We start from the raw sequence: 57,671 nt of genomic DNA, 5'->3' as shown, positions 1-57,671 counted from the left end.
CCGGTTCCTGCAAAGACTTGAGGACCGAGGTGCGGGCCGCGGTATGTACGACGCCAGTGGTGCCGGGTCGTACCGCGCGTTCCACCGCGCCGGGCTCGGTCAGGTCGCCGGGCACGCTCGGCAGATCCGGGTGGGCGTGTAGGTCCGCGACCGTGACCTCCGCGCCGCCATCACGAAACGCTCGGGCCAGTGCCCGGCCGATGAATCCCGCCCCCCCGGTCACGACGATGCGCTCACCGGACAGCCAGCTCACGGGCGGACCGCGAGGGTCGGGCTCGGGCAGGTCAGGGTCGCCGCCACAGCGAACGGCACGGGATCGCGTCGCGATTACAGCGGTGCACGTACTTCTCTGCTATCTCCGTGACCTCGCCGAGCAGCCCCTCTTCCAGCAGTAGCGGGGCCAGGCCGAGCTCGAGCAGGCCGTCGTTGACGACGTCCAGGTCGTTCTCGACGGCCTCCTGGCGTGGGTTGTCGACGAAGGCGATTTCGGCACCGGTGAGCCGTGACACCAATTTGGCGAGGTCGATGAGCCGATGCGTCTCCGTCATCTGATTGAGGATCCGCACCCGGGATCCGGCAGGCGGCGGGCTCGCGACGGCCAACTCGATGCAGCGGGCAGTGTCCCGGATGTGAATGAAGGCCCGGGTCTGGCCACCGGTCCCGTGAACGGTCAGGGGATACCCGATCGCGGCATGCATCAAGAAGCGATTCAAGACCGTCCCGTAGTCCCCGTCGTAGTCGAAGCGGTTGATCAGTCGTGCGTCCCGGCGGGTCTGCTCGGTCTGGGTGCCCCACACAATGCCCTGGTGAAGATCGGTGATCCGCACCCCGTCGTTCTTGGCGTAGTAGGCGAACGTCAACTGATCTTGCGTCTTGGTCAGGTGGTAGACGCTGCCGGGATCCGTCGGGTGCAGTACCTCCCGCTCCACCCACTGGCCGCCCGCACCGCGGACCCCGACGGTGAGGTACCCCTCCGGGATACGGGCACCGCCCGTGCCGTAGCCGTACACACCCATGGTTCCCAGATGCACCACGTGGGCGTCGAGGCCGACGTCAACGAGTGCGGCCAGCAGGTTGTGCGTGGCGTTTACGTTGTTCGAGACCGTGTAGCGCTTGTGCCAGCTCGACTTCATCGAGTAGGGCGCGGCGCGTTGCTCCGCGAAGTGCACCACCGTGTCCGGCCGCCAGGCGGTCAGCAGACCAGCCAGCCGTTCGTATTCCGTTGCCACGTCGATTCGGTCGAAGCCGATCTCCCGTCCCGTCAGCTCCCGCCACGCCGCCAGCCGGGTGCCCAACGGCGTGATCGGTGTGAGGCTCGACACCTCCAGTTCGATGTCCGCGACGCGGCGGGCGAAGTTGTCGACGATCCTGACCTCATGGCCACGCTCGGACAGGTGCAGCGCGGTCGGCCAACCGCAGAAGCCATCGCCGCCGAGCACGAGCACCCGCATCGGGGTTTACCTCCCTCGTCCGCGCCGACGCACGGCGGCGCTCAGGCCAGCTGTTAGACGCAGCCGCCGCACAGAGATATAGCAGACGCGGCTCACGACTACCGGTCGTTATCGCTGTGAAAACACTGGGAATGCATGACCTTTGCACGTGCGGTGTCTGCCGCCACCGACGAGCCCTCAGGGTGACCGTCGCCTACTCCAATCCGGATCACCGCGATCCCCAGCCACGATGAGTCCGGCGACCCTGTGCTTCATCTTGTGCGGCGTGGCGCCGTCGTACCGGTTCAGGGGCTCAGTTACGCGCGCGGGGCCATTCCGTTGCCTCCCGGTTGACGACGAGCCACCACGCCCGGTTCGCCATCTCCGCCATCTGCGGGGTCGCCTCGACCACCGCTGACCGGCCGGCCTACTCGGTAGAGACGTCGTCGAATTCCGCGCGCAGGTCGGCCACGCCGCTGGCGAGCGACCGGCCGGTGACGAAGGCGAGGATCTGCGGGCCCACCGCGAGTTGCACGGTTTCCCCGGAGCGCTCCTTCCGGTCGGCCAGGCTGACCTGGAACGAGTAGGTCCCGGTGACCAGGGTCGGGCGGAACCGGATCCGGCACTCGCGCTCCTCGCCGGCCGCCAGGGCGGGCATCGGATGCTCGTACCCGCTGTCGCTGTACACGCGGGTGCCGTTCTCCGCGCCCACGTACAACCCGAGGAACGGTCGTTCGATCGGTTGGAGCGCCCGGACCCGCAGCCGGATCGTCACCTCCGCGTCGGAGGCCACGATCGTCGTCGGTTTCCCGTCGGCGTCGATCAGCTCGACGTTGCCGATGGCCGCCCGGCCGCCGACCGCCCGGCCGCCCCAGGACATCTCGCTACCCTCCGGGTCCCGGTTCTCGGCGATCAACCGGTGGAATGCGGACACGGCCTCCGCGGGGGCGCCGTCGAAGACCTGCCGGCCGGATTCGAGGACCACCACCCGGTCGCACATGTTGCGGACGGCGTTCAGGTTGTGGCTGACGAGGACCACGGTCGCGCCGCGGTCGCGGGCCTGGCGCATCCGGTCCACACACTTCATCTGGAAGCCCAGATCCCCGACCGCCAGCACCTCGTCGATGAGCAGGACGTCGGGGTCGACGCACACCGCCACCGAGAAGCCGAGCCGGACGAACATGCCGGACGAGTAGAACTTGACCGGCGTATCGATGAAGTTCTCGATCTCCGCGAAGGCCACGATCTCGTCGAAGCGCCGCGCGATCTCCGGACGGGTCAGCCCGAGGATGCTGCCGTTGATGAAGACGTTCTCCCGCCCGGTCAGCTCCGGATGGAACCCGACCCCCACCGCGATCAGCGGCGCGATCCGGCCACGGACCCGGAGCCGCCCTTCGGTGGGGCCCGTGACCCCGCAAAGAAGCTGGAGCAGGGTCGACTTGCCGGACCCGTTACGGCCGATCACCCCGAGGGCCAGCCCCGGCTCAACGACCAGGTCGACACCACGGACCGCCCACAGGGTGCCGCGCCGGGTCCGCCGGCCGAGCCCGCGCGCGGCTGAAACCAGGGTCGGCGTGTCCCGGTACTGGACGTAGCGTTTGCCCAAAGCGCTGAGCTGGATCGCCGGCTCGGTCACAGCAGATCCGAGAACAGCCGGTCGTAGCGGCTGTGCAGCGCGAGCGCCACCGCACCGGTGCCGACGATCCACGCGCAGCAGCCGATAACCGAGCTCGTGGTGTGCGGATCGGCGCCGATCGTGGCCGCTCGGATCAGCTCGACAACGCCGGTCACCGGATTGATCCGGTCGATCAGCGTCAGGTGCCCGGCCAACTGGAGCGGATAGAAGATCGGCGTCAGGTAGAACAGGAGCAACATCCCCGCCTGCACGAGGTAGCGGATGTCGCGGAAGTACACGTGCAGCGCGGAGAGCAGCAGCGACAGCGTCAAGGTGAGGGCGAGCAGCAGGGCGACCGCCGGGATCAGCAGCGCCGTTCGCGGACCGAGGCCGATCCCGGACACCAGGCAGGCGAACAGCAGGATGACACTGTTCACGATGACGACGTAGACATTGGCTGCAACCAGTGCCACGGGGAGCACCAGACGGGGGAAATAGACCTTGCTCGACAGCTGGGAGCCGTCGACGATGGCGGTCGCCCCGATGGGGAGGGTCGCCGAGAAGAACCCCCAGGCGGTCATCCCGGCGAAGACGAAGACGAAGAAATGCGGCTGATGAAGCCGCACGATCCTGGAGAACAGGATCGCCAGCACTACGGCCTGAAGCAAAGGCAAGGCGATCGCCCAGAGGCTGCCGAGCGCGGCCCGTCGGTAGCGCACCACGAACTCCCGGCGAGCCAGCAACAGCACCACCGAGCGGATCCGCCAAGCGTCCGCGAGCAGCTCGTGGACCGGGGTGCGCCGGCCGGCGAGATCCAACAGCGCGGTGCCGGGGCCGACCTCGTCGGTCACGTCACCCCTCCCGGCCCCGGGTGGGAGCCCCGATGCTCCCGCAGCCTAACCCCCGCCAGGAACCCCTCGAAACGGCGTGACCAGCCGCGAGTGTGCAATTTCCGACGCCCCTTGCCGGCGGTCAAGCGTGGGCCCGTGTCGGAAATTGCACACTCGGCGCCCGGCGGCCTATCCCGCCTCCCAGCCCCGCGTAGCCTGACCCCGTGATGGGGGGTCGCGCCCGATGCGTGTGCTCGCGCTGACCAACCTGTATCCGCCGCATTTCTACGGCGGATACGAGCTCACCTGCCGGGACGTCCTCGAACGCTGGCGGGCGCGCGGGCACCAGGTAGGCGTCCTCACCTCCCGGCTTCCGGGGGCCGTGGACGCACCGGAGGACCGGAACGTGTGGCGCCGGCTGCGCCCCTACTGGGACTGGGAGGCGGCGTCCGAGCGGCGGGGTTCCGCGCTCGCGAGCCTGCTTGCCGAGACCGCGAACCGCCGGCATCTTCGGCGCGCGATCCGCCGGATGGCGCCGGACGTCGTATCGGTGTGGCACCTGGGCGGTCTGTCCATCGGGCTGCTGAACACGGTCGAGGGCCTCGGGCTGCCGATGGGCCTTGTCGTAGGTGACGACTGGCTGTGCTACCTGCCAGGTCTCGTTCCGTGGCAGGCGCACGCCCGCCGTTCCCGGCTCTGGCGCCTCGCCGGTCGGGCGGCGGGACTCCCGACCGGGCCGCCGACCCTGCACGGGTCGGTTGCCGCCTTCGTGAGCTCGTTCACCGCGGCGCGGACGGCTGCCTGCTGGCCCGACCTGGCCGGGCGGGTCGTGCCCCCAGGCATCGACCCGGTCGACTTCCCCGCCGGTGGCCCGTCGGCGTCGCCGCGGCGCGCGTGGACGGGGCGGCTGCTCTACGTCGGCCGCGTCGACCCGGCGAAGGGCGCGCACACCGCGGTCGCGGCCATGCGCCACCTGCCGGCGGACCACACCCTCACCATCATCGGCGGTGGCCACAGCCAGCACCGTGCGGACCTGGCGGCATACGCGCGGGATCTCGGGCTCGGCGAACGGGTGCAGTTCGACCGGTGTCCGCGCGGGGAACTGCGGGGCCGCTACCTCGCCGCCGATGTGGTGGTTTTTCCGAGCGAATGGGACGAGCCATTCGGGCTGGTTCCGCTGGAGGCGATGGCCTGCGGCCGGCCGGTCGTCGCGACCGCGCGTGGTGGCTCGGCCGAGTACCTGCGCGACGGCGACAACTGCGTCGTGTTCCCGGCCGGGGACGCGCAGGCGCTCGCCGACGCGGTGCGCCGGCTCGCGGCTGACGATGCTCTGCGCAACCGGGTGGTCGCCGCGGGCCGCACGACTGCTGCCCGGTACACGGTCGACCGGTACGCCGACGAGCTGGAGTCCCTGCACGAGGAGGTCCTGGCGGCGCGGCCGGGTGGCCCCGGTGGTTCGATGCACCGCGGAGGTGGTTGACCAGATGCCCAGCCGGTCGTGGCGGTGGCGCGGCTATCGAATGTCGGTGGAGCTGCGGCGCGCGGATGCCGTAGCCGGCGGGGCTCTCGAGCCACCCGGGCTGCCGGGCGGCGTCACCTTCGCCGACCCGCTGCCCGACCTGCACGTGCGGGCCCGGGATCCGGCCGCAGCGGTGGCGTTCGTGAACCTGTCGCCCGCGGGCCGACCGGCCGCCCCGGGCAGCGGAGCGCTGGCCCGCCGCGTCGCCTCGAGATCCTGGTACCACACGATCGACCTGCCGGGGGATGTGACCACACCGGGCCAGTTCGACCACCGGTCGGTCGTCGCCCGGTACGGCCTGCCGGAAGACATGGCCGGCCTGACCGCCCTCGACGTCGCCACCTTCGACGGGTTCTGGGCCTTCGAAATGGAGCGCCGCGGGGCCCGGACCACCGCGCTCGACCTGCCCAGCGTGGCCGGGCTCGACTTCCCGCCCGAGGCTCGTCCAGCGCTCCCCGCCGAGGTTCACCAGACGTCGCTGGGCACCGGCTTCCGGATCGCCCACGACGCGCTCGGGTCGTCGGTTCGCCGGGTCGAAGGCAGCGTCTACGACCTGGATCCCGGGCGGGTCGGCCGGTTCGACTTCGTTCATGTGGCCGATCTGCTGTTGCACCTCGAACGGCCGCTGGAGGCGCTGCGTCGGATCCGCTCGGTCACCGCCGGCCGCGCCCTGATCTCGGACGCGGTGACCCTTGACCTCCCGCCCGGACCGGCCGGGCCGACGACCCAGTACCTCGGCGGATGGCATGACGTGGTCTGGTGGCTGCCGTCGCTCGAGGTGCTCGCCCAGATGGTGATCGACGCCGGTTTCCGAACGGTCAGGCTGCACACGGCGTACAAGCTGGCCAAGACCGACCAGGTGGAAGGCCTCTGGCGGGCCGTCCTGCTCGCCGAGGTGTGACCTTGCAGGCGGCGGCCGGCGGCGGCCGGCGGCGACCCTGGGGCCGCCGGACCGTACCCTCCCTAGGTGCCCACCTCGTCCGGCGCCCCGAACATCGTGCTGGTGGTCTTCGACACCGCCCGGGCCGACGCGTTCACGCCCTACGGGGCGGCTCCCGACGTGACCCCGGTGATCGACTCCGTCGCGCGCGACGGGCAGGCCGTCGAGCAGGCGTTCTCGGTCGCGAACTGGACGTTGCCGTCGCACATGTCGATGCTCACCGGGCTGATGCCCAGGCGGTTGGGGCTGGGCCACCGGCTGAGTCACGCCCCAGAGGGCCCGATGTCGGTGTCCACCCAGGCGCTGCGGACGGTCGGCCGCCGGTACCTGCCGGTCGCGCTCCAGGCCGCCGGGTATCAGACGATGGCCGCGTCCGCGAGCGTCTGGGTGGGCGAGCTGTCCGGATTCGACCTCGGGATTTCGCGGTTCGTCACCGTGCGCTCCCAGCGCAACCATCTGGTGGCGGGCGCCGGTCTGCGCCGGTCGTTCGCCTACCTGTCGGATGCGATCCGGGCGGAGGTCGACGATGGCCTGACCGCCGTGGAGGGCGCGGTTCGCGGCATGCTCGCCGATGCCGACCCGCGCCGGCCTTTTTTCTTGTTCGTCAACGTCTTCGAATGCCACTCGCCGTTCCTGCCGCCGCGTCCGTACAACGACCTCGGCCCGTGGTCCCGCGCCCTCGCCGGCTGGGACGCCCGCCGCCACCTGACCCTGGAGGGGGTCTTCAAGGCCTGCGTGACCGGGCGTGGGCCATCGCCGCGCTCGCTGGCCCGGATGCGCCACCTCTACCTGCGTTCGGTGCGTTCCATGGACGACTGGCTCGGCCGGCTGCTGGACACGCTGACCGAGGGTGGACGCCTCGACGACACGCTGCTCGTCGTCACCAGTGATCACGGTGAGAACTTCGGCGAGGGTGGCCTGATCGGGCATGCCGTCTCGTTGGACGATCGGCTGACGCACGTCCCGCTCGTCCTGCGGGGCGCACCCGAGGTGCCGGCCAGTCCGTTCAGCCTCGCCAGCCTGCCCGGGTTCCTCGCCGCGGCCGCCGGTTTGGACGATGCGGTGTGGCGGGAGGAGGCGGTGCCGGAGGGTGTCGCCGTCGCCCAGCTCGACGGGTTCGCCGACGCCGACGACCCGCGGATCGGGGTCGCGGCCGACGCGTGGGGGCTGTCGGAGGCTGCGGTGGTTCGGCTCACTCGCTCGCTGACCGCAGCCCGGGACGACCGGGTCAAACTGGTCCGTCACCCGGGCGGGGAGGACGTCTACGACCTCGAGTCGGATCCCCAGGAGCTGGCCCCGCTGGACGCGGCGGGGGTGCTTCCGGCGGAGCTGTCGCAGCGGTTGCCACGGCTGCGGGCCGCCCTCGATCACCCGGCCGTGGCCACCCTGACCGACGTCATCGAAGACCCCGGCTCGGTCGGGGGGAACCGGGAGGATCTGCACGCCTCGATGCGGATGCTCGGCTACATGTAGCCCGTCGCCGGCTCAGCGCGGGACCGGCTCAGCGCGGGACTGGCCTTCAGCGTGGGACCTGGCCTTCGACGAACGGAACCTCGATCACCTTCTCGTGGGCGATCGGCCCGTGCCCGAAGAACCCGTCCTCGCCGAACAGTTCCCCGTGATCGCTGGTTACGACCAGCCAGGTGTCGTCCGGGACCATGTCGATCAGCCGCTCCACCACGGTGTCCACGGACCGCACCACCTCGATCTGGCGGTCCTGAAGCGCGCGCAACTCGGCGCGGTCGAACGGCAACCCCTGGCGCCCTTGGCTCGGCGCGGCGCCCAGGTCACGCAACGCGCCGTGCAGGCCGGAGATCCGGGGCCAACTGTCCGGCGGCTCGTCCGGCGGGGCGTAGGGGTAGTGGGTCTCCCCGGTGTTCACCAGGTGGAAGCTCGGCCCCCGGTCGAATCGCATCCGCGGCAGGATCGTTGCCAGGTCGTTGTGGCGGGGCATCAGCTCGTAGCTGTCGAAATCCCGGTTCAGGGGGGTGTCCGGATTGAGCACCGGCATGGAGACGTAGGCGTGCGTGCGGTAGCCCAGGGTGCTCCGCAGGAAATGCGGGAGCCACAGCTGCGGCAGGAAGCGGGGGAAGTCGATGCCGGTGACGCCGAGTCGCTGGCCGTACCGGGCGAAGTCCCGTTGGTAGTAATCGCTCGCGACGACTCCCGTCGGCGACGTGTGAGGCAGTAGACCCATCAACATGTTGAAGTGCGACGGCGCGGTCCAGGAGGCGTAGCTGTATCGCCGTTCGACCGCCCCGATCCGCGACAGCGCCACCGGGGCGGCGGCGACCCACGAGTCGTAGCGAAGGCTGTCGAGCACCAGGACCACGAGGTGCTGCGCGCCCGGTGGCGGCTCCGGCCGTCCGGCGGCTTCCGGCGGCCCTGGCCGTTGCTGCGGTCGGCTGCGTCTCACCGGTCGGCCCGGGTAGCGTCCGGTATATGCCGCCGCTCGTCGATGTCGCCGTCGTGACCTGGAACACCCGCGAGCTGACGACCCGGCTGCTGCGCCGCCTGGTTAACAGTGACCAAGGCGTCCCCTTCCGGGTCGTGGTTCACGACAACGCTTCCACCGACGGCACCGTCGCGGCTCTCCGCCAGGCCCTACCCGAGGTGGAGGTGAGCGCGGGTGCCACCAACCTCGGGTTCGCCGGCGGCGTCAACACCGTACTGGCCCGATGCCGCGCGCCTTTCCTGTTCCCGTTGAACAGTGACGCCTGCCCGCGTCCCGGCACGCTGGGCCGCCTCGTGGCCGCCGCGGCGGCCCACGAGCGGGTGGCGGCGGTCGCGCCCCGCCTGGTCCGCCCCGATGGGGGGCTCGAGCATTCGACCTACCCGTTCCCGTCGCTCGCCATCGCCGGTCTCTACGCCTCCGGTCTGCGCGAGCGGTTGCCACAGCGGTGGGCGGACCGGCTGTGCCTCGAGGGCTCGTGGCACCACGATCGGCCCCGAACGGTCGACTGGGCGTTCGGTGCGGCGCTGCTCATCCCGCGGTCCACGCTCGACGCGGTGGGTGGGTTCGACGACTCACTGTTCATGTACGCGGAGGATGTCGACTGGTGCTGGCGCGCCCGTCGGCACGGATACCGGGTCTGGTTCGAGCCGGGCGCCGTCGTCGAGCATGTGGGGAACGCGTCCGGGGCCCAGGCCTACGGGACCTCCCGCCGGCGCCACGTCATGGTCAATACCCAGCGGGTGTACCGCCGATACCGCGGCGCCGTGTCGGCGGAAATGTTCCGACGCCTCAATGTTCGGATCGCCCGGCGGGTCGCCGACCAGGCCCGGAACCGCGGGGACCTTCAACTAGCCGACGAGTGGTGGGCCATCGCCAGCGAGTACCGCGCTCTGGGCCGAACGATCCCCACCTGACCGGCGGGTCTGCTGCCTAGACTGCGCGGCAACGATGACCTACTTCCTCGACCGAACCCGCCTGCTCGAGCTGGCGGCGTCCACGGCCGCTGCCTATGCGGCGGCCGCCCCGTTCCCGCACGCTGTCTTCGATTCCTTCCTGTCTGCCGACGTGCTCGATCGGGTCCTGGACGAGTTCCCCAGCCCCGACCGGGACGACTGGTGGCGCTTCGACGGCGAACACGAGCGCAAGTTGGCGTCCCGCGACGAGTCGGCGATGGGACCGGTCACGCGGCAACTCCTCCACGAACTCAACGCCGCGACCATGCTCGATTTCCTCGGCGCGCTCACCGGCATCGGCGGACTGGTCCCGGATCCGCACCTGCACGGCGGCGGCCTGCACCAGATCCAAGCCGGGGGGTTCCTCGAGGTGCACGCCGACTTCAACCTGCACCCGCTCACCCGGCTGCAACGTCGCCTCAATCTTCTGATCTACCTGAACCATGACTGGGATCCCGCCTTCGGCGGCGCACTGGAACTGTGGGGGAGCCCGGCGTCCGGACCGCAGGTCCTCATCGAGCCGAAGTTCAACCGGGCGGTCGTTTTCTCCACCACCTCGCGCTCCTTCCACGGTCACCCGCGACCGCTCGCCTGCCCGCCGGACCGCGCCCGCCGCTCGCTCGCGATGTACTACTACTCGCTGCCCGACCGCACCGTCCGCGCGCACAACACGCTCTTCCGGGGGGACGCCGCACCGGCGGGATCCGGTGTGGCCCGCGCCGTGCGGCGGCGGCTGAACCGATTCACCGGTGCCCGATGATCCGCCGCTTGACCCGCCGCTTCGGCCGCCGCCCGGTGGCCCCCCCCGACGCGAGCGCGGGGGCGGACCGCACCAGCACCACCGGGTGTTACGTCTGGGCCCGGGACCGCTGGCCGCGGAGCCGTCCCGCGTATCTGTGGGGGGTCCTGCACGCCGCCCGGCTGGCGAGTGCCCTCGGACTCGCGTCGGTGAGTGCGGTCGAGTTCGGCGTCGCCGGGGGCAACGGCCTGATCGCCCTCGAGTGGGCGGCGGACGCGGCGGAGAGGCTGTTCCCGGTGCGAGTCGACGTGTTCGGCTTCGACATCGGGACCGGCATGCCGCCACCGCAGGATGCCCGGGACCTGCCCTGGGCCATCGAGCCGGGAATCCTCCCGATGGACGAGCCGGAGCTCCGGGCCCGCCTGCGCCGGGCGGAGTTGGTCATCGGCCGGGTCGAGGACACCCTCGGCGGGTGGCTGTCCCGCGAACCGCCGCCGGTGGGTTTCGCCGCCTTCGACCTGGATCTGTACACCGCCACCCGGGCCGCGTTGACCGTTTTCGAGGCACCCGCCGAGCGGCTGTTGCCCCGAGTCGCGTGCTATTTCGACGACATCTTCGGCTACGGCTGGAGCGATTTCGCCGGGGAACGGGCCGCGATCATCGACTTTAACGACACCCACGGGCATCGCAAGATCGGTCCCCTGCACGGCCTCAAATACGAGCTCCCCGCTGAGGAATACCACCGGGCGTGGCCCGAGCAGATCTACCTTGCGCACATCTTCGACTCGGCGCGGTACTCGACCCTCGAGGCCACCCTGCCCGAGGCCTGGCGGGCCGCCCACCGCCTCCTGCCACCGGAGGCGCAGTGACGGTCAGCGGTTCCGACGTCTGCGTCGTCATTCCCACCCGCGACCGCTGGGACATCCTGCGCGTGACGCTGTCGGCGCTCGGGCGGCAGGACACCACCGGCTTCGAGGTCGTCGTCGTGGTGGACGGCACCGACCAGGTTGTCCCCGATCTTTCGGCCAGCGCCCGGGGACTGGCGCTGCGCACCGTCCAACAGGAGCGCACCGGGCCGGGCGGGGCGCGCAACGTCGGCGCGGCGGTGACCAGCCGGTCGCTGCTCCTGCTGCTTGGCGACGACATGGTCCCGACGCGTTCGCTGGTGGGCCGTCACTTGGACGGGCACCGGGCGGACACGGGCGAGGAGGTTGCCGTTCTCGGTCATGTGGAGTGGCACCGCGCGGTACGTCGGACCGGCTTGATCCGCTGGATCGACCGATCCCTGACCCAATTCGACTTCGGCATCACGGACGGGGCGGAGGCCGGCTGGGGCCGGTTCTACTCCTGCAACGTCTCACTCAAACGCACGTTCTTCGAGGCGGCCGGCGGGTTCGATCCGCAGTTCCGCTTCGACTACGAAGATCTGGACCTGGGCTTCCGGTTGGCCGAGCGAGGGCTGCGGATCCGCTACGACCGGTCCGCGCTGGTGCACCACCTGCACCCCTACCGGCTGGACCGACTGCGGGACCGTTACCGCAGCCGCGGTGAAGCCGAATGGTTGATGGCGAAAAAGCACGACTGGTTCCGGCCCTTCTTCGGCGACCTCCTCCGCGACGCCGCGGGTCGACCGCCGACCGGCCGGTGGTGGCCGGCGCTCGCCGCCGCAACACCGGAGACCCTGCTCCGGCGGCGGGGGCCGGTGGCCGGCCGGATCCGCACCGGGGCCGACCTGTGGTACCGCCAGCAGGTCGCTGCCGCCTACCGGGCGGGCTGGGAGTCGGCCGAGGCAGCGGCAAACCGCATCGGCTGAGCGCATCGGCTGAGCGCATCGGCTGAGTGTCCGCTGGGCCGGTAACATTGCCGGGTGTCCCCGGCCTGGCGACGCGTCCCGTGGACGCTGCGCTACCGCTCCGGTCGTCGACTGGCCTCGGACCTGCGCCGACTGTCCGTCCTCGCCACCCATCGCCATTGCCGGGTCGAGTTCAACGGCCCGGTGCATCTCGGGCCGGGGTTCTCCCTGGAGATCTGGCAGCAGGGCAGCTTCGTGGTCGGTCCCGATTGCCAGTTCCGGCGGGGCTTCGTCTGCGAGATCGCCGGAGATGGGCGGGTCGAGATCGGACCTCGCGCGGTCTTCACCTCGAATGCCCTCATTCAATGCACCACGACCGTGACAGTCGGAGCTGATGCCCAGTTCGGGCAGTCGGTGTTCATCGCCGACGGCAACCATCGCTTCCGCGACCACACGATCCCGTTCCTCGAGCAGGGGTTCGACTTCCGCCCGATCGACATCGGGGCGGGGGCGGTGATCCTGAGCAAATGCACGATCATCGCCAATGTCGGTGAACGCGCCGTCGTCGGTGCGCACGCGCTGGTGAATCGCGACATCCCGGCCTACTGCCTCGCGGTCGGCGTCCCCGCGCGCGTGGTCGAATATTTCGGGCCACCGGACCGGCGGCCGGCCGGGCTCGAGTGCTAGCGGCGTCGGCTCGCGACCTGACGATCGTCATCGACGGCCACGGTCGGTGCGCACCCACCCAGGTGACGGTCGAGGCCTTGCGCGACACCGTGCGCGACGGAGCCGACGTCATGGTCGTGGACGCCGGTGGCGCGGTCGCGGCGGTGCGGGCGGCCGTCGACGTCTCGCGGCGACCGCTCCTGCTGCTGCTGCGGGGCGGGGTGCGACCGGCGGGCGACCTGGTCCGCCGCCACCTCGACCAGCACCGTGGCAGCCCGCGCGGCCGGCTGGTGCTGGGAGCAGCCCCCTGGCCCGGGGCGACCCGATTCCACACCTGGAACATTTCGGGTCCGACCGCGGCCCTCGGCGAGGCGGCAACCGTCGTCGCCCTGGACGGCGGGGACGCCTCGCGGCTGGAGATCGAGCTCCGCGCCACCGGTCTCGAGTTTCTGGCCGAACCCCGGGCTCGGGTGCGCTGCCCTACCCGGCTCGATGTCGAGGCGATCCGCGACTATGGCCGCTCGGTCGCCGAGACCGGTGTCCGATGGCACGCACCGGACTCGCTGCCCGCGCCGGCCGCCGACGGGTTGGCCGCTTTCGTCGACGGCTGGTCCGACGTCTTCGACTTGGCGCAGCTGCGCGCCTACCTCGGCAGTGGCTTCGACGAAGCCGACCTACTGGACCACCGTGGCGCGGTGGAGCGGGAGGAGGCGACCGCCGAGAACGAGCTCGCGTTCTACCGGTCGAGCCGGGCCTACCTCTACGACCTGACCGCGTTCGGAAGTTGGCCGACCAAGCGTCCCTACCGGGCGGTGCTGCGTCAGTTCACCCCGCCGGGGGGTCGGCTGCTGGATTACGGCTGCGGGGTCGGCGCCGACGGGGTTCGGCTGCTGCGTCTCGGCTACCGGGTCGAGTTCGCCGACTTCGACAACCCGAGTACCGCGTTTCTGCGTTGGCGACTGGCCGACAGCGGACTCACCGCCCCGATCCACGACATCGAAGGCATCGTGCCGGGCGGCTTCGACACGGCCTACGCCTTCGACGTCATCGAGCACGTGGCCGACCCGTTCGCGTTCCTGGCACGGCTCGAGGCGCTGGCCCGGCTGGTCGTCGTGAACCTGCTGGAACCGGAGCCGGCCGACACGCACCTGCACCGGGCGTTGCCCATCGAACGACTGGTGGATCGAGCCCGCCGACACGGGCTGCTCTACTACCGGCGCTTCCACGGGCGCTCGCATCTGCTCGTCTACCGGGGCCGCCCGACTCGCAACCCCCTGCGGCGGCTCGTCTCGGCGCGAACGATCGACGTGGAGACCGGCCCCGGTGGGGATCCGGTCGACCGCCGGTCCGGCTAGAGCACGAAGGTTCGGTGCCGGATCGAGCCACGGATCATGTGCCGCATCTCGTTGAGCTCGATCGCCATGGCACCGGGAAGCACGGCCCATCTGCGTCGCGGCCCCTCACACAGCGGCTGGACACAGGTCCGGTAGTGCAGCCAGGGCAGAGTCAGCGCCAATGCCCGCCGATCCCGCGGGGTCAGCGCCACGCCGAGGAAGAGCAGCAGCAGCCGGGCGTGCGACTGCTTCCAGAAGACCCCGGCGGTCAGCGCCCGCTGCCGCAGGATCGGATGCCGAGCGACCACGCCGGGAATGTCCTGCCAGCGCCTCTGGTCGCGCAGCATGGCACCGAAGCTGCTCGGTCGGACATCGTGGTAGACGAGAGCGCGGCGCAGGAACGTCGGTTTGGCGCCGTGTTCGACGATGCGCAGCCCGAGGTCCGTGTCCTCCCCGGCCGGAAACCGGTACGACTCGTCGAATCCGCCGACAGCCTCCAGGTCCGTCCGGCGGTAGAACAGGTTCGCCGTTGCGAACCACAGCAGAACTCCCTCGTCGACCCACAGGGTGTAGGAGAACGGGCCGACCAGGTGCATCTGACCTGGATGCGGGATGACCCGCCCGACGCCGATCCGACCTGGTTCGGCCATCGCCTCCGCGCCCACGTACAGCCACAAGGACGTGGGCTCGCAGTCGTCGTCGGTGAACGCGACGACGGGCGCCTTGGACGCTTGCCAGGCACGGTTGCGGCCGGCGGCCGGCCCCTGCGACTCGTCGTTGCGGATGAGAGTCAGCTTCAGCGGGGAATCCGCGCGCAGCCGCTCCAACACCTCCCAGGTGTCATCCGTAGAGCCGTCGTCGACCACGACGACTTCGAAGGCGTCCGGACCGAGCACCTGGTTTTCCAACGCGGTCACGAGGCGAGGAAGCAGGTGGGACCGATTGCGAGTGCTTACGCACACGGAGATGAGCAGCTCCGCACCCGGCCCGGTCACCGGGCGGAGTCTAGGCCACTGCCGCTGGGGCACGCGCCGCTGATCGCAGCCCGCGGCGGCCCGCGCCCTTATCCTGCGGGCTGCGATGTTTCCCGACCGACGATCCACCCAGACCGTGCCGCCTTCCACGCTGTACTCCACCGAGTACCTGCTCTCACCAGCGCTGGAGGGCTTGCCGGCGTTCCAGGCCGGCACCGTTTCGCTGGTCAAGCAAAGGGAGATCGACCTGCTGGCGATCCGCCCGGGCCAGCGCGTGCTCGACCTAGGGTGCGGTCGCGGGGACGTCGTGGCCGAGCTCCTGCGCCGGGGGTTCGAGGTCTGCGGCGTCGACTATTCGTGGGATGCCGCACGGCTGGCCGGGGGTCTGGTAGCCGGACGGGCCCTGGTCGCCCAGGCCGATGCCGTGGCACTACCGTTTGCCGCCGGTGCCTTCGACCGGGTGCTGCTCGGTGACGTCATCGAGCACCTGCCGTGGCCGATGGCGGTTCGGGCGCTGCGGGAGGCGGCGCGGGTGACCACACCAGGCGGTCGCATCCTGGTACACACCGCGCCGAACACCTGGTTCATCCGTCTCGTGCTGCCGCCGCTGCTCATCGCCCTGCGGCTGCTCGGTCGCTCGGAGGTGCTCGCGCGGTTCGCCGAGTACAACCGCCTACGCGGGCTCATGCACCCCAACGAGCTCAATCCGTTGTCGCTGCGCCGGCTGATGCGCCAGAGCGGGTTGACCGCGCGCACCTGGGTGGATGGCGACGTGATGCGGTCCGGCGCCAGTGAATGGACGTCCGCGTTGGCCACCAACCCGCTGATCAGGCTGCTGGCCAAGGTCGCGGCGGGATGGCCTGCCCGTCTGGTCATGGGGAACGACCTCTACGCGCTGGTGGACCTCGACCCGTCACCGGACGTGCCGCGATGACGGACCCGAACCGCTGCCGCAGCCGCCGCCCCCCCGCAGCCGAGCAGGCCGAGCGTGATGGCGAGCCTGGAGCCTTGGCCGGACGGGCCCAATGCCGCGCTGGCGATATCCCGCCCCCGGACCAGTGAGCCGATCTCGTCGGTGACCGGGAACGTCGACCAGTCGAAGAGGCGGCGGTCTATTGCCGCTTCCGTCGCCGGTTCTTCGAGCAATGCGATGTAGGCGCGACCCCTCGTCTGGGCTGGTCGGGGATGGATCGCTCGGGCCAGCGCGCGCAGCTGGCTGTTCTGCTCGTAGTCGACGGCCACCCCGGCCACCCCGACCAGCAGGCTGGCGCCGGACAGTGCCACCGCGACCGGGCGAAGCGCAACCCGGAGCCGCCAACCCCGGTGCGCGAGCTCGATGAGCCCGAGCGTCATGACTGGCAGGACCGGGAGAAAGTAGCGTGGGCCGAAGCTTCCGCCGCCGTACCAGCCCCAGTAGACCGCGAAGAACAGCAACCGCTCCACGACCAGCCCGCTCGCCACGAAGGTGATCACCCGGCTGCTCCGCCAGGCGGCACGCCAGCCGAGCAGGGCGACCACCATCAGCGGCGCGAAGAAGAGCACCCCCTTTCCCGGCGACAGGATCTGGCCGTAGAGACCGGCGCCGAGGGAGTGGTTGAGAACGAAGACCCCGACGTCGTAGCCGAGCCGCCACGGCGCGCCGTAGCGCGCGGCGTTGTACCAGGCCCACAGCCCGGCGAAGGGCAGCGCTGCGAGCGCCAGCCGGGTGGCGGTCTCCCGGCGTTTCGGACTGACGAGGATCGCCCCGAGCACGAGCCACGGCACGACCAGGGCGAGGGAGTCGCTCCGGATCAGCGCGCTCGCGCCGGCCGCCACTCCGGTCACCGGCGGGCCCCAGCGCAAACCCCGCGAGGTGGCGGTGATCCCCAGCAGGCCGATGGTGATCGCCAGCCCGAGCGCGATCTCGCCGAAGCCGGTGCTCGCGTACGGCAACAGCCCGCCGCCGAGGGCGGCGGCCAGGGCGATCGCGTACGCCGAGACGCGGGTGCACTCCCGCAACCGGCACCACGCGTAGACGGCAGCCGCCAGCCCACCCAGCAGCCACGCGTTGGTCGCCATGATGCCGGCGGCCGCGCCGGCGCCCACCAGCCTGCCGAGCGCGAGGGTCGGGATCATGAGCAGGGACATGCCGAGCCCGTAGGAGGAGTACGGCGTGTTGATCTTCAAGGGATCGATCGCGACCGTGATGGAGTGGTGCCCCAGAATGTTCCGGGCGACCTCACCCATGATGAACCCGTCGTAGTTGTCGTAAAGGGACCGCGCGAACAGGAACCCGATCCCGCCGACGAGGAGAGCGACGCTGAGCGCAAGCAGCCGGTCCTGGCTTTTCGCGGATGTCGCTGCCCGCACCATGCCCCCTCGCCGACAATGGCGTCTGTGACCAGCCGGGACGCGACGCCGGCACCTGACCGGCCATCCCCATGGCTCAGTCGGCTCGCCCGGGACCGCAAGCTGCGCTACTTCTTCGACCAGGTTCCGCCGGGCGCCACCATACTGGAACTGGGTTGCGCCGACGGCTGGGTCGGCCGCTGGGCGGCTCGGCACGGACACCGGGTTCTCGGCGTGGACGTCCGGCCGCCGGCGGACATCGTCGGCGACATCCGAGCGTGGCGCTCGTTGGGGCTGCCCGAACACGGCTTCGACGTGATCATCGCGTTCGAGGTGCTCGAGCACGGGGAGTTCAGTGAGGTGCTGTACGATCTCCTCGAGCCGGACGGGAGGCTGATGGTGACGACGCCGGTGCCTCGACTGGACTGGGCGTGCCGGATCGGTGAGGCAGCCGGAGTCCTTCAACGCCGGACCAGCCCGCACAGCCACCTTTTGGACGTGCGCCGGATGCCGCATTTCGTCGTCGTGGAGCGGCGGATCGTCGGCCTGGTCTCGCAGTGGGCGGTGCTCCGGCCGGTCCGGGCGGCCCCGTAGTCGGTCCCGGCGCTCGCGGACGTCAGCCGGTGGGGGCGGGGCTCCTCCGGAGCATCGGAGCGCTGCGTCCCGTCTCATGGTGCACGTCCTCGACGTTCACCGACCAGATGTCGCGACGTGCGCCCTGGAGGTTCTCCACCGCCAGCATCGCCGTCAACATCGAATGGTCCTGGTTGTTGTACTTGTGCATGCCGTTGCGCCCCACCGGTTGGACGTTCTGGACCTCGGCGCGCAGCCAGTCGCGGATGACGTCCACCCGCTCCTGGTAACCCTCGTCGTAGACCGGGTAGGCCGATCTGATCCGCGCCACGAAGCCACGCTGGACCCGCTCCGGCGCCACCAACCCGAGGATGGCCAGTTCGCCGGCCGCGAGCCGGATCAACTCGTCGTCGGGGAGAGACCACAGCTCGTCGTCCGCGAAGACGAAGTACTCGAGGCCCAGGCAGGTAAGGCCGTCCTTGACCATGTCGGCGGACCATCGCCCGTAGTTCTGGATCCGGCCGACCTTGACCCGTGGGGCATGCACGTAGATCCAATTGTCCGGGAAGCCGTCCTCGGCCGGGACGATCAGCGCCACCGTGAGGAAGTCCCGGTAGGACAGTCCGCGGGCCGCCGCCTGCACCGGCTCGGGCGCTGGAGGATCCATCGCGAGGACCAGGTCGCCGAGCGGCATCGAGGAGATCAGCTGATCCGTCTCGACGCGGAACGGGCCAGCGGGACTGTCGACGGTGACCGAGCTGACGACGTCTCCGGTCCGATGCAGGCGCATGACCTTGCTGTCGAAAAGGATCTCGGAGCCCTGCTCCCGCACCCGTTCAGCCATGCGCTCCCACATCATCCCGGGTCCGAGGCGTGGGTAGTGGAACTGCTCGATCAGGCTGGTGATTCGGGTGCGGCTCCGGCGTCGGGGGAGAAGCGAGCTGGTGATCGCGTTGAGGAGCGAGAGGTTCTTGATGCGTTGCGCCGCCCAGTCCGCGCTGATCGCCGTGGCCGGGACACCCCACACCTTCTCCGTGTAGGTCTTGAAGAACATCCGGTACAGCCGCCAACCGAACCTGGCGGCCGTCCATCCCTCGAACGTCGTGGTATCCCGGGGGGGTCGCACCCGGACCCACAGGTATGAGGCGAGGCACCGGATCGCCTCGACCACCCCGAGGTTCTTTAGCGCGTTCGCGGGCCGCAGCGGGTAGTCGAAGAAGCGCCCGCGGTAGTAGATGCGGCTCATCCGCGGCCGGAGGAGGAAATCCCGGTCGTCGAGGATGTCGTGCCACACCCGTTCCACAGCCTCGACCTTGGTGAAAAAGCGGTGCCCGCCCATATCGAAGCGCCAACCCTCACGTTCCACCGTCCGGGCGATCCCACCCACGACCGAGTCCGACTCCAGGACGGTCGCCGTCCGGCCGTGTCGACCCAGTTCGTAGGCAGCGGTAAGACCGGCCGGCCCGGCGCCCACGATCACTACGCGCTCGATGGGACTGGATCCGGGCATGTGCCAGAGACTAACGACGGGGACACGGGGGAGCCTGCGCCCGGCCGTACCATCGAGGCGTTCGCCGGCGTGGCGCAACCTGGCAGCGCAGCCGACTTGTAATCGGCAGGTTCTCGGTTCAAATCCGAGCGTCGGCTCTGACCGGAGGTGTGGCCCGGTTGATCCGTGCCCTCACCGCGAAGCGGACTTCGCTCCGCATTGGACCACGCGGGAATGGGCGTTTGCGCCGTGGCCGGCTCGTTGGGAGCGTCGGCGTGATCCCCACTTTCGGGAAACCGGAGTATATTGCGCTTTAGCGGGCATATTCAGCCGTGCGTCGGCCCTGGATCCCGGTCGCAGGAACTCTCTCCGAGGGGCACTCCGATGACTGGTCCGCTTGCGCGTTTCCCCACCCGGGTTCTGGTACCTGGGCTCGGGATCACGGTCGCCGTCACCCTCGCCCTAACGGTCCTCGCCGGCGGCCCAGCGGATGCCGCCCAAGCGCCCGTCGGACTTGGGACGGCCGCTAGCTTCGCGGTGCTAGCGCACACCACCGTCACCAACACCGGCCCGTCGACGCTCAGTGGTGACCTCGGGCTGAGCCCGGGAACCTCGGTGACCGGCTTCCCTCCAGGCACGGTGAGTAATGGCACCGTCTACATCGCCGATGCTGTGGCGGCCAAGGCGCAAGCCGACCTGACCACGGCCTACAACGATGCCGCCGGTCGTTCGCCCACGGCCACGGTCACAGCAGACCTCGGCGGACGAACGCTGGTACCCGGCGTCTATTCCGGCTCGACCCTCGCCCTCAACGGCACACTCACCCTCGACGCGCAGGGCGACCCCAGTGCCGTGTTCGTCTTCCAGGCCGGCAGCACGCTCATCACCGGCTCTGCGAGCGCTGTTTCGCTCATCGGTTCGGCCAGCGCCTGCAACGTATTCTGGAAGGTAGGAAGCTCCGCGACGCTTGGCACCAACTCCGTATTCGTGGGCAGCATCCTGGCGCTGACCTCGGTGACCGCCGACACCGGCGCTTCGGTAGCCGGGCGTCTGCTCGCGCGCAACGGTGCGGTCACCCTGGACTCCAACAGCGTCACCCGCCCGAACTGCGTGAGCGCGACGGCCTCGGCGACTCCGACGGCCTCGGCGACTCCGACGGCGTCCGCGACCCCGATGGGCTCGGCGGCTCCCACGACGTCCGCGATCCCCGCAGCCTCGATCACCTCCTCGACAGCGATCCCCCCTTCGGCGCCAGCCCTCCCCGGGCTGTCCACGACGAACGGATCTGTCGGCGGCGGCGGGTCGGCCGGCCCCGGGGTGGGGCTCCCGCGGACCGGCGAACCGGTGGGCCTCCCGGTGATCGTCGGACTGTTGGCGCTCATGCTGGGTGCTCTTATCGTGCTGGCTGCCGGGCATCCGGCAGTCGCAGATCCGCGCACCAAGCCCAGCACGCGGTCTAGTCGGTTTCGTCGGCACCGGGCCTAAGCGAATAGCGGCCGACCTCGCGACCGAACGCGCGCCACACCCGACGCCGGGCGGCGCCTCGCGGCCACCGCGCCCCGCGCGGAGCTGAATTCGGCTAGCCGGCTACGGATGCCAGCCGTCGTTTGGCTCCCGCTCCCGCAGCCAGCGCAGCCATGCGCCGATGCCCAGCCCGACCGCCCCGAGGACCGGCAGGGACGTGCGAGTGCCGGTGGCTGGCAAGCGCCGGGTGTCCGCGCGGGCTGGGCCCGGGCCCGTCGCGCAGGTCGCAGCCGTGGCCGTCCAGGTCAGCTCGAGCACGAGGTCGCCGGCGGGTAGTGCAATCCGAACCAGGCCGCCGGGTGGTCGTCCCTGCGGGCTGAGGGCGATGGCCCGACCGCCGAGGGTGGCGCGATCCGGTGACGCCGGCAGCCGGATCACGAGTTCGCCGCCCGCGGGCGCCCACAAGCGGAGCGTGATCGAACCCGGGCCCGGGTCGGCGGAGACGAGTTGGGCACTCGATTGTTCGACAACCACGCCCGGCGCAAGCTCGTAGCCGAGGGGAAGCAGCACGGCGGTGGCCGGGGGCAGCCTGAGGGTGCCTTCGGTCGGCAGCCGGATGACCTTGCCGGACAAGGTCGTGGTGAGCACGGTCTCGACGGGCGTGTCACCGCGGTTGGCTGCCATCACCGTCGCCGTGCCCGAGGTGGGGGCGTCCAGAATCCTTGCCTGCACCCGCGCGTCACTGCTCTGTATCTGCGGATGAACGTTGGCAAGAGCGCGGATGACCTCCAGATGTGCCTCCTGCACCGGCCGGAACGGGAGCCGGCTGGCCCCGCCTCCCGTCTGGGTCGTGTTCAACTCGGCGAGGCCGACGACTTGTTCGCCGTCCCAGTAGGCGAGGGCACCGCCGGTGATGACCTCTCCACCGCGGCGCTCGTTGGTGTAGTCGTACACCAGGAGCGTCTGCGCCGGGCCGCCAGGAAACGTGTTCGGCACCAGTGCGACAACCGCCGGGCCGAGGAACTGCTCGGCCAGTGCCCGCGCCGCCGCAGGCGCCCCGATCGGGGTGGGCAGCGCCTGGGTTTGCAGAACGGAACCGGCCCGTCCCGGTATCGAGTCGGCCGCAAGCCAGGAGCCCAACAACAGGGCCTCACCGTGGCCGTAAGGGAACGCGTAGCCACAGGACTCACCGCCCCGGCTGGCGATGGAACGGGCATGGGGGCCGAGCCGGTAAGTGCTCACCCCCCGCCACGTGCTCACCAGAACGCCGAGCACGCGCACCTGCTGAGCGTCGGCCGGGTAGAAGGTTCGCCGCGGCTGGAAGTACAACGCATCGGCGAGGATCGTGCACGGATTCAGGTCCTCGTCGAGGTTGGGTGGCGCCGGCCAGCACACCAGCCTTCCACCGGCGGCGACGTAGGCCACGAGGTGCTCCTGGACGCGCCGGGGCAGGATGTCGGCGGCCGCCAGGAACACGGTCGGGTAATCCCGGTAGTCCGCGGCCTCCGCGGCATCGGCGTCGAGCAGGTCGAAGGCGAAGCCGCCCCGGATCAGCAGGGTGGCTAGTGCCGGCACGTCGCGTTCGATCACATTGCGGACGTCGGTGCGGAACCCCCACCGCTGCGATCTGTAGGGGGCGCGGGTCAAGGCGTTGTCCCAGATGATCGCGACGTCCGGTCGGCGGATGGCGGCGCCAAGTCGCTCACCGGCGGTTCGTAGGGTTCGACCCAACCGGCCGAGATCTCCGAGGGCGCCGTCGGGAACGCCCGCGGTGTAGGTGAACTGCAGGCCCCCGAGAATCCCCTCCCCGAAAAGGAGGTCGTACAGGACGATGTTGTCGTTCTCCATCTCGGTCGCCCATAGGACGCCTCGGTTGCGCTGGGCCGCCCGAGCGGCGAGCGCGCACAGTTCGTTGCAGGGCAGCGTCCATGGATCGGTGCCGCCTACGTAAAGCTCCGGGTTGAGCTGGACGTGCGCCGCGTCCCGTGCCATGTCCGCCGGAGGCGCCAACGTCAGCTCCAACTCATGCGTGACTGGAACATCGACGCGGCTGGCGCGGAGGTCCGCGGCCAACGTGGCGAGGAAGGCGGTTACCTGCGCCGCCTTGAAGCTCTGCCAGGCGAAGGCCGGACGCAGACTCGAGACCCCCGCCGCCGGTGGGGGCCAGGCGGTCGGTGGTGAGCTACCTTCAACGGCCCGGTAGCGGGCGATCATTTCCGGGTGGTAGTCGACCTCGAACGGGCCGAATCGGTAGTAGAAGCATGACTCGTCGTCGACCTGGATGTTCACCACGGGGCCGCCCGCGCTGGCGAGCCACGGCCTGATGAACGCGGCGAAGGCCGCGAACCAGGCGCGCGCGGAGGCCAGGTAGGAGCTCGACGCGTAGCTGGGCGAAGGAAAGTAGAAAAGCGGTCCACCGCCGGTGACCACGCCCGCCGGAGGGCTGAACGGGAACCCTGGGGTCAGGGCCGATCCGTCCGGCCCTCGCTCATAGATCTGTGGATACCCGGCCAGCAGCAACCAATCCGGGAGGCCCCCGTTGCGCCACTCATCGGAGATGAACGGCCCCGGACGCAGAATCACCCGGAAGCCCCGTTCCCGGCACATGCCGAGGAAACCGTGCAGGTCGGTGTTCGCGACGCCTCCGATGATCCCCCCGTCCTGAAGCTCCTGGGCGGGGGTCTCGATCTGGTACTCGTCGGCGTGATCGTCGGGCAGTACCGGGTGGGTCCTGCCGGTGAAGTCGAACTGGCCGGGCAGGTACTCGTGCACGTTCCATGCCACGTAGGACTGGATCGTGGTGAACGCCGCCTGCTGGCACAGGTCCAACCGCGCCGGAATGTAGCTCGGGCGCATCCGGAAATACTGCAACTCGGCGCCGAACACCGGGCCCATGCCCGCCGTTCCGGCCGAACCTCCGCACGTGATGGAGGCGCGGACCGGTGCCGCGTCGAATGCCAGCGAACCGGCCGCCAGTGCGCCGACTTGCAGGGTGCCCTCGAGCAACCGACGGCGGGTCAGGTCGCGGTTCCACCAGGTGGCCCGGCCGCTGACCCGCTCGGACATGCTCACCCGCCGTCAACAAGCAAGGATGGGCCCTGCGCTCCGTCCGGACTGTCCTTCGAGCGTGTCCGGCCCCCGATGCATGGCCTCACCCGATATTGCGACGCCGGCGGTAGAGGGCGAGGCTCCCGACGAGGAGAATGAGCCCTCCGATCGGGATGCCGATCTGCTCGCCGGTGTTGGCTAGGGAGCCGCCGCCGGTGCTCGCCCCGCCGCCGCTGCTCGATCCGGTGTGGCCACTACCGGTTCCGGACACGGAGCCCGGGAACCGGTAGGTCCAGTCACCGCGTCCGTAGGTCGAGATGAGCAGCAGGTTCGCGTTCCCCGGATCGGCGCGGAGGGTGAATACCGGCACTCGGGGCAGTCCGGTGCCGAGCACCGAGAATTGCCCCAAAGCGCTCGGTGGATCGATGTAGACACCGAGGTCCGTGGCGACGATGAGGTTCCCGTTGTGCAGCAGGGTCCAGTTCGCCGGCACGTCCGGCAGATTGCCGGAGATGTTCGTGAACGACTGGCCGCCGTTGTAGGACACGAACAGATGACCGACGCCGAGATGGCTCGTGTCGTCGCCGAGCGCGCCCGGTGGAATCCAGCGCCGGCCGTAGCCGCCCATGGTCAGGTAGACCGTCTTCGGGTTCGCGGGATCCATCTGGATCGACGTGATGTAGCGCTGCGGCAGTTTGCCGTCCGGCGTGCCGCAGCCCGAGCAGGTGGGGTTCAGGAGATGCCACCCGTTGCCCGTCCCGATCGCCGGCGGCTGGGAACCGCCGACGTTGGTCGCAAGGCCGCTACGGAACGGCAGTCCCCCGACCACCACGTCGCAGTAGCCGCAGAAGCCGACGTAGATGTTCGCGCCGCGAACGGCCAGGGCGGACGGAACGTACGGGGTGCCGGACGGGGCGTTGCCGAGATTGAACACGGTGGTGAACGGGATATTGATCAACTGGCAGGTGGAGGCCGGCGCACCTGGGGGGACGGCGCACGGGTTCGCGTAGGCATTGACGGCCTCCTGGACTCCGCCGCAACCGACGACCACGTGGCCGCGCATGGTCGGATCCTGCTCGATCGGTGTCGAGAACAATCCGGTTGACGAGCTGCAGCTGTTCGTCTCCCCCCACGGGAACCAGCTGGCGCCTCCGTCGTTGGTCATCGCGAGCGCGCCGTACGTGTACTCCTCGATCATGTTCTGGCTGTTGTCCGGGTCGATCGTGTTGAAGAACGCGTCGCCGCCGTAGATCTCGTACTCCTGACCACTCGGGGTGGTCTTCTCCTCGCCGTTGTCCTGCAAGCCGGACACCACGGTCCCGTCTTTGGACATTTCGGCGTCGTAGGGCTGCAACGAGGACAACCCGATGTTCTGCCCGTCGCCCCAGCTGTCGTTGGAGAAGTCGCCGCCGGCCGCGATGTGCTGCTTGAAGACGCCGCCATCGCTCCCCACGTAGAGCGTCTCCCCGCCGCCGGAGCGGTCTGGCACGAACAGCACGGCGTGCTGATCGGGGTGTGTCGTGCTGCCCGGGATCGGGTTCGACTTGAGGTCCGGGTTGCACGGGATTCCGGTGTTGAGCTCCGAGCAGGCGTTCCAATACCGTCCGATCACGCGCCACGGGGCAACGCCCGGCGCGGGTGTCTGATGCAGTTGCCACGGGTCGCTGAGCACCCCGGGGACCGTGAGGTTGTTCTCCCACACCTCCTCGAGTCCGAACAGGACGCGGGTGGGGTGGCCCGATGCGTCATGCGTCGACGGATCCGGCTGGACCCACAAGTTGTACCAGGACTGGACGCCCGGGCTGTACCCCGGCAAGGCCGCGATGCTGCTGTTCGTACCGGGGTACTTCGTCTGCGTGTAGTCCAGGATCTTCGTCCAGCTGTGCCCGAAGTCATAGGTCGCGTACATGCCGTCCAGGTAGGTCGCGATGCCCAATCCGACGACGGTGGAGTTGCAGACCGGGTTCACTCCGGCGTCGAGTGCGTCCGGGCAACCCTGGAACTTGGTCGCGTCCTCGACGATGGCGTAGACCGCGTCGGAGCTTTGGCCGGGCCCGTTGGCGATCCCGAGGGCGGTCCGTCCGACGACCGGATCAGGCGCGAAACCTTGGGTGGTGGGCTGGGTGGCCCCCTGGTCCTGGTAGGCGAACGAGCCGGGAACGCCGGTGTGGGAGATGTAGAGCCCGTTGCGCGGACCCTGCAGGCAGGGGGTGGGCGAGCCGTTCAGCCGGCAGCTGGTGTTGGTGGTGCCGTCGGGGTTCACGTCCGCCTCCGCGCCGGCTCGCCAGCCGACCACGGCCATGACCGAACCGGCGGGCGCGTTCGCGGAGCCCGTTGCCTTGACCACCACGTCGGTCACGTCGTTGGCGAAGAAGCACAGCGGGGTGGTCGTGTTGCCGGCGCAGTTCGGGGAATACCCGGGCGGAGTTGTTTGCAGGTTCTCGTTCACGAACGAGGAACCGCCGTCCGTGGAGCGGAACAGCCCCTTGCTACTGGCCAGGTAGACGGTCCGCCCGCTGCTGTCTGCCGGGGAGACCACAACCCGGAAGCTCAGGGCCAGGTCGGGCACGCCGCCCGCCTGCGCCCAGGAACTTCCGTCGCTGTCGCTGTAGAAGAGCCCGTGACCGCTGATGCCGTCGCCACCGAAGGAATTGTCACCGGTGCCGACGAGAAGCCGGTGGAACGTGGCGTCGTAGGCGATGGCGCCGACCACCTGGGTCGGCAACCCGTCCCCGATCGAGAACCAGCTGGAGCCACCGTTGTCGGACTCCCAGACCCCGCCGGCGGTTGGGGAGGCCCACAGCCGGTTCGGGTTGGCCGGGTCGGCCGCGAAGCTCGAGACCCGGCCGGACAAGGTGCGGAAGCCGAGGGCGCCGACCTGGGAGTAGCTGCCGTTCGCCGAGTCGTTGGCGGCGCAGACGGAGGACTGGGTGGATGGCGCGGCGCACTCCGGCGACTTGCCGTAGAGCGTCCAGGCGTTGCCGCTACCGGGCACGGTGCCCGCCGCGGGCAGCCGCTCGGCCTGTGCGAGTCCGGCCGCGTACGCCCCCGGCGCACTCGTGGCGAATGGCGCGGTGGTCCGGGCCTGAAGTTGCGCGGCGTTGGCGGCCTGCTCGGTGAACGCCTCCGGCCCACCGAGTGCGGAACACGTCGGCCGGCCCGCCGCGATGGCAGCAACCGACTTCTCTCCGGCGGCGGTGCCGGCCGGACATCCGATCCTGCTGGTATGCGTGGACAGGGTCGGGAGGCTGTTCGGGGAAACCAGGGCCGCCGCGACAGCCGCGAGCCCGACGACGAGAGTCGCCCCGCGCCGGCACACCATCGACGTACCGGATCGCCTGGTGTTCCGCCTGCGCATGGCCACCCCAATCGGTCGGATCTCGGCGGCAGCCTAATCGGAAAGCGACCTCTCGGCCTGGGAGGTAGCGGCGGTCGGCGTTGGCGAGACGGGGCGGGGCTCGGTCACCCGGTCCATCGGGCGGCGATTGTGCGCCCCGGCCATCGAGCGGGCGGTCCGCCCCGGGTGAACCGCCCACTCGCGCCGGTCAGTTGGCCCGGCGGGGCCGAACCCCATCGGCCCGCCGCCGAGGGCAGCCACCGGGGGGCCATCGCGGGCGCGATCCGAAACATGTTCGTTTCACGCTCGAAAGCGTGACGTGACCGGGCGGCCGGATGCTCGAGGGCGTGGGCAACTCGATGATCCTGCTGCTGCAGGCCGAAACCGGCACGGCCGCGACGCTGGCCGCCACCATCAGCGCCATCCCGGCCGTCGTGGAGGCGACCGTCACCTCCGGCCCGTACGACGTGATCGGCCGGGTCGACTGCCCGGACCCGCTAGCTGAACGCCATGCGATCGAAGCGGTGCAGCGGGCTCCGGGTCTGGCCCGGTTGTGCCTGTGCCGGTCGGTGGCCCGATGACGACGTTCGCCCGGCTGCGGATCGAGCTGCCCGACCATCCAGGAGCGCTGGCGGCGGTCAGCCGGGTGCTGGCCGTCAAGGGGCTGAACGTGGTCGAGGTCTCGATCCACGAGGTGGAGGGCAGCCGAGCGGTCGACGAGATCGTCGTTCAGGTCGCCCGGCTGCCGGCCCATTCGGATCTGGGGCCGGTGCTGGCGGGGGCAGGCGCGGAGTTGCTGTCCATCGCCGCATGCGACATGCGCGGTGACCCAACGGTCACCGCGTTGACCTGGGTGACGGCAACCTTGGAGGCACCGCGGCGCCGGAGTTCGCTGGCGACGGGGGTGCGGCTGCTCACCGGGATCGATCCCGTGCACGTGCTGACCCTCGAGGAGGCCCTGCAATGGCCGATCGGCGTGCACGCGATCCGTACCGGGCGTCCAGTCGTGGAGCGCCTCACCCAGCCCCCCGAGCCACTGGGCGCCGGGGGCGAGGAGGCGGGATCGGGGGTGTGGGTGGTGGCCGCGCCGGACTCGCCGGAACCGTCCTATGTCGTGATGGCGGCCAGGCCCTATGCCGTGCGGTTCACCGCTACGGAGCTCCACCGTCTCGTCGCGGTCCTGGACTGCCGCAGCCGACTGGGGCAGCTCCTCTCGGTGCCGGCGCGCTGAGACGGGTCGCTGCTCCTGACGGGACCGAACCCGTCATGCCACGACCAACGGGCGGGTACCGCCGCGGCACGAGCCGAGTTCGCTAGGCGGCCGCCGCCGCGAACAGGCCGCCGTGATGGACGAGCCGTTCCTGGCGAGCCACCCGCAACGACCAGGCGACGGTGATCGCCACGCCTCCCCAGGTGATGCCGCCAGCCGTGACGGCCTTGAGCGCGACGAAGGCCCCCACCGGCAGGCTGAGCAGAAGCCAGAAGGTCACTCCGGCGTTCGCGAGGTTGATCACGCCCCACATGACGGTGAGCCGGCGGAACAACCGGCGAATCCCCAACCGGGCGGCCACCGCTGGGGCCAACGGGCAGAAGTCCGCGGCCAGCCGGTCGACCAGCGGGGTGTCGGTGAGCGTGGACAGGAAGAACATCGCGGCGACGACGACCGTGCCGAGGATCGGGCCCACGAAGTAGAGGAAGGTGCTCCCGGTCGCGAAGGCGATCGCCGTGCGGGCGGTCAGTCCGACCACCGACAGGATGAGCAGGCCGGGAATTCGCCGACGGGCCATACGTCGGCGAACGACCATGGCGTAGGCCCAGGCCAACGCGGCGATCAGCCCGGGCCAGATGCCGAACAGCCCGTAGCCGATGTAGAACAGCACGGTGGGCGCGACGGTGGCCTCGACGACGTTGGGCAGCGAGTGCCGCCCGATGGCACGCAGGGTGGACAGCCCACGCAAGGGCTGTTGTCGCTCACCCACCGCCGCGGTCAGGACAGGCACGCGAAGATTGATGCGGCGCATGTGGGACTCTCTCGGAATAGAGGCCCGGGCGTCGACGTCGGGACTTGGACCTAGCCACCCAGCGAGTCGCAGCGCGGCTCGCTGTCCACCGTACGCGCATCCCGAGTCGTCTGTCGCCTACGGGGTGGCCTCGGCGGCGGCGTAGCCGGCCAGGGCGGCGCGGTCGCGAACCGTCACGACGCGATCCTCGACGTGGATCCACCCCCGGCGCTGGAACCCGCGCAGCGCGGCGTCCATGCTTTGCCGCGCCTCGCCGACGGCGGCGACCAGCTCGGCGTTGGACAGCCCGAGGTCGACCCGCCCGTCCCGGTTGGCCCGATCGACCACATACGCCGCCACCCGGTGCGGAAGGTCGAGGAAGACAAGGTCGGCGGACGGCCCGGCGAGCCGGCGGATCAGCGCCGCCTGTTGGCGCAGCAGGTCCTCGGCGAGATCGGGGGCGGACCGGATTGCTTCCCGGATCACCGGGCCGGGCACCGTGATGACCACCGAAGGTTCGGCCGCCTCGAGCGTCGCCGATCTCGCCTCCAGATCGAGCAGGGAAATCTCGCCGAGGCTGTCCCCCGGGACGGCGACCGTGAGCAGCAGATTCCCCCCGTCCGCTGACCGGGTCACGACCTTGATCCGGCCCTCCGCCACGACGAGCAGGTCCCCGCCCGGGTCGCCATCGCGCACGACACGCTGGCCGCGTCCGTAACGGCGGGTCGAGCTGGCTTGGGCCAGCCGGTCCAGGGTCGTCTCGTCGAGGCCGCCGAGGAGCATGGTCTGCTCGAGCGCCCAGCGCGTGATCCCGCTCACCGCCGCCCTCCGAACGCTCGCACTGCCATCCCGCCCGGGGGGGCTCGGTGGCGCGGCGAACCGGGCCTTGCCGCCGCGCGTGTTCCGGAGTATGACGCCACACATGAGGTTCACGCCTGCCCGCATCCCCGGCCCGCGCCGTCGGGGAGCCCACTCATCGCTGGGCATTGGCCTGGCCGGGGTCGGTCTGCTCGCCGCCGCGTGCGGCGGGGCGGGCGCGTCGGTCGGCACGGGTGGCAGCGCGTCGACGCCCCCGGTCGCCAGCGCGTCGACGCCCCCGGTCGCCAGCGCGACCACCTCAATCGGTGGGGCGCTCGTCGACTCCCACGGGCGCACGCTCTACGAGCTGTCCGACGACCGGCCGGGTCACCTCGCCTGCGTCGGCGGCTGCCTGAGCGTCTGGAAGCTCGCGACCGTTCCCGCCGGAACGACCACCGTGACGGCAGGGGCCGGGGTCACGGCTCAACTCACGACCCTCGCCCGCGGCAGCCAACTCCAGATCGTCGCGAACGGGATGCCGCTGTACACCTTCGCCGGCGACAGCGGCAACGCCCAGACCAACGGCGAGGGCATCGTGAGCTTCGGCGGCACCTGGTACGTCGTGAGTTCGGCGGGGGCCGCGCTGACCGCAGCGGCGCCGAGCGCCACGACGAGCAGCAGCTCCGGCGGCGGATACGGCGGCTACTGACCGGCGGGTAAAGTCCGCCGGGTGCCGCTGCGGAGCTGGGTCCCCGGCGCGGACGGCTCGCTGTTCGGTGCGGAGAACCTGCCCTACGGCCGGTTCAGCCGGCGAGGCGAAACCGACGCCCGTCGCGGGCTCGCCGTCGCGATCGGTTCGTACGTCCTGGACCTGGCCGGCCTGGTCCCGGTCGCGGATCTCCCGCCGAGCCTTGCCGGCCAGACGCTCAACGGGTTCATGGCGCAAGGACCCGAAGTCTGGTCCGCCGCGCGCAGTCGGATCACCAGGCTGCTCATCGACCATAACGAGCGCGCACACGTCGAGCCGTATCTGGTCCCGATCGGAGAAGTCGACCTCCACCTGCCCTATCAGGTCGGGGACTACGTCGACTTCTACTCGTCCGAAGCGCATGCAACCAACGTCGGCCGGATCTTTCGGCCCGACCAGGAACCGCTGTCTGCGAACTGGAAGCACTTGCCGATCGGCTACCACGGCCGGGCCGGCACGGTGGTGGTGTCCGGTACCCCGGTCGTGCGCCCGCGCGGGCAGAGCCGGCCGGCGGGGGCGGAACGCCCGACCTTCGGGCCGTCGACCCGGCTCGACATCGAAGCGGAGGTGGGCTTCGTGGTCGGCAAGCCCTCGATGTGGGGCGCCGCGATCCCGGTGCCCGGCTTCGCCGACCACGTCTTCGGTGCCTGCCTGCTCAACGACTGGTCGGCGCGCGACCTCCAGGCCTGGGAAACCGTGCCGCTCGGCCCGTTCCTCGCCAAGTCCTTCGCCACCTCGGTGTCACCCTGGCTGGTTCCGCTCGCCGCGCTGTCCGCCGCCCGGGTCCGGCCCCCGCGGAGGGACCCGGCTCCGCTGCCATACCTGGAGGACGACGCCGACCCGTGGGCGCTGGACATCTCCCTCGAGATCCGCGTAAACGGCGACCTGGTGTCGCACCCCCCGTTCGCCGGCATGTACTGGACCGCGGCCCAGCAACTCGCCCACCTCACCGTGAACGGGGCCTCGGTACGCACCGGCGACCTGTACGCGTCCGGCACGGTTAGCGGCACCGAACCCGACGAGCGGGGCTCCCTGCTCGAGCTCACCTGGAACGGGCAGTCACCACTGAGCCTCTCCGACGGGAGCAGCCGAAGCTTCCTCGAGGACGGGGACTCGGTGGTGATCACCGGGTCGGCGCCGGGCCCGGACGGGACCCGGATCGGCTTCGGCGAGGTGGCTGGGCGGATCCGTCCGGCGCCGGCCTGAGCGTTGTTCAGCCCCCGTCGCCGGCTACCCCCCAACGCTGTCGGATCACCGTGTTCACCCGGTTGAACAGGGCGTTGACGCCGATCCCGAGGGCCAGGATGACGATCATCGTCGCGAGCAGCCCGGTCGAGTCGTTGACGTTGCGCTCGTGCTGGAGCACCAGACCGAGCGAGGGGCGGTGCGCGATGGCGACGAGCAGCTCGGCGGCCAGCAGGCTGCGCCAGGCGAAGGCCCAACCCTGCTTGAGGCCGCTGACGTAGGCCGGCAGCGCCGCCGGCAGCACCACGTGCCGGTAGAGGCGAAGGCCGCTTGCTCCGAGCGCCCGCCCGGCCCGCAGCAGCAGGGCGGGAACGTAGTCGACGCCGGAGATCAGCCCGTTCGCGATGGCCGGGGCGGCGCCGAGAACGACGACGAACAGGATCGCGCCCTCGGACGGAGCGAACAACAGGATCGCCAGCGGGAACCAGGCGATCGACGGCATGGTTTGCAGGCCGGTGATCAGCGACCCGACCGCGCTTCGCAGCGCCCCAACCCGGGAGACGGCGAGGCCCAGCACGGTCCCGATGACGAGCGCCGCCGCGAAACCGACAACGGCCCGGCGCATCGTGGTCCCGATCTCCTCGTAGAAGACGGCCGTGTGCATCTGCCGCCACAGGTCGGAAAACACCGGGCCCGGGCCCGGCAGGATTCCGTCCGGGCGCCAGTGGCTCGCGACCACGAGTTGCCAGGCGCCGACCGCGATCACGATCGCCGCCAACTTGGGCCAGGTTGACGACCACGCCCGCGACGTCCTGCGGCGCGGGGGCTCCCGGGGCAGTTCGAGTTCGTCCAGGCCGGCGAGATTCCGCGCGGCCAGGGTGGGATCAGCCACCATGCCGGCGCACTTCGGCGCGGAGCCGGTCGGTGACCGTAGCCGCCAGGGTGGCCACCTCGGGGGAGTCGATCCGCCTGGGCCGGCGATGCGGCACCGCGAACTCGGCGACCACTCGACCGGGTCGGCTGGACAGGAGCAGGATCCGGTCACCGAGTCGAACGGCCTCCCGGACGTTGTGGGTAACGAACAGCACGGTGACCCCGGTGTCCAACCAGATCCGCTCGAGCTCGTCGTGCAGCAGGTCCCGGGTCATCGCGTCGAGTGCCCCGAACGGCTCGTCCATGAGCAGTACGTCGGCCCGCTGGCCGAGGGCCCGAGCCAGCGCCACCCGCTGGCGCATGCCACCGGACAGCTCGTGCGGTCGGCGCGCCTGCAAGCCTTCGAGCCGCACGGTGGCCATCAGCCCGGTGATCGCGGCCGGCCACTCGCGGCGGGGCCGGCCGGCCAGCCGCAACGCCAGTTCCACGTTCTGCCCCGCGGTCAGCCAGGGGAACAGCGCGGCGTCCTGGAAGAGCAAGGAGACCCGCAGGCCGTGGCTCTCGACGGTCCCCGATGTCGGCTGGTCCAGCCCCGCGACCAGGGAAAGCAGCGTGCTCTTCCCGCAGCCGGAGGCACCGACCAGGCAGACGAACTCGCCGGGACGGACGTCGAGGGAGATCCGATCCAGGGCCGCGACCGGCCCATGCGCGCCGCGGAAGGTCTTCGTCGCGGCCCGGACGGAGATGGCGAACTCCGCTGCCCCGGGTCGGCCGGCCGCGGAGTCGGGGAGCTCATCGGTGGCGGTCATCCCGGTCACGTACCGCACCCCATCCCGGTCACCCACCTCATCCCGATAAACTCAATTGACTCACTAGGGAATAGGGGAATGGGCTCGCTGTCAAGCGATCGGGTTCGAAGCGGCTACCCCAGCGCGGGGGCCGCCCGCCTACGCAGGGCGATCGCGGTGGCGTTGGGGTCGCTGACCTGCACGAGCAGGCGGTCCCAGCGCGCGCCGGCACCGAGCTCCACCCGGAGGAGATCGCCACGGCGGCGCGCCGCCCAGAACTCGCGCTCCCCGCGAACGAGGAACGTCCCGACCCGCAGCCGGCCGGGCAGGACCGTCCCCCAAATCGGAACGCCGGTGGCCGGCAGCCGGTCGAACGGCTCGACGCACACCGACCGCACGTCGTCGAGGCGAACCCGCACCCGTCGCCGCTGAGCCCACAGCGCGTCCCACCCGTGCAGCACGACGGAAACCGAATCGCCGTCCTCCTCGATCGAGGCGTCGGGGGAGTCGCTTCGATCGAGGAGCAGCCGACCGAGCAGGGACGCGCCGATGACGAGGGTCGTGAGCTGCGCCAGGGCGAGCGGGGGGAGCATGGGTCGAGGGTAGGAGACGTACGCAAATGACAAACGTGCGCTGCTTACACTCGTGCGACCAAGCGTTGCCGATCGGATGGGGACGAAGCGGTGAAGGTGCCCGCGGCACGCATCGTCTTCGCCGAAGCAGACCGGCGGGAAGTCGCGGATGCGGTCGTCGAGATGCTCGAGTCGGGCGCGCTTACGCTCGGCGCGCACACCATGGAGTTCGAGCGGGCCTTCGCGGTCGCGCATGCCGCTCCGCATGCGGTGGCCGTGTCGAGCGGGACCGCCGCCCTCGAGATCATCCTGCGCAGCGTCGGGGTCGCCGACCGGCCGGTCGTGGTCCCCGCGAACACCTTCTACGCCACCGCCGGCGCGGTCCTGCACGCCGGTGCGCGGCCGGTCTTCGCCGACGTCGACGCGGACACCCTGGCCCTCTCGCCAGCCACCCTGGAGAACGTCCTGTCCGAGGACACCGCTGCCGTCGTCCTCGTGCATGTCGGTGGGTTGATCAGCCCGGACGCCGACGCGATCCGGGCGATCTGCGCGGCCCGCGGCGTGGCGCTCGTCGAAGACGCCGCCCACGCCCACGGCTCGACCATGGACGGGCGGTTCGCCGGCAGCTTCGGGGTAGCCGCCGCGTTCTCCTTCTATCCCACCAAGGTCGTCACGACCGGCGAGGGCGGCCTGATCCTCACCCATGACGCCGCGCTGCGGGACGAGGCTCTGGTCTACCGGGACCAGGGGAAAGCGGGATTCCTCGGCAACGTCCACATCCGGCTCGGCCACGCTTGGCGGATGAGCGAACTGCACGCCGCCGTCGGTGCGGTGCACCTGCGACGCCTCGAAGAATTCGTCGCTCATCGCGGTCGGGTGGCCCGTCGCTACGACGCCGGGGTGGCGGGCTCCGCAATCGACGGTCTGCGGTCGCTGCCGATCCCCGACCGTTGCCGATCCAACTACTACAAGTACATCGTGTTGTTGCCGGGGGACATCGACCGCACCGAGTTGAAGAAGCGGCTACGCGAACACCACGACATCACCCTGTCCGGTGAGGTCTACGAACTTCCGTTGCACCGTCAGCCGGTATTCGAGGGCTACGGCGGCGAGTTCCCGGTGGCCGAGGACGTCTGCGCCCGTCAGGTCTGCCTGCCCCTGCACTCGGACATGACCGAGCAGGAAGCCGACTACGTTCTCGACCACTTCCTCGTCGAAGTCGCAGACATGGCGGGCCGCGGGGCGCCATGAACACCGTCGTCACCGGTGGTTGCGGCTTCATCGGTTCCCACGTCGTGGATCGGCTCGTCGCGGCGGGACACGACGTTCTCGTGCTAGATGAGTCGATCGGGTTGTCGAGCGGGGGGGCTCGTTATGTCGAATGCGACGTCACCGACCGGGACGCGGTCGTTCGCGCGGTCGAGGGTTGCGAGGTCGTCTTCCATCTAGCCGGGATGTCCAACGTCGACGAGGCCCACCGGTATCCGATGCGCACCGTCGCGCTCAATGTCGTCGGGACGACCGCGGTGCTCGAGGCGGCGCGGGCCTGCGGGGTACAGCGGGTGGTGTTGGCCAGCACGGTGTGGGTGTACGGCGCGGCAACGGAGGGGGCCGGACCGCTGCGCGAGGACTCGCCGATCGACCTCGCTCGTGCCGGACACCTGTACACGTCGACGAAGCTCGCCGCCGAACTTGTCGTGCACAGTTACCGCGAGCTCTACGACCAGCACTTCACGATCCTGCGCTACGGCGTCCCATACGGCCCGCGGATGCGCGACGAGCTGGTCGTCGCGAGGTTCGTCCAGAAGGCTTTGGCCGGCGAGCCGTTGACAATCGCCGGCGACGGCAGCCAGTTCCGCAACTACCTCTACGTCGAAGACCTCGCCGACGCGCATGTCGCGGCCCTGGCGGACACGGCCGAGGATCAGGTATTCGCCTTGGAAGGGGCCGAGCCGATTTCGGTGCGGATGCTCGTCGACACGGTGACCGATCTGGTGGGTCACGTCGAGGTCGAGCAGGTCCCGGGTCGGCCCGGTGACTACACCGGGCGTTCGGTGTCCGCGGACAAGGCCGCTGCCCTGCTCGGCTGGCGGCCGACCACCTCGTTCCGCGAGGGGGTGCGGCGCTACCTCGAGTGGTACCGGGCGCAGCAGCCCTTGGCCGTCCGGTCGGCGGAGTGAACCAGCCGCGCCGCGCCCTGCTGCTGTCCGGCTCGATCGGGATGGGCCACGACGTCGTGGCCGAGGCGTGCGCCGGGTTCCTCGCCGCGCACGGCTGGGAGTCCAGCACCCTCGACGCGATGCTGCTGCTCGGCGAGGCCGGTGGCCGGGCGGGTGAAGCCGTTTTCCGCGCGATGCTGTCGGTTCCCGGGGTCTACGACGCCTACCACTTCGCCGCGCTGCGGACCGGGAACCGACTGGCCCGGCTCACCGACTCGGCGGCGGCCCGCCGGGTGGTCCCCCGGCTGCGTGCGGCCCTGACCGAGCGGGCACCCGACCTGGTGGTCGCGGTGTTCGCGACCGGAGCATCGGCGACGGGCCGGCTCAAGGCGGAATTCCCGGCCACCCGCACCGCCGTGCTCTGCACCGACGCGACACCGCACCGACTCTGGGTGCACGCGGGCATCGAGCTCTACCTGGTGACCTCCGAGGTGGCGGCGGCGGCGGTGCGGAGGTTCGAGCCGACGGCGGCGGTCGCGGTCGTCCCGCCGCCGGTGCGGACCGCGTTCTACGCCGCACCCGACCGGGCCGAGGCCCGGACCCGGCTCGAGGTTCCCCCCGAGGCGCCGACCGCGCTGCTCATGAGCGGCGCGTGGGGACTCGGTCCGCTGGCCGACGCCGCCGCCGAGCTCGCGGCGCAAGGGGTCGAAGTGCTCGCGGTCGCCGGGCGCAACCATCGGCTGGAGGCGCGGCTGCGCGCGGCCGCAGCCGGCCAGCCCCGGATCCACCCGTTCGGCTTCACCGACCGGATCCCCGAGCTCATGGCCGCCGCCGATCTGGTCGTCACCTCCTCCGGGGACACCTGCGCGGAAGCCCGGGCAATCGGTCGGCCACTGCTACTCATCGACGTCGTCGCCGGCCACGGTCGGGACAACCTCCAACATGAACTCGAAATCGGCCACGCCGACGTCACGTCGCCGGATCCGGCCGGACTGACCCGATCCGCCCTGGCTGCCCTCGACCGCGCCTCCCGGGTGGCGCCGCCGGAGCCGCGGACCCGGGCGGCCTGGGAGGCCGGGCTCGGTGCGGGGCTAGCTCGGCTGGGGATCCTCACTCCGGATGCGGGTCCGGGTGCGGGTCCGGGTGCGGGTCCGGGTTCGGGTGCGGGTCCGGGTGCGGGTGCGGGTCCGGGTCCGGTTCCGAGCAGAGCAGCGCCCAGGGGCGGTCGCCTCTTCGGGTCATGACGAGGGTCGCCCGGTGCGGCCCGCGCGGGCGGAGCCGGCGCCGCAGGTCTTCGACGTCCCCGGCGAGCCCCCGCCGACGCAGATCCAGCCCCCCGATCTCGCGGCGTCGGATCTCCCGGGTGAGGTCGGCGAGGTGCCAGGGCCGGCTGTCGTCGATCCGCAGCAACCGCGCGAACGGCGTGCGGACCGGGGCGTCCGTGCACAGGAAGGCGATCTCCGGGTCGATCTGCCGGGCGCCGAGACGTGCCCCGAGCGCTCCGACCAGTCCGGCCCGGGTCACCGCCGGGTTCGGGTCGAGCAGGTAGGCGCCCGGATCACCCACCGGGACCGTCTCGGACCCGTCTCCGGTGAGCTCTGCGGCCGGCGGCGCGAGCCGCCGACCGGCGGCGGTCGCCGGCAGCACGCTGGCCCGGCGCCGGCTGCCGGACCAGGCGGGGGACCACAGCACCGCCTCCTTGAGTGCGGTGCCCAGCGCGACGAACTCCAGCTCCCAGCCAGCGGGCACCCGGTCGCGGGGGAGCCCCGGTGCCGCCTTGATCGTCACGTGGGGGACCCGGGTGGCCAACTCCAGGCACCAGCCGAGGCTGGGCTCGCTGGTGCCGGCGGGCAGCCGGCGCCCGGCCCGGCGCCGGGCCGGATCCACGAAGACCGCCCCGTCGAGAGCAACGTCCCCGACGTCTGCCACCGCCGTGCTGATGGCGCCGGCCACCTCGTAGACCTCGGCGTTGCGCACGGCGAGGCGGAGGACCTGCGGATCACGGTCGACCGCGAGCGCGGCTCGGCCCTCGGCGAGGGCCAGCAGGTCCCCGCCGATCCCCGAACACAGGTCGACCACCCGGTCGGCGCCGTCGAAGCGCCGGGCCCGGTGCCGGGCGAGTGGCTCCGCGCTGGCCTGCTCGAGTCCGTCGGCGGTGAACCACATCCGCTCCCAGCGGTCGAACTTGGTCGCCGCCCGCCGGCGCAGCCCGGCCTGGGCGAAGGCGGCTGCGACGAGCCCGGCCGGGAAACGACGCCGCAACCTGGTGCCGGCCGCGAGCTGCGCGGCCGGGGTGTCGGGGACCTGCATGACCTCGGCGAGCAGTGCCCCCGCGGCCGGGGCGAGTAGCGAGTCGACGTCCACGGTCCCGCCATCGTCCCAGGGGCCGCAGCCCGGTGCGGCCCGCGAGTGTGCAATTTCCGACAGCTTTCGGGGGGCGCTGAGCGTGGTCGGATGTCGGAAATTGCACACTCGCGAGTTTCGGGCCCCGGCCGAGGCCCGCCAGGGGTGCGGCAGACTGCTGCCATGACCGAGTCCCCTGGGATCGACGGCGCCAGGGTCACGGCGTGGCTCGCCGAGCGGCTGCCCGGCCTGGTCCCGCCCGTGGACTACCAGCTGATCGCCGGCGGGCATTCGAACCTCACCTACCTGGCCCGTGACCACACCGGGCGACAGTGGGTGATCCGCCGCCCCCCGTTGGGCCACGTGCTACCGACCGCGCACGACATGGGGCGGGAGCACCGGATCATTTCCGCGCTGGCCGGCAGCCGGGTTCCGGTGCCCCCCACCGTCGGGATCTGCCCGGACCTGGCCGTGAACGGGGCCCCGTTCTTCGTCATGGACTTCGTCGACGGTTTCGTGCTGCGTGACACGGCCGCCGCCCAATCGATGATCGGCGAGGCCGAGCGGGCCGTGGCGGGAGAACAGCTCATCGAGGTGCTGGCCGCGCTGCACGCGATCGACCCCGAATCGGTGGGACTCGGCGATCTCGGTCGGCGCGAGGGCTACATCAGTCGCCAACTCGACCGGTGGTACGGCCAATGGCAGCGGTCCAAGGATCGCGAGCTGCCGGCGATCGACGAGGTGTACACCACGCTGTCCGCGCGGGTCCCGGCCCAGCAGACCAGCGGGATCGTGCACGGCGACTACCGGGTGGACAACTGCATCGTCGGCCCCGACGGCGCAATTCGAGCGGTTCTCGACTGGGAGCTGTGCACCCTCGGCGACGTCCTCGCCGATCTCGGGATCATGATGGTCTACTGGTCCGAGCCGGGCGACGAGGCAGGCGGCAGCCTCGGCCAACCCACGCTCGCCGCCGGCTTCCCGAGCCGAGCCGATCTGATCGAGCGGTACGCCCGGATCACCGGCCGCGACGTCTCCGCCATCCCCTACTACATGGCTTTCGGGTACTGGAAGCTCGCCTGCATCCTGCAAGGCGTCTACATCAGGTACGCGTCCGGCGACATGGGTCAGGCCGGCAGCATCGCCACCCAGATGCCGGCCGCCATCACCGGCCTGGCCGAGGCGGCGCGGGCCGCGATCGGCGGTCTTCCGGACTGACCCGTCGCCGGGTCGCAGCAGACCGATCGTGGGATGATCCGGCCGGCGCAGTCACCGGCGACCGCGCAGAGGGAGGCCCGCGGTGCCGCAGTCGGCCTGGGATTCGGCCCTCATCCAACTCGCCGCCGCGTCCCGCGAACTCGGCCTCAGCGACGGCCAGCACGAGTTGCTCGCCACCCCCCGCCGGGCCCTGACGGTGAGCATCCCGGTCCGCCGGGACGACGGGCACATCGAGGTGCTCCAGGGCTACCGGGTTCAGCACAACCTGTCCCGCGGCCCGGCGAAGGGCGGCATCCGCTACCACCCCTCGACCGACCTCGACGAGGTCAAGGCGCTCGCGATGTGGATGACCTGGAAGTGCTCGCTGATCGGCCTGCCGTTCGGCGGGGCGAAAGGCGGGGTGGCGATCGATCCGCGGCTCTACTCGCCGGGGGAGCTCGAGCGGATCACCCGGCGCTACGCCAGCGAGATCCAGCCGATCATCGGCCCGGAGCGGGACATCCCGGCCCCGGACGTCGGCACCGACGAGCAGACGATGGCCTGGTTCATGGACACCTACTCGGTGAACACCGGGCACACGGTCACCGGGGTGGTGACCGGCAAGCCGGTCTCCCTCGGCGGCTCGCAGGGCCGCGGCGGCGCCACGTCGCGCGGGGTTCTGTTCACCGCCTTCTGCGCCCTGCGCGAGGCCGGGATCGACCCGCGGGAGGTCAAGGTGGCGGTCCAGGGCTTCGGCAAGGTCGGCGGACTCGCCGCGCAGTTCCTCCACGACGCGGGCTGCCAGGTGGTCGCGGTCAGCGACGTCAAGGGCGGCGCCTACAACGGGATGGGCCTCAACCCGGCCGCGATGTTGCGGCACATCCGGGCCGGCGCCGAGTCGGTCGTCGGATATCCGGGAACCGACGTCATAACCAACGAGGAGCTGATCGAGCTCGACGTCGACGTCCTCGTGCCGGCCGCGCTGGAGGGCGTGATCCACGAAGGCAACGCCGACCGGGTCAGGGCGCGTTTCGTCGTCGAGGGGGCCAACGGGCCGACGACGCCGGACGCCGACGCGATCCTCGAGGCGAAGGGCACGTTGGTGGTACCCGACATCCTGGCGAACTCCGGCGGCGTCGCGGTGTCCTACTTCGAGTGGGTGCAGGACCTCCAGGCGTACTTCTGGAGCGAGGACGAGGTCAACGACCGGCTGCGCCGGCTGATGGAAAGCGCCTACGCGGAGGTCGCCGAGCTGGCGGACGACCGCGGGATCTCCCGCCGGATCGCCGCCCAGGTGATCGGGGTGGGTCGGGTCGCCGAGGCGCACCGCACCCGGGGGCTCTACCCCTGAGAGGCCAGCCCCGCCGCCGCCGTCCCCCCAAGGGGGATAGTTTCGACCGCGCACCTCGAGAGGAGCCCGCATGAAGGCATGCACGGTGATCCCAGGCCAGCTCGAATCCGCACGGGTCGACGAGGTTGCCGAACCGGACCCGGCCGACGGCGAAGTCCTCGTCGAGGGCCTGTTCGTCGGGATCTGCGGCACCGACATCGAGATCTCGCAGTTCGGTTACGGGCAGCCGCCGGCCGGCCGCGACCGTCTGGTCCTCTTCCACGAGTCGCTGGGCCGGGTCCTCGAGGCCCCCGCCGGCGGCGAGCTAGCCGTCGGCGACCTGGTGGCCGGGGTGGTGCGCCGTCCCGACCCGCAGCCCTGCCCGTGCTGCGCCAAGGACCAGTGGGACTTCTGCCGCAACGGGGAGTTCACCGAGCGCGGGATCAAGGGTCGGGACGGCTACGGCTCGCAGCGCTGGCGGGTGGCGCCGAAGTTCGCGATCCGGCTCGATCCCGCCCTCGGTGACGTCGGGGTCCTGCTCGAGCCCACCTCGGTGGTCGCGAAGGCCTGGGACCAGGTCGAGCGGATCGGCGCCCGGGCCTGTTGGGACGCCGGCCGGGCCCTGGTAACCGGGGCCGGCCCGATCGGGCTGCTCGCCGCGTTGCTCGCGGTGCAGCGCGGACTCGAGGTCGACGTCCTCGACCGGGTGACCGAGGGGCTGAAGCCGGAGCTGGTCGCCGCCCTCGGCGGTCACTACATCACCTCGCTCGACCAGCTGTCCGGACCACCGGACGTCGTCATCGAGTGCACCGGACTCGGCCCGCTGGTCTTCGACGTGCTCGGCCGCACCGCGCCGAACGCCATCGTCTGCCTCACCGGCATCTCCTCCGGCACCCGGGAGGTCGGGGTCGCCGGCGACGCGGTCAACAAGGAGATGGTCCTGTCCAACGAGGTCGTCTTCGGCTCGGTCAACGCCGGCTTGGCGAACTACCAGCAGGCGGCCGCCGCGCTGGCCAAGGCCGACCGGGAGTGGCTGGGGCGCCTGGTGACCCGGCGGGTGCCGATGGAGCAGTGGCCGACCGCGCTGGTCCGCCAGCCCGACGATGTCAAGGTGGTTGTCGACATTCAGGCGTGAGCGGAGCCGATACGTGACAGGCTGAGCCTCCTTCGGAGAGGACGGTGCCGACATGCAACTCGGGATGGTAGGTCTGGGCCGGATGGGGGCCAACCTGGTCCGGCGGCTGATGCGTGACGGTCACGAGTGCGTCGTCTTCGACGTCAACGAGGATGCGATCAAGTCGCTGGAGTCGGAGGGCGCCACCGGGGCCCGGACCCTCGAGGAGTTCGCCGCCGCGTTGACCGTTCCGCGGGCCGTCTGGGTGATGGTGCCGGCAGCGCTCACCGGCGAAACGGTGAGCCGGTTGGCCGGGCTCCTGGAGGCCGGGGACATCGTGATCGACGGCGGCAACAGCTACTACCGCGACGACATCGAACGGGCGAAGGAGCTGTCCGCGAAGGGGCTGCACTACGTCGACGTCGGGACCAGCGGCGGTGTGTTCGGGCTGGAGCGCGGGTTCTGCCTGATGATCGGCGGGGAGACCGATGTCGTCGAACGGCTCGACCCGATCTTCGCCACGATCGCCCCCGGGCTCGGCACCATCGAGCGCACGCCCGGCCGGACCGGGAGCCCGGACACTGCCGAGCAGGGGTATCTGCACTGCGGGCCGAACGGTGCCGGCCACTTCGTCAAGATGGTGCACAACGGCATCGAGTACGGGGTGATGGCCGCATACGCCGAGGGGCTCGGGATCCTGGAGAAGGCCAACGTGGGCGCCCAGTCCGGGTCCGAGCAGGATGCGGAGACCACCCCGCTGCGCGACCCGCAGTACTACCGGTACGACATCGACCTCCCGGCGGTGTCGGAGGTGTGGCGGCGGGGCAGCGTGATCGCCTCCTGGCTCCTCGACCTCACGGCGGCCGCCCTGAAGGCGGACCCCGAGCTGGCCGGCTTCCACGGCCGGGTCTCCGATTCCGGCGAGGGTCGCTGGACCGTGCTGGCCGCCGTCGACGAGGGCGTCCCGGCCCACGTCCTCACGGCTGCGCTGTATGACCGTTTCAGCTCCCGCGGCGAGGCCGACTACGCGAACCGCGTCCTCTCCGCCATGCGGAAGGAGTTCGGTGGCCACGCCGAGAAAACCGACTGACCGACCGGCCGCGGCCCCTGCCGGCGGCCCCGCGACCACCAAGCTGCGAGGCACCCCCGCGGCGACCCGCCCCCCGCGGGCGAGCCGGGCGGCGTTGCAGCCGAAGACGCTGGCGATCGATATCGGCGGGACCGGGCTCAAGGCGGCCCTCCTCGACTGGCGGGGGCGGCCACTCGGCGAACGGGTCCGGGTCGACACGACCTACCCGTGCCCGCCGGACAAGCTGCTCACCGACCTCGCCGGCCTGGGCGCCCAGCTGCCCGGCTTCGACCGGATCTCGGCCGGGTTCCCGGGGGTCGTCCGGGCCGGGCGGGTTCGGTCCGCGCCGCACTTCGTCACCCTGCACGGCCCCGGCACGAAGATCTCGAAGGAGCTCACCTCGGCCTGGGAGAACTTCGATCTGGCCGGCGGCCTGGAGGCAGCCCTCGGCCGACCGGTGCGGGTCGCCAACGACGCCGACCTCCAGGGCGCCGCGGTGGTGAAGGGGGACGGCCTCGAGCTGGTCATCACCCTCGGCACCGGGCTCGGCACCGCCGTCTACTACCAGGGCGCGCTGGCCCCGCACCTCGAACTGGCGCACCACCCGTTCCGCAAGAACGAGACCTATAACGAGCAGCTGGGTGATGCCGCCCGGGCGAAGATCGGCAACCGGAAGTGGAACAGCCGGGTCGGCCTCGCGATCAGCCAGCTCTACGCGCTGTTCTTCTACGACCACCTCTACATCGGGGGCGGGAACTCCCGCCGGGTCACGATCGACCTCGGGCCGAGTGCCACGATCGTGGACAACTCAGCAGGGGTGCTCGGTGGGATCCGGCTGTGGAGCCGGCCGATCGTCTGAGCGCGGCGTGCCGACCCGGAAATCGTCCGGGCAGCATGCTTGAATGACAACGTTGTCGTTTGCCAGATGTGCCGCCTGGCGGTGGAGTCTCGCGATGGACCGCCTGGCGGTGGAGTGGTTCGCGAAGGACTGCCTCGCGATGAACGGAGGGCCGATGGACGCCGCGAACGCGATGTCGAGCGTGACCGAGCGGCCGGCTGAGCTCACCGAGCGGGAGCGCGAGATCCTGGGCTTCGAGCGGCAGTGGTGGAAGTACGCCGGGGCCAAGGAACAGGCGATCCGCGACCTGTTCGACATGTCGGCGACCCGGTACTACCAGGTGCTCAACGGGCTGATCGACCGCCCGGATTCGCTCGCCGCCGACCCGATGCTCGTCAAGCGGCTCCGCCGGCTGCGGGCCGCCCGGCAGCGGGCCCGATCGGCCCGCCGGCTCGGGCTCGAGGGCTGACCGGCCGCACCGGCGGCGCGCACCGAAGGCGCGGTCGCGCGCGGCTCGCCGACATCGCCCGGGCGCTGCTCGCGCCCGCGGTCGCCGTCGCCGCGGTGGCGGCGCTGATCGTCGGTCTGGTCCTCGTGCGCGGCCAACCGGCCGGTGGCATCGACAGCGCGGTCGTCGGATCGCCGCCGATGACCACCCTCGGGCCGCCGCCGACAGCGCCGCCGACAGCGCCGCCTACACCGACCCCGACCCCGACCCCGACCGCCCGGACCGGCGCCGCACCGGCGGTCCGAACCGAGCCCACCGCGGTCCGCCCGGCGCTCACCGTGCTCAACAACTCGCGGATCACCGGCCTGGCCCGCCACTCGGCCGCCGAGTTCGCGGCCGCCGGCTGGCCGATCCAGCGAATCGGCAACTTCACCGGCCGCATCCCGCAAACCACCGTCTACTACGCGCCCGGCGAGGAGGCCGCCGCGGCGGCGCTTCAGGCTGCCTTCCCGCGGATCACCCGCCGGCTGCCCCGCTTCGCCGGGCTGACCGGAGCCCTCACCGTAATCCTCACCCGCTACTACGCCGGCGCCTGAGCCGGTGGCCCTCCCGACCCCCACGACCGTCGCGGGGCGGGCCGGCTTGGCCGCCATCCTCGACGCACCGGGCGGCGCACTCGTGGCGACTGATTTCGACGGGACCCTCGCCGGCATCGTCGATGTCCCTAACGACGCCCGCCCGGCCCCCGGCGCCGTCGACGCGCTCGCCGACCTGGCCACCCTGGTCGGCCGGCTGGCGATCGTCACCGGCCGGGAAGCCCGGACCGTGGTTGCGCTCGCCGGGCTGGACCGGGTGCCCGGGCTGGTCGTCGCCGGCAACTACGGGCTCGAGGTCCTCCGCGGCGGCCGACTCGAGGCGCCGCCCCCGCCGGCCGGGCTGGACCGGGCCCGGGCCCGGCTGCCCGCGCTGCTGGCCGACGCGGCGCGCGGCGTGCATGTCGAGGACAAGGGACAGGCCCTGGCGGTGCACGCCCGCCCGGCGGTGGACCCGGTGGCGGCGCTCGCCGCCCTGCACGACCGGCTGGCGGTCCTCGGCGCCGAGACCGGGCTCGAGCTGGTTGCCGGCCGGCTCGTCCTCGAACTGCGCCCGCCCGGCGTCGACAAGGGCACCGTGATCCGGCGGCTCGCCGCGGAGCGGACGCCGACGGCAGTGCTGGTAGCCGGGGACGACGCCGGCGACCTGCCGGCGTTCGCGGCGGTCGCCGAGCTGCGCGCCGCCGGCGTGCCGGGGCTCACCGTCGCCGTCGCCGACCGGGACACCCCGGCAGAGTTGGCCGCCGCCGCCGACGTGGTCGTGGCCGGACCCGACGGCATGGTCGAGTTGCTCCGGGCGCTCGCTAGGCAGATCCGCGGTCGTCCAGCGCCTTGATCTGCGCGGCCAGCCAGGCCGCCGGCGGCATCGCGGTGGCGGCGGCGGCGAGCCGGCCGGTCCGCTCGCTGCGATCCGCGGCCGACATCCGCAGCGCCGCGTCCATCGCCGCGGCGGTGGCCGAGACGTCGAACGGGTTGACCAGCAGGGCGTCGTCCGCCAGCTCCTCGGCGGCACCCGCCGCGCGGGACAGCACCAGCGCGACCCCGTGGTCGGAGAGCACCGGGCCTTCCTTCGCGACGAGGTTCATCCCGTCCCGGATCGGGTTGACGACCAGCACGTCGGCGATCCGGTAGGCGGCCAGCGACCGGGGGTAGTCGTCGCTCACCTCGAGCACGAGCGGCGTCCAGTCCGGCCGGGCGAACTCGTCCTCGATCCGCTGCGCCAGCCGCTGCACGTCGGCGGTGTACTCCCGGTACTCCGGCAGATCGTGCCGGCTGGGATATGCGTACACGAGGTGGACGACCCGGCCGAGCCACTCCGGATGGAGGCGGAGCAGCTCCCGGTACGCGGCGAGACCGCGGACGATGTTCTTCGACAGCTCGGTCCGGTCGATCCGCAACAGGATCTGCCGACCGGCCGTCCGGGCCAGCAGGGCGTCCCGCCGGGCGGCCGCGTCCGGGGCGGCGGCCCGGGCCAGCAGGGCCGGCCCGTCGACGCCGAGGGCGTGCACCCCGATCCGCGTCCGGTGCCCGGCGCAGACCACGGAGTCCCCGTCGACGCTGACCCCCGGCAGCCGGGCCGCACAGGCGAGAAAGGCATCGGCCCAGCGCCGGCCGAGGAAGCCGGCGTGGTCGGCGCCGAGGATCCCGAGGAGCACGCTCGCCCCGACCTCGTCGGGCAGCAGCTCGTAGTACTCCGGCGGCGCCCACGGGGTGTGCGAGAAATGCGCGATCGCCAGGTCTGCTCGCCGTTCCCGGAGCAGCCGGGGGGCGAGGCTCAGGTGGTAGTCCTGGATGAGCACCCGGGCACCGGGCGCGGCTTCGGCGGCGAGGGCGTCGGCGAAGGCGGAGTTGTAGTCGACGTAGGCCTGCCACTCCCGGGCGAACAGCGCGTCGAAGGCCGGCCGGCGCGGCGTGTCGTAGAGCAGGTGATGGACGAACCACAGCGTCGAGTTGGCGATCGCGTTGTAGGCGCGGTGGAACGTCGTCTCCTCGATGTCGAGCATCCGTACGGCCAACCCGCCGGTGTCGGCGGTGTCGAGCCGCCCCTGCGGGGCGGTCCGAGCCGCCTGCCGGTCGCCCGGACCCAGCGCCGCGCAGACCCACACCGTGCCGGCGTCCGCGGCCAGGCTGCCCACCGCGGAGACCAGGCCGCCGCCACCGCGGCGGGCGTGCACCACCCCGTCGTCACCGAGGCTGTACGCCACGGGCCCGCGATTGGACGCGACGACCAGGGCTGCGGGCACGCCGGGATGCTAGCCGGGCCCGGTCACGGCGGCGCGGACCGCCGCCGCCCAGCCCAGCCCCACCGCGGCGTTGGCCAACGTCACGTTGGGCAGCCCGCGGATCAGCGCGGCCATGTGCGGCTGGCGGTGGCCGTTGGCGACCAGGTGGAGCTGCCGGACGTACGGCGCCATCGTCAGGTCGCTCGCCGAGTCGCCGATCGCGATCGCGTCCTGCGGAAGGTAGCCGCGCCGGGCCAGGTCCCGCGCCACCGCCAGGCCCTTCGACAGGCCGTCCGGCATCAGGTGGTAGACGTGCGGCGGCCGGGCCTCCGGTACCAGGCCATGGCTGCGGGAGCTCGGCAGGACGCCGTTGTCCCGCAGCCGCAGCCAGCCGAAGCCGATCTCGGCGAGCCACGCCTCGGCGGCGGCGACGTCGATCAGGCCGCGCAGCATGACGTCGCACTCGTGCGCGAGGTGCCACGGGGCGTGGTACTCCAGCCGGCCGGGGTGGCGTTCGAGCAGGCGGTCGGTGACGCCGGCCGCGGTGATCGCCGCGGCCGGCGGCCCGTCGAGGTCGGCCGGCATCGCGCCGCGCAGCAGCTCGCTGTGCCGGCCGCGGTCCCAGCCGAGCACCGAGCCGAGCTCCCCGATGTAGCCGTCGGCACCGAAGATCCGGGCAGCCTCGATGAGTTGCTCCCGGGTCCGACCGGACACCAGGACGATCTGGATCCCGGCGTCGAGCGCCTCGACCAGGGCCCGGGCCGGCTCGAGGGTGAGCCCGCGGTCCAGGTCCCGGAAGAAGCACCCGCCGGGGCCGACCATCGTGCCGTCGAGGTCGGTGTACACCACCCGGGTCGCCGGTCCGGTCATGAGGCCGCGTACCCCGCGACCGACACGATCGGCGGTCGCTCCCGACCCTCGATGTCGGTGTCGATGAGCCGGTAGCCGGCGCCGGACCGCTCGAACTGGGTCATCGCCGTCGCCGGCCGGCGGAGCACGTCGACCTTGCGTTCGGACTCCAGCCGGGCCAGCGCCACCAGCCAGATCTCGGTCGCCATCCGGCCCAGCTTGTCGTTGTCCTGGTTGCGGTGCTTGCGCCGGGTGAGGTCGACCTGGGCCATCGCGTCGAGGCCGACGAGGCGCAGGGTGTCGACGAGCAGGCCGAACTCGACGCCGTACCCGCAGGGGAACGGCAGCCGCTCCAGCAGGCTGCGCCGGGCGGCGTACTCCCCGCCGAGCGGCTGCACGAAGCCGGCGAGCTCCGGCCAGTGCACGTTCAGCAGCGGCCGCGCGACCAGCTCGGTCACCCGGCCACCACCGGCCGGGGCGTCGGATCCGGTCACCGGCCGGTCGTAGGTCGCCTTGACGAACGACACGGACGGATCGGTGAGCAGCGGCCCGAGCAGGCCGGTGACGAACGCCGAATGGAAATCGGTGAGATCGCTGTCGATGAACACGATGACGTCGCTGCTCGTCGCCGCCAGCGACCGCCACAGCACCTCACCCTTGCCGGCCCGAGGCGGGTACCCGGGCAGCACGTCGCCGCGATGCACCACCCGGGCGCCGGCGTCGGTTGCCACCTCGGCCGTGCGGTCGGTGCTTCCCGAGTCCATGACCACGATCTCGTCGAGCAGTCCCGGTCGGGAGGCGGGGCCCTCGTTAAGGGGAAAAAGGTCCCGTCGGATCCGCGTGATGATCCGGCCGACCGTCGCGGCCTCGTTCAACGCGGGGAGGACGACGGCCACGCGACTGTCGCCCTTCGCGGCGAGTAGCCGGGGCAGTGGCCAGTCCGCGGCCCGCGAAGTGCGGCGCTCGAACCAGCGGCGGGCGTCGGCGCGCACGTGTGCAACACTGGCACATCCCGCGAGAACAACTGAATACCGCTCATCACGAGGGGCAGAGGGACACGGCCCGGTGAAGCCCCGGCAACCACCTCGGTGCAGCTCGCGCTATCCGCGAGGCCGCACCGAAGGCAGGTGCCACATCCGTCCCGACCGCGACCCGCGGCGGGAAAGATGAGGAGAAAGGCCTCGCTCCATGACCTCCGTCGTCGCCCGCCCGACCGGATTCGGTTCCGCAGTCGGCCTGGCCTGCCGCGAATGCGGCGCCAGCTACGAGATCGGTCCCACGCACGTCTGCAGCTTCTGCTTCGGGCCGCTGGACATTGCCTACGACACCGACACCCTGCGCCGGCTCACCCGGTCCGACATCGAGGCCGGGCCGCAGACTATGTGGCGCTACGCGGCGCTGCTGCCGGCCGGTTCTGACCCGTCCACTCGGGTCGACCTCGGGGTCGGCTGCACCCGGCTGATCCGCGCGGACAACCTGGCCCGGGCGCTCGGCATGCGCACCCTGTGGGTGAAGGACGACAGCGCCAATCCGACCCACTCCTTCAAGGACCGGGTGGTCGCCGTCGCCGCGAGTGCGGCGCGGGCCCTGGGCTTCGAGGTGCTCGCCTGCGCGTCGACGGGGAACCTGGCGAACGCGGTCGCCGCGGCGGCCGCGCGGTCCGGGATGCGGTCGGTGGTGCTCATCCCGTCGGACCTCGAGCCGGGGAAGGTCGTCACCACCGCCGTGTACGGCGGCACCCTGGTGGCGGTCGACGGTTCGTACGACGACGTGAACCGGCTCTGCGCGGAACTGTCCGGCGAGCAGCCGTGGGCGTTCGTCAACGTCAACGTCCGACCCTTCTACGCCGAGGGCTCCAAGACCGTCGGCTACGAGATCGCCGAGCAACTCGGTTGGCGACTGCCGGAACAGGTGGTCGTGCCGATCGCGTCCGGATCGCTGCTCACCAAGGTGGACAAGGCGTTCGCCGAGCTGGGCGGCTACGGGCTCGTCGAGCCGACGCCCTACCGGGTATTCGGCGCGCAGGCCAGCGGATGCGCCCCGGTGGCGACCGCGCACAAGGCTGGTCGCGACGTGGTGACGCCGGTCCGGCCGTCGGGCATCGCGAAGTCGCTGGCGATCGGCAACCCCGCCGACGGGCCGTACGCGCTCGACGTGGTGCGACGGACCGGCGGGGCGATCGACGACGTCGGCGACGAGGAGATCGTCGAGGGCATCCGGCTGCTCGCCCGCACCGAAGGGGTGTTCGGCGAGACCGCCGGTGGCGTGACCGTGGCCACGCTGCGCAAGCTGCTCGCGGACGGGCGGGTCGACCCGGACGCGGAGACCGTGCTGCTGAATACCGGGGACGGGTTGAAGACGATCGACGCGGTGAGCGGTGTGGTCGGGCCGACCGCGACGATCCCGGCCAGCCTCGACGCGTTCCGGGCCGCCGGGCTGTCATGACCGTGACCCTGCGGGTTCCGACGATCCTGCGCGGGCTGACCGGCGGGGCCGCCGAGGTGGCGGTCGAGCCGGCGCCCGGAGCCACCCTCGCCGACCTGCTCACCGTCGTCGACGCGGCCCACCCCGGGATCGCCGATCGGGTGCTCGACGGGGAAGGACGGTTGCGGCGTTTCGTGAACGTCTACGTGGGTGACGAGGACGTCCGTTTCGCCGCCGGGCTGGCCACGCCGGTGCCGGACGGGACCCTCGTGTCGATCATCCCGGCGGTCGCCGGCGGTTGATCCGACCGCTTGCACTCTGCTTGGTCGAGTGCTAATAATTGGGTTAGCACTCACACCCGTCGAGTGACAGACCGGCCCGGCGGGCCGCGCGGCTGGGGGGACTCAGCCGGGCGGTCATTCCGTCGCGGGCGCCGCGTCCGGTCCGAAGTTTTCCGTCAGCGGGAGGACTCACCGTATGTCCAAGATGATCGCGTTCAACGAGGAGGCCCGGCGCGGCCTCGAGCGCGGCATGAACACCCTCGCGGATGCCGTGAAGGTGACCCTCGGCCCGAAGGGCCGAAACGTCGTGCTCGAAAAGAAGTGGGGCGCACCGACGATCACCAACGACGGTGTCAGCATCGCCAAGGAGATCGAGCTCGAGGACCCCTGGGAGAAGATCGGGGCCGAGCTGGTCAAGGAAGTGGCGAAGAAGACCAACGACGTCGCCGGCGACGGCACGACGACGGCCACGATCCTGGCCCAGGCCCTCGTCCGCGAGGGGCTGCGCAACGTCGCGGCGGGCGCCAATCCGATGAGCCTGAAGCGCGGCATCGAGTACGCCGTGGAGCGGGTCTCCGAGGAGCTGTCCAAGGCAGCCAAGGACGTCGAAACCAAGGAGCAGATCGCCTCGACCGCCTCGATCTCCGCGGGCGACCCGGCGATCGGGCAGATGATCGCCGAGGCGATGGACAAGGTCGGCAAGGAAGGCGTAATCACCGTCGAGGAGAGCAACACCTTCGGTCTCGAGCTCGAGCTCACCGAGGGCATGCGCTTCGACAAGGGCTACATCTCGCCGTACTTCGTCACCGACCCCGAGCGCATGGAGACGGTCCTCGAGGACCCCTACCTGCTCATCGTCAACAGCAAGATCGCCGCGGTGAAGGATCTCCTGCCGCTGCTCGAGAAGGTCATGCAGTCCGGCAAGCCGCTCGCGATCCTCGCCGAGGACGTCGAGGGCGAGGCGCTGGCCACCCTGGTCGTGAACAAGATCCGGGGCACGTTCAAGTCGGTCGCCGTCAAGGCCCCCGGCTTCGGCGACCGCCGCAAGGCGATGCTCCAGGACATCGCGATCCTCACCGGGGCCCAGGTCATCAGCGAGGAAGTCGGGCTCAAGCTCGAGAACACCACGCTCGACCTGCTCGGCCGGGCTCGCAAGATCGTGGTTACCAAGGACGAGACGACGCTCGTCGAGGGCGCTGGCGACTCGGAGCAGATTTCCGGCCGGGTCAACCAGATCCGCGCCGAGATCGAGAAGAGCGACTCGGACTACGACCGCGAGAAGCTTCAGGAGCGGCTGGCGAAGCTCGCCGGCGGAGTCGCGGTGATCAAGGTCGGCGCGGCCACCGAGGTGGAGCTCAAGGAGAAGAAGCACCGGATCGAGGACGCCGTCTCGAACGCGAAGGCCGCGGTCGAGGAAGGCATCGTCGCCGGCGGCGGGGTCGCGCTGCTCCAGGCGTCGACGACCGCGTTCGAGAAGATCGACCTCGAGGGCGACGAGTTCACCGGCGCGAACATCGTCAAGATCGCCCTGGAGGCTCCGCTCAAGCAGATCGCCTTCAACGCCGGCCTCGAAGGCGGGGTCGTCGTGGAGAAGGTTCGCAACCTCAAGTCCGGCTTCGGGCTGGACGCCGACAGCGGCGAGTACGTCGACATGATCAAGGCCGGGATCATCGATCCGGCCAAGGTCACCCGCTCGGCGCTGCAGAATGCCGCGTCGATCGCCGCGCTGTTCCTCACCACCGAGGCCGTCATCGCCGACAAGCCGGAGAAGCAGGCTCCGGCCATGCCCGGCGGCGGGGGCGGCGGCATGGGAGACATGGACTTCTAAGTCCGCAACGAAACGGCCCCGGCGCGCGAATGCGCCGGGGCCGTTGCGCGCGCCGGGTCAGCTGCGCCGGTACTTGCGGATCGCGATCGCAGCGCCGACGACGAGGATGCCCAGCGCCCAGGCGATGGCCTGCCAGACGTCGTGGTACGCCGGTCGACCGAGCAGCAGATCGCGAACCGCGTTCATCGTGACGCTCACCGGTTGCACGTCGGCGAACGCCTGGAGCCAGCCCGGCATCGTGTGTACGTCGACGAAGGCCGAGCTGGCGAAGATGAACGGGAACAGCGGCAGGAACCCGGCGACCTGAGCGGTCTCGGGGTCTTTGACGTAGAGCGCTATGGCGGCGAAAACCCACGAGAACACGTAGCCGAAGCCCAGCACCAGGAGCAAGCCGCCGGCCGCGGCCAGCGGGCCGGCCTGGAAGCGGAATCCCACGGCCATCCCCACGGCGAGCATCAGGGCGAGGACCACGACGTTACGGGTCAGGTCGGCCAGGGTGCGTCCCGCCAGCACCGCGGAACGGGCCATCGGCAGGGACCGGAACCGGTCGATCATGCCGCCACGCAGGTCCTCGGCCAACCCGACCGCGGTCGCCGCCCCGCCGAACAGGGTGGTCTGCACGAAGATCCCCGGCATCAGGTAGTCGACGTAGGGGATGCCGCCCCTGGGGTGGATCGCTCCGCCGAAGACATACCGGAACAGCAGGACGAACATCACCGGCTGGATGCTGGCGAAAACCAGCAGTTGTGGGGTGCGGATCAGGTGCCGGAGGTTGCGCCGGGCGACCGCGAAGGTGTCGCCGGCCGCGAGCCTCGGGGTCATCCGCGGCCCGGCGCTCATGCCCGGCTCCGGGGCCGCCGCGAGTGGTCGGGCGGGGCCGCCTCGGCGTCCCCGGTGGTAGCGGCGTGCCCGGTCAGCGCGAGGAACACGTCATCGAGCGACGGCCGGCGCAGGGCGAGATCGTCGAGTTCGATCCCGGCGTCGTCGAGCCGCCGGGCGGCATCGACCAGGCTCCGGGCTCCGACCTTCGCGGGGATGGTGACCCGCTGTTGGTCCCGGTCGATCTGGGGTGTGCCCCCGTCGAGCGCGGCGAGTTGGGCCGCGGCGTCGTCGATTCGGACCGGATCGCTCACCCGGGCCTCGAGCACATCCCCGCCGAGCTGGTCCTTGAGCTCGTCCGACGTCCCCTCGGCCACGACCCGTCCGGTGTCGATGACCACGATCCGGTGGGCCAGCCGGTCCGCTTCCTCGAGGTACTGGGTGGTGAGCAGCAGGGTGGTGCCGTCGGCGACGAGGTCCTCGATGAACTGCCAAAGCTCCACGCGGGAGCGCGGGTCGAGCCCGCTGGTCGGCTCGTCGAGAATGAGCACCGGAGGTCGGCCGACGAGGCTGGCGCCGAGGTCGAGCCGGCGGCGCATGCCGCCGGAGTAGGTCTTAACCTGCCGGTCGGCCGCATCCGTGAGCGAGAACCGGTCGAGCACCGCGGCCGCCCGCTCCCGCAGCTCCGCTCGGCTCAGGTGGTAGAGCCGGCCCACCAGCTCGAGGTTCTCGCGGCCGGTGAGCGTCTCGTCGACCGCTGCGTACTGACCGGCCAGACCGATCACCGAGCGCAGCGCGGCGGCGTCCTTCACCGTGTCGAAGCCGCCGACCCGGGCCCACCCGGCATCCGGACGCAGCAGGGTGGCGAGGATCCGGACGAGGGTGGTCTTGCCGGCGCCGTTGGGGCCGAGGAGGCCGAGGACCCGGCCAGTCTCGGCGGTGAGCTCGACCCCGGCCAGCGCGGTCGTGGATCCAAAGCTCTTCCGGACGCCGTGCACTTCGATCATCGGGTCGGTCACGACTCCCGACGTTAGCGGCGCCGCACTAGTCTCGGTTGCGTGACCCTCTCCGCGCGGCTCGAGGCGCTGGACTCCGCCCTGAAGAGCCTGGGGTCCGTGCTCGTCGCGTTCTCCGGAGGCGCGGACTCGGCCTTCCTGCTCGCCGCCGCGGTGCGCTCGTTGGGAGCGGACCACGTGGCCGCGGCGACCGCCGTCTCGCCGAGCCTGCCCGAGCGCGAGCTCGCCGCCGCGACCGCAGTGGCCGCCGGGCTCGGGGTTCGTCACCTCACCGCCCGGACCGCGGAGATGCAGCGGGCCGGCTACCGCGCCAACGCCGGCGACCGCTGCTATTTCTGCAAAGCGGAGCTGGTCGACGTTTTGGCGCCACTGGCGCAGCAACTGGGCCTCGCCGCGGTGGTGACCGGGACGAACGCCGACGACGCGGCTGCCGGGTTCCGGCCCGGCATGCGCGCGGCAGCCGAACGTGGCGCGCGCACCCCGCTGCTCGACGCGGAGCTGTCCAAGGCCGAGATCCGATCCACCAGCCGGGAGTGGGGGCTGGTCACCTGGGACAAGCCGGCGGCGGCCTGCCTGTCGAGCCGGATCGCGTACGGCCTCGAGATAACCCCGACCAGGCTCCGCCGGGTCGATCGAGCCGAGCGGGCACTGCGTGCCGCGCTGGCGGAGGCCGGGATCGCCTGCCGGGACCTTCGGGTTCGCGATCTGGGCGCCCACGCCCGGGTCGAGGTCGACCCGGAGCTGGTCCCGGCGCTGCTCGACCGGCCGGACGTGCTGCGCGTCGTCGAGGGGTACGACGAGGTCGAGGTGGATCCCCGGGGCTTCCGCTCGGGCGCGATGAACGAGCTGCTCAACGAGCCGGAACGCTTCCGGTAGCCGATTCCGGTTGGGCCGGAGCGGGTGGGCCGCTAGCCTGGACAGTTCCTGCAAGATCACGAGAAGAACGAGGTCAGGCGTGCCTACCGGCCAGGTGAAGTGGTACGACGCGGAGAAGGGGTTCGGCTTCCTCTCCCGCGATGACGGCGGCGACGTCTACGTGCACTCGTCGGCGCTGCCGAGCGGGGTCGCCACGCTGAAGAACGGGCAGCGGGTCGAGTTCGGTGTCGCCGAGGGCAAACGGGGTGAGCAGGCGCTGTCGGTGCGGGTCCTGGACGCACTGCCCAACCTGACCGCCGCCGCGCGGCGGCCTGCCGAGGAGCTGCACGGTCTGGTCGACGACATGATCAAGCTGATCGAGTCGAAGGTGCTACCGGACCTGCGACGCGGGCGCTACCCGGAGAAGCGCACCGCACACACGGTCGCCGAGGTCGCGCGCGCGATGGCGAACGAACTGGACCAGTAGACCTGCCGCCCCCGACGGGGTGACGGCTTCACCGAGTTGCCGACGCCCGGTCGATGAGCGACGACACTGGAGGGGTGCCGGCCTTCCGCGACCATGCCGCCGCGGTCGTCGCCGTCGTCCGTCGCGTTGCTCTCCGGCTGCGGGACGGCACCCGCTGGCTGCGTCGCTGGATCCGCCGCGGCGGCGCCGACCGCTCCGGGCTCGCCGCCTTGCTCGAACTGCACGCCGTGCATTCCGCCGGCGACGCCGCGGTCACCGTGGCGCTGGCCGGGACCCTGTTCTTCGGCGTCCCCACCGGCACCGCGCGCGGCCGGGTGCTGCTCTACCTGCTCATCACGATGGTGCCGTTCGCGGTGATCGCCCCGGTGATCGGTCCGCTCCTCGACCGGTTCCGCCGCGGACGGCGCGTGGCGATCGCCGCGTCACTGGTCGGCCGCGCCGTCCTCGCCCTCGTCATCGGCCGGGCGATCGCCACCTCCGCACCGCTCGCGCTCTACCCGGCGGCCTTCGGCTTGCTCGTCCTGTCCAAGACCTACGGGGTGTCTCGTAGCGCGATCGTGCCCCGCGTCACCCCGCCGTCGACGACCCTGGTGCAGGCCAACGCGCGGATCTCGCTCGGCGGTCTCGTCACCGTGGCGGCGGTGGCCCCGGTTGCGGCCGGCGTCGACAAGCTGTTCGGCGGTCAGTGGACGCTGCGTCTCGCCTTTCTCCTATACCTGTTCGGCACGTTTCTCGCCTTCCGGGTGCCGCCGCACGCCGACTCCCCGGCCGGGGAGGAGCCGCTGCCGGAGCGCCCGACCCGCGCGCTGCGTGGCCTCGGCACGGTTGGGGCGTCGGTCGCCGGACTGCTGCGCAGCGCGGCGGCGCTCCGGGCGCTCGCTGGTTTTCTCCTGCTCTTCGTCGCCTTCCTCGTCCGCAGCCATCACCTGGGCGGGTTGAGCTCCACCCTGGAACTCGGGATGCTCGCCGCCGCCGCGGCCGCCGGGGGCCTGCTCGGCACCGCCCTCGGTGCCCGGAGCCGGGCGGTCCGACCCGAGCTGTTGGCTGCGGTGGCGCTCGGCGCCGCGGCTGCCGCCGCGCTCGGGACCGCCCTGCTCTTCGGCGTGCTCACGGTGCTCGCGCTAACCCTCGTCGCCTCTGCCGGGCAGTCGATCTCGAAGCTCGCCCTGGACGCGGTCGTGCAGCGCGACGTGGCGGAGGCGGTCCGCACGTCCACGTTCGCCCGAACCGAGACCGTGTTGCAACTGGCTTGGGTGGCCGGCGGACTGACCGGGGTCGTGCTGCCCCGAAACGGGCTGGCGGCGGTCGCCCTGGTCTGTGTCGCCCTGGTCGCTCCGCTGCTGCTCGCG

The 57,671-nt window shown here is 71.2% G+C and carries 53 protein-coding genes, 1 tRNA gene, 1 pseudogene and 1 riboswitch (2 of these 56 cut by a window edge); of the genes and pseudogenes, 34 read left to right on the top strand and 21 right to left on the bottom strand.

What is annotated here, in order from left to right; all coding sequences use genetic code 11:
- The 4 genes from VNG13_02065 to VNG13_02050 all read right to left on the bottom strand — a co-directional run.
- Window positions 1–253, bottom strand: the 5' end (the start) of a protein-coding gene (locus tag VNG13_02065) for an NAD-dependent epimerase/dehydratase family protein (GenBank protein ID HVA59305.1). Its footprint begins 656 nt before the window's first position; the window shows 253 of its 909 coding nt (coding positions 1–253); the start codon lies at window positions 251–253; the stop codon falls past the left edge of the window.
- Window positions 254–284: 31 nt separating this feature from the next.
- Entirely contained in the window at window positions 285–1,451 is a 1,167-nt protein-coding gene (locus tag VNG13_02060) for an NAD-dependent epimerase/dehydratase family protein (GenBank protein HVA59304.1), read from the bottom strand.
- Between the two features lie 406 nt (window positions 1,452–1,857).
- Window positions 1,858–3,066: an ABC transporter ATP-binding protein gene (locus VNG13_02055; GenBank protein ID HVA59303.1), complete on the bottom strand. Its 1,209-nt coding sequence runs from the start codon at window positions 3,064–3,066 to the stop codon at window positions 1,858–1,860.
- Window positions 3,063–3,896 carry an ABC transporter permease gene (locus VNG13_02050; protein HVA59302.1) on the bottom strand — a complete coding sequence of 278 codons (834 nt, stop codon included), beginning with the start codon at window positions 3,894–3,896 and terminating at the stop codon, window positions 3,063–3,065. Before VNG13_02050 ends, VNG13_02055 begins: the two co-directional genes overlap by 4 nt.
- Before the next feature lie 223 nt (window positions 3,897–4,119).
- Between VNG13_02050 and VNG13_02045 the strand changes: the two genes are divergently transcribed.
- From VNG13_02045 to VNG13_02035, 3 genes are all read left to right on the top strand, one after another.
- Complete coding sequence (locus VNG13_02045) at window positions 4,120–5,355, top strand: glycosyltransferase family 4 protein (GenBank protein HVA59301.1); 1,236 nt, start codon at window positions 4,120–4,122, stop codon at window positions 5,353–5,355.
- 4 nt (window positions 5,356–5,359) lie between these two features.
- Window positions 5,360–6,295 (top strand): hypothetical protein, encoded by a 936-nt coding sequence (locus tag VNG13_02040; GenBank protein HVA59300.1) that lies wholly within the window; start codon window positions 5,360–5,362, stop codon window positions 6,293–6,295.
- 66 nt (window positions 6,296–6,361) lie between these two features.
- A complete protein-coding gene (locus tag VNG13_02035; protein ID HVA59299.1) occupies window positions 6,362–7,807 on the top strand; it encodes a sulfatase-like hydrolase/transferase in 1,446 nt (481 codons plus the stop codon).
- A gap of 46 nt (window positions 7,808–7,853) precedes the next feature.
- Here the strand turns inward: VNG13_02035 and VNG13_02030 are convergent, their stop codons facing one another.
- Window positions 7,854–8,750 (bottom strand): sulfatase-like hydrolase/transferase, encoded by an 897-nt coding sequence (locus VNG13_02030; protein HVA59298.1) that lies wholly within the window; start codon window positions 8,748–8,750, stop codon window positions 7,854–7,856.
- A gap of 26 nt (window positions 8,751–8,776) precedes the next feature.
- On the opposite strand from VNG13_02030, the gene VNG13_02025 reads away from it, so the two are divergent.
- From VNG13_02025 to VNG13_02000, 6 genes are all read left to right on the top strand, one after another.
- Complete coding sequence (locus VNG13_02025; protein HVA59297.1) at window positions 8,777–9,703, top strand: glycosyltransferase family 2 protein; 927 nt, start codon at window positions 8,777–8,779, stop codon at window positions 9,701–9,703.
- A 34-nt stretch (window positions 9,704–9,737) separates the two neighbouring features.
- Window positions 9,738–10,502: a 2OG-Fe(II) oxygenase gene (locus tag VNG13_02020; protein HVA59296.1), complete on the top strand. Its 765-nt coding sequence runs from the start codon at window positions 9,738–9,740 to the stop codon at window positions 10,500–10,502.
- Between the two features lie 8 nt (window positions 10,503–10,510).
- Window positions 10,511–11,350, top strand: a complete 840-nt coding sequence (locus VNG13_02015) for a hypothetical protein (protein ID HVA59295.1) — start codon at window positions 10,511–10,513, stop codon at window positions 11,348–11,350.
- A complete protein-coding gene (locus tag VNG13_02010) occupies window positions 11,347–12,294 on the top strand; it encodes a glycosyltransferase (protein ID HVA59294.1) in 948 nt (315 codons plus the stop codon). The genes VNG13_02015 and VNG13_02010 overlap by 4 nt, the downstream gene beginning before the upstream one ends.
- Window positions 12,295–12,348: 54 nt before the next feature.
- Window positions 12,349–12,960 carry an acyltransferase gene (locus VNG13_02005; GenBank protein ID HVA59293.1) on the top strand — a complete coding sequence of 204 codons (612 nt, stop codon included), beginning with the start codon at window positions 12,349–12,351 and terminating at the stop codon, window positions 12,958–12,960.
- A gap of 62 nt (window positions 12,961–13,022) precedes the next feature.
- Complete coding sequence (locus VNG13_02000) at window positions 13,023–14,294, top strand: methyltransferase domain-containing protein (protein HVA59292.1); 1,272 nt, start codon at window positions 13,023–13,025, stop codon at window positions 14,292–14,294.
- On the opposite strand, the gene VNG13_01995 is transcribed toward VNG13_02000, so the two are convergent.
- Entirely contained in the window at window positions 14,291–15,268 is a 978-nt protein-coding gene (locus VNG13_01995) for a glycosyltransferase (GenBank protein HVA59291.1), read from the bottom strand. The genes VNG13_02000 and VNG13_01995 overlap by 4 nt on opposite strands.
- Before the next feature lie 85 nt (window positions 15,269–15,353).
- Here VNG13_01995 and VNG13_01990 point away from each other — a divergent pair, with 85 nt between their 5' ends.
- On the top strand, window positions 15,354–16,181 hold the full coding sequence (locus VNG13_01990) for a class I SAM-dependent methyltransferase (protein HVA59290.1): 828 nt from the start codon (window positions 15,354–15,356) through the stop codon (window positions 16,179–16,181).
- Here the strand turns inward: VNG13_01990 and VNG13_01985 are convergent.
- On the bottom strand, window positions 16,136–17,599 hold the full coding sequence (locus VNG13_01985; GenBank protein ID HVA59289.1) for a hypothetical protein: 1,464 nt from the start codon (window positions 17,597–17,599) through the stop codon (window positions 16,136–16,138). The two genes, VNG13_01990 and VNG13_01985, sit on opposite strands and share 46 nt — an antisense overlap.
- Before the next feature lie 24 nt (window positions 17,600–17,623).
- Between VNG13_01985 and VNG13_01980 the strand changes: the two genes are divergently transcribed.
- Window positions 17,624–18,169: a methyltransferase domain-containing protein gene (locus VNG13_01980; GenBank protein ID HVA59288.1), complete on the top strand. Its 546-nt coding sequence runs from the start codon at window positions 17,624–17,626 to the stop codon at window positions 18,167–18,169.
- A gap of 22 nt (window positions 18,170–18,191) precedes the next feature.
- Here VNG13_01980 and VNG13_01975 read toward each other — a convergent pair whose 3' ends face one another.
- Window positions 18,192–19,658 (bottom strand): NAD(P)/FAD-dependent oxidoreductase, encoded by a 1,467-nt coding sequence (locus VNG13_01975; GenBank protein HVA59287.1) that lies wholly within the window; start codon window positions 19,656–19,658, stop codon window positions 18,192–18,194.
- 63 nt (window positions 19,659–19,721) lie between these two features.
- On the opposite strand from VNG13_01975, the gene VNG13_01970 reads away from it, so the two are divergent.
- Together VNG13_01970 and VNG13_01965 are read left to right on the top strand one after the other, a co-directional pair.
- Window positions 19,722–19,795: transfer RNA gene (locus VNG13_01970), tRNA-Thr, on the top strand.
- Window positions 19,796–20,021: 226 nt separating this feature from the next.
- Complete coding sequence (locus tag VNG13_01965) at window positions 20,022–21,122, top strand: ice-binding family protein (GenBank protein HVA59286.1); 1,101 nt, start codon at window positions 20,022–20,024, stop codon at window positions 21,120–21,122.
- A 102-nt stretch (window positions 21,123–21,224) separates the two neighbouring features.
- Here VNG13_01965 and VNG13_01960 read toward each other — a convergent pair whose 3' ends face one another.
- Both VNG13_01960 and VNG13_01955 read right to left on the bottom strand, forming a co-directional pair.
- Window positions 21,225–24,167, bottom strand: a complete 2,943-nt coding sequence (locus VNG13_01960) for a beta-galactosidase (GenBank protein HVA59285.1) — start codon at window positions 24,165–24,167, stop codon at window positions 21,225–21,227.
- An 85-nt stretch (window positions 24,168–24,252) separates the two neighbouring features.
- Window positions 24,253–27,471, bottom strand: coding sequence for an LPXTG cell wall anchor domain-containing protein (locus VNG13_01955; protein ID HVA59284.1), 3,219 nt, complete (start codon window positions 27,469–27,471; stop codon window positions 24,253–24,255).
- Window positions 27,472–27,833: 362 nt separating this feature from the next.
- Between VNG13_01955 and VNG13_01950 the strand changes: the two genes are divergently transcribed.
- Both VNG13_01950 and VNG13_01945 read left to right on the top strand, forming a co-directional pair.
- Entirely contained in the window at window positions 27,834–28,067 is a 234-nt protein-coding gene (locus VNG13_01950) for an Lrp/AsnC ligand binding domain-containing protein (GenBank protein HVA59283.1), read from the top strand.
- A complete protein-coding gene (locus VNG13_01945) occupies window positions 28,064–28,717 on the top strand; it encodes an ACT domain-containing protein (protein ID HVA59282.1) in 654 nt (217 codons plus the stop codon). Before VNG13_01950 ends, VNG13_01945 begins: the two co-directional genes overlap by 4 nt.
- A gap of 82 nt (window positions 28,718–28,799) precedes the next feature.
- On the opposite strand, the gene VNG13_01940 is transcribed toward VNG13_01945, so the two are convergent.
- Together VNG13_01940 and VNG13_01935 are read right to left on the bottom strand one after the other, a co-directional pair.
- On the bottom strand, window positions 28,800–29,486 hold the full coding sequence (locus VNG13_01940) for a VC0807 family protein (GenBank protein ID HVA59281.1): 687 nt from the start codon (window positions 29,484–29,486) through the stop codon (window positions 28,800–28,802).
- A gap of 138 nt (window positions 29,487–29,624) precedes the next feature.
- Window positions 29,625–30,305 carry a Crp/Fnr family transcriptional regulator gene (locus VNG13_01935; protein HVA59280.1) on the bottom strand — a complete coding sequence of 227 codons (681 nt, stop codon included), beginning with the start codon at window positions 30,303–30,305 and terminating at the stop codon, window positions 29,625–29,627.
- A gap of 103 nt (window positions 30,306–30,408) precedes the next feature.
- Between VNG13_01935 and VNG13_01930 the strand changes: the two genes are divergently transcribed.
- Both VNG13_01930 and fahA read left to right on the top strand, forming a co-directional pair.
- Complete coding sequence (locus VNG13_01930) at window positions 30,409–30,993, top strand: hypothetical protein (protein ID HVA59279.1); 585 nt, start codon at window positions 30,409–30,411, stop codon at window positions 30,991–30,993.
- A 21-nt stretch (window positions 30,994–31,014) separates the two neighbouring features.
- Window positions 31,015–32,238: a fumarylacetoacetase gene (gene fahA, locus VNG13_01925; GenBank protein ID HVA59278.1), complete on the top strand. Its 1,224-nt coding sequence runs from the start codon at window positions 31,015–31,017 to the stop codon at window positions 32,236–32,238.
- 7 nt (window positions 32,239–32,245) lie between these two features.
- On the opposite strand, the gene VNG13_01920 is transcribed toward fahA, so the two are convergent.
- The 3 genes from VNG13_01920 to VNG13_01910 form a co-directional block, all read right to left on the bottom strand.
- Complete coding sequence (locus VNG13_01920; GenBank protein ID HVA59277.1) at window positions 32,246–33,109, bottom strand: ABC transporter permease; 864 nt, start codon at window positions 33,107–33,109, stop codon at window positions 32,246–32,248.
- Window positions 33,102–33,935: an ABC transporter ATP-binding protein gene (locus VNG13_01915; protein HVA59276.1), complete on the bottom strand. Its 834-nt coding sequence runs from the start codon at window positions 33,933–33,935 to the stop codon at window positions 33,102–33,104. Before VNG13_01915 ends, VNG13_01920 begins: the two co-directional genes overlap by 8 nt.
- 77 nt (window positions 33,936–34,012) lie before the next feature.
- Window positions 34,013–34,471 (bottom strand): hypothetical protein, encoded by a 459-nt coding sequence (locus VNG13_01910; protein ID HVA59275.1) that lies wholly within the window; start codon window positions 34,469–34,471, stop codon window positions 34,013–34,015.
- Window positions 34,472–34,561: 90 nt separating this feature from the next.
- On the opposite strand from VNG13_01910, the gene VNG13_01905 reads away from it, so the two are divergent.
- The 3 genes from VNG13_01905 to VNG13_01895 are packed head-to-tail and all read left to right on the top strand — an operon-like array spanning window position 34,562 to window position 37,853.
- Window positions 34,562–35,701: a DegT/DnrJ/EryC1/StrS aminotransferase family protein gene (locus tag VNG13_01905; protein ID HVA59274.1), complete on the top strand. Its 1,140-nt coding sequence runs from the start codon at window positions 34,562–34,564 to the stop codon at window positions 35,699–35,701.
- On the top strand, window positions 35,698–36,630 hold the full coding sequence (locus VNG13_01900) for an NAD-dependent epimerase/dehydratase family protein (protein ID HVA59273.1): 933 nt from the start codon (window positions 35,698–35,700) through the stop codon (window positions 36,628–36,630). The genes VNG13_01905 and VNG13_01900 overlap by 4 nt, the downstream gene beginning before the upstream one ends.
- Window positions 36,627–37,853, top strand: a complete 1,227-nt coding sequence (locus VNG13_01895; GenBank protein ID HVA59272.1) for a glycosyltransferase — start codon at window positions 36,627–36,629, stop codon at window positions 37,851–37,853. Before VNG13_01900 ends, VNG13_01895 begins: the two co-directional genes overlap by 4 nt.
- 16 nt (window positions 37,854–37,869) lie before the next feature.
- Here the strand turns inward: VNG13_01895 and VNG13_01890 are convergent.
- Window positions 37,870–38,775 (bottom strand): annotated as a pseudogene (locus VNG13_01890) (hypothetical protein).
- A gap of 360 nt (window positions 38,776–39,135) precedes the next feature.
- Between VNG13_01890 and VNG13_01885 the strand changes: the two are divergent.
- From VNG13_01885 to otsB, 8 genes are all read left to right on the top strand, one after another.
- Entirely contained in the window at window positions 39,136–40,170 is a 1,035-nt protein-coding gene (locus VNG13_01885; protein HVA59271.1) for a phosphotransferase family protein, read from the top strand.
- A gap of 82 nt (window positions 40,171–40,252) precedes the next feature.
- Window positions 40,253–41,500 (top strand): Glu/Leu/Phe/Val dehydrogenase, encoded by a 1,248-nt coding sequence (locus VNG13_01880; protein ID HVA59270.1) that lies wholly within the window; start codon window positions 40,253–40,255, stop codon window positions 41,498–41,500.
- Window positions 41,501–41,570: 70 nt separating this feature from the next.
- On the top strand, window positions 41,571–42,614 hold the full coding sequence (locus VNG13_01875; GenBank protein ID HVA59269.1) for a glucose 1-dehydrogenase: 1,044 nt from the start codon (window positions 41,571–41,573) through the stop codon (window positions 42,612–42,614).
- A 52-nt stretch (window positions 42,615–42,666) separates the two neighbouring features.
- On the top strand, window positions 42,667–43,683 hold the full coding sequence (gene gnd / locus VNG13_01870) for a decarboxylating 6-phosphogluconate dehydrogenase (GenBank protein ID HVA59268.1): 1,017 nt from the start codon (window positions 42,667–42,669) through the stop codon (window positions 43,681–43,683).
- Window positions 43,658–44,521 carry an ROK family protein gene (locus VNG13_01865; protein HVA59267.1) on the top strand — a complete coding sequence of 288 codons (864 nt, stop codon included), beginning with the start codon at window positions 43,658–43,660 and terminating at the stop codon, window positions 44,519–44,521. The genes gnd and VNG13_01865 overlap by 26 nt, the downstream gene beginning before the upstream one ends.
- Window positions 44,522–44,675: 154 nt before the next feature.
- Entirely contained in the window at window positions 44,676–44,969 is a 294-nt protein-coding gene (locus VNG13_01860) for a DUF3263 domain-containing protein (GenBank protein HVA59266.1), read from the top strand.
- Between the two features lie 95 nt (window positions 44,970–45,064).
- Window positions 45,065–45,544, top strand: coding sequence for a LytR C-terminal domain-containing protein (locus tag VNG13_01855; protein ID HVA59265.1), 480 nt, complete (start codon window positions 45,065–45,067; stop codon window positions 45,542–45,544).
- 4 nt (window positions 45,545–45,548) lie between these two features.
- Window positions 45,549–46,376: a trehalose-phosphatase gene (otsB, locus tag VNG13_01850; GenBank protein ID HVA59264.1), complete on the top strand. Its 828-nt coding sequence runs from the start codon at window positions 45,549–45,551 to the stop codon at window positions 46,374–46,376.
- On the opposite strand, the gene VNG13_01845 is transcribed toward otsB, so the two are convergent.
- Genes VNG13_01845 through VNG13_01835 form a run of 3 tightly spaced genes read right to left on the bottom strand, consistent with a single transcriptional unit; the run spans window position 46,345 to window position 49,604 of the window.
- Window positions 46,345–47,784, bottom strand: coding sequence for a trehalose-6-phosphate synthase (locus tag VNG13_01845; protein HVA59263.1), 1,440 nt, complete (start codon window positions 47,782–47,784; stop codon window positions 46,345–46,347). The two genes, otsB and VNG13_01845, sit on opposite strands and share 32 nt — an antisense overlap.
- Before the next feature lie 9 nt (window positions 47,785–47,793).
- Window positions 47,794–48,633 (bottom strand): hypothetical protein, encoded by an 840-nt coding sequence (locus VNG13_01840; GenBank protein HVA59262.1) that lies wholly within the window; start codon window positions 48,631–48,633, stop codon window positions 47,794–47,796.
- Window positions 48,630–49,604, bottom strand: coding sequence for a glucosyl-3-phosphoglycerate synthase (locus tag VNG13_01835; GenBank protein HVA59261.1), 975 nt, complete (start codon window positions 49,602–49,604; stop codon window positions 48,630–48,632). The genes VNG13_01840 and VNG13_01835 overlap by 4 nt, the downstream gene beginning before the upstream one ends.
- 40 nt (window positions 49,605–49,644) lie before the next feature.
- Window positions 49,645–49,785: riboswitch (SAM riboswitch) on the top strand.
- 15 nt (window positions 49,786–49,800) lie between these two features.
- On the opposite strand from VNG13_01835, the gene thrC reads away from it, so the two are divergent.
- From thrC to groL, 3 genes are all read left to right on the top strand, one after another.
- Window positions 49,801–51,057, top strand: coding sequence for a threonine synthase (thrC, locus tag VNG13_01830; protein ID HVA59260.1), 1,257 nt, complete (start codon window positions 49,801–49,803; stop codon window positions 51,055–51,057).
- Entirely contained in the window at window positions 51,054–51,338 is a 285-nt protein-coding gene (locus VNG13_01825) for a MoaD/ThiS family protein (GenBank protein HVA59259.1), read from the top strand. Before thrC ends, VNG13_01825 begins: the two co-directional genes overlap by 4 nt.
- 175 nt (window positions 51,339–51,513) lie before the next feature.
- Entirely contained in the window at window positions 51,514–53,145 is a 1,632-nt protein-coding gene (groL, locus tag VNG13_01820) for a chaperonin GroEL (GenBank protein ID HVA59258.1), read from the top strand.
- A 57-nt stretch (window positions 53,146–53,202) separates the two neighbouring features.
- Here the strand turns inward: groL and VNG13_01815 are convergent, their stop codons facing one another.
- On the bottom strand, window positions 53,203–53,985 hold the full coding sequence (locus tag VNG13_01815; protein HVA59257.1) for an ABC transporter permease: 783 nt from the start codon (window positions 53,983–53,985) through the stop codon (window positions 53,203–53,205).
- A complete protein-coding gene (locus VNG13_01810; protein ID HVA59256.1) occupies window positions 53,982–54,971 on the bottom strand; it encodes an ATP-binding cassette domain-containing protein in 990 nt (329 codons plus the stop codon). Before VNG13_01810 ends, VNG13_01815 begins: the two co-directional genes overlap by 4 nt.
- 51 nt (window positions 54,972–55,022) lie before the next feature.
- Between VNG13_01810 and larE the strand changes: the two genes are divergently transcribed.
- From larE to VNG13_01795, 3 genes are all read left to right on the top strand, one after another.
- A complete protein-coding gene (gene larE, locus VNG13_01805; GenBank protein HVA59255.1) occupies window positions 55,023–55,856 on the top strand; it encodes an ATP-dependent sacrificial sulfur transferase LarE in 834 nt (277 codons plus the stop codon).
- A 79-nt stretch (window positions 55,857–55,935) separates the two neighbouring features.
- Window positions 55,936–56,322 carry a cold-shock protein gene (locus tag VNG13_01800; GenBank protein ID HVA59254.1) on the top strand — a complete coding sequence of 129 codons (387 nt, stop codon included), beginning with the start codon at window positions 55,936–55,938 and terminating at the stop codon, window positions 56,320–56,322.
- Between the two features lie 53 nt (window positions 56,323–56,375).
- Window positions 56,376–57,671: the 5' portion of an MFS transporter gene (locus VNG13_01795; GenBank protein ID HVA59253.1), read on the top strand. Its footprint extends 102 nt past the window's final position; 1,296 of the gene's 1,398 nt are visible here — the first part of the coding sequence; the start codon lies at window positions 56,376–56,378; its stop codon lies beyond the right edge, outside the window.

Source organism: Mycobacteriales bacterium (assembly GCA_035533475.1).
Classification (GTDB): domain Bacteria; phylum Actinomycetota; class Actinomycetes; order DATLTS01; family DATLTS01; genus DATLTS01.
The sequence above is the reverse complement of the archived record's forward strand: the minus strand, read 5'-3'. Positions and strand labels throughout refer to the sequence as shown.

Excerpts from the sequence above, each read along its gene's own strand:
- VNG13_01810 (HVA59256.1), bottom strand. The coding sequence starts at position 54,971 with ATGATCGAAGTGCACGGCGTCCGGAAGAGCTTTGGATCCACGACCGCG.
- VNG13_01885 (HVA59271.1), top strand. The coding sequence starts at position 39,136 with ATGACCGAGTCCCCTGGGATCGACGGCGCCAGGGTCACGGCGTGGCTC.
- VNG13_01990 (HVA59290.1), top strand. The coding sequence starts at position 15,354 with ATGTTTCCCGACCGACGATCCACCCAGACCGTGCCGCCTTCCACGCTG.
- VNG13_01875 (HVA59269.1), top strand. The coding sequence starts at position 41,571 with ATGAAGGCATGCACGGTGATCCCAGGCCAGCTCGAATCCGCACGGGTC.
- gnd (HVA59268.1), top strand. The coding sequence starts at position 42,667 with ATGCAACTCGGGATGGTAGGTCTGGGCCGGATGGGGGCCAACCTGGTC.
- VNG13_02045 (HVA59301.1), top strand. The coding sequence starts at position 4,120 with ATGCGTGTGCTCGCGCTGACCAACCTGTATCCGCCGCATTTCTACGGC.
- VNG13_01955 (HVA59284.1), bottom strand. The coding sequence starts at position 27,471 with ATGGTGTGCCGGCGCGGGGCGACTCTCGTCGTCGGGCTCGCGGCTGTC.
- VNG13_01815 (HVA59257.1), bottom strand. The coding sequence starts at position 53,985 with ATGAGCGCCGGGCCGCGGATGACCCCGAGGCTCGCGGCCGGCGACACC.
- VNG13_01960 (HVA59285.1), bottom strand. The coding sequence starts at position 24,167 with ATGTCCGAGCGGGTCAGCGGCCGGGCCACCTGGTGGAACCGCGACCTG.
- VNG13_02020 (HVA59296.1), top strand. The coding sequence starts at position 9,738 with ATGACCTACTTCCTCGACCGAACCCGCCTGCTCGAGCTGGCGGCGTCC.
- VNG13_01945 (HVA59282.1), top strand. The coding sequence starts at position 28,064 with ATGACGACGTTCGCCCGGCTGCGGATCGAGCTGCCCGACCATCCAGGA.
- VNG13_02060 (HVA59304.1), bottom strand. The coding sequence starts at position 1,451 with ATGCGGGTGCTCGTGCTCGGCGGCGATGGCTTCTGCGGTTGGCCGACC.
- VNG13_01840 (HVA59262.1), bottom strand. The coding sequence starts at position 48,633 with ATGACCGGACCGGCGACCCGGGTGGTGTACACCGACCTCGACGGCACG.
- VNG13_01910 (HVA59275.1), bottom strand. The coding sequence starts at position 34,471 with ATGCTCCCCCCGCTCGCCCTGGCGCAGCTCACGACCCTCGTCATCGGC.
- VNG13_02040 (HVA59300.1), top strand. The coding sequence starts at position 5,360 with ATGCCCAGCCGGTCGTGGCGGTGGCGCGGCTATCGAATGTCGGTGGAG.
- VNG13_01965 (HVA59286.1), top strand. The coding sequence starts at position 20,022 with ATGACTGGTCCGCTTGCGCGTTTCCCCACCCGGGTTCTGGTACCTGGG.
- VNG13_01975 (HVA59287.1), bottom strand. The coding sequence starts at position 19,658 with ATGCCCGGATCCAGTCCCATCGAGCGCGTAGTGATCGTGGGCGCCGGG.
- VNG13_01860 (HVA59266.1), top strand. The coding sequence starts at position 44,676 with ATGGACGCCGCGAACGCGATGTCGAGCGTGACCGAGCGGCCGGCTGAG.
- thrC (HVA59260.1), top strand. The coding sequence starts at position 49,801 with ATGACCTCCGTCGTCGCCCGCCCGACCGGATTCGGTTCCGCAGTCGGC.
- VNG13_01825 (HVA59259.1), top strand. The coding sequence starts at position 51,054 with ATGACCGTGACCCTGCGGGTTCCGACGATCCTGCGCGGGCTGACCGGC.
- VNG13_01985 (HVA59289.1), bottom strand. The coding sequence starts at position 17,599 with ATGGTGCGGGCAGCGACATCCGCGAAAAGCCAGGACCGGCTGCTTGCG.
- groL (HVA59258.1), top strand. The coding sequence starts at position 51,514 with ATGTCCAAGATGATCGCGTTCAACGAGGAGGCCCGGCGCGGCCTCGAG.
- VNG13_01900 (HVA59273.1), top strand. The coding sequence starts at position 35,698 with ATGAACACCGTCGTCACCGGTGGTTGCGGCTTCATCGGTTCCCACGTC.
- VNG13_02025 (HVA59297.1), top strand. The coding sequence starts at position 8,777 with ATGCCGCCGCTCGTCGATGTCGCCGTCGTGACCTGGAACACCCGCGAG.
- VNG13_01930 (HVA59279.1), top strand. The coding sequence starts at position 30,409 with ATGAGGTTCACGCCTGCCCGCATCCCCGGCCCGCGCCGTCGGGGAGCC.